General features: G+C 45.4%; 27 protein-coding genes and 2 pseudogenes (1 of these 29 only partly in view). 10 read left to right on the plus strand and 19 right to left on the minus strand.

Annotated features, from left to right (window positions below; genetic code table 11):
• Positions 1-2,150, plus strand: the 3' portion of a protein-coding gene (locus tag QUA24_RS02185) for an SdrD B-like domain-containing protein (protein WP_333226847.1). It extends 3,367 nt beyond the left edge of the window; only the last 2,150 of its 5,517 coding nucleotides appear in the window; its start codon lies beyond the left edge, outside the window; it ends in the stop codon at positions 2,148-2,150.
• A gap of 558 nt (positions 2,151-2,708) precedes the next feature.
• On the opposite strand, the gene QUA24_RS02190 is transcribed toward QUA24_RS02185, so the two are convergent.
• The 9 genes from QUA24_RS02190 to petB form a co-directional block, all read right to left on the minus strand.
• Positions 2,709-3,866: a M12 family metallopeptidase gene (locus tag QUA24_RS02190; RefSeq protein ID WP_333226849.1), complete on the minus strand. Its 1,158-nt coding sequence runs from the start codon at positions 3,864-3,866 to the stop codon at positions 2,709-2,711.
• Positions 3,867-4,479: 613 nt separating this feature from the next.
• A complete protein-coding gene (locus tag QUA24_RS02195; protein WP_333226851.1) occupies positions 4,480-5,025 on the minus strand; it encodes a hypothetical protein in 546 nt (181 codons plus the stop codon).
• Positions 5,026-5,285: 260 nt separating this feature from the next.
• On the minus strand, positions 5,286-6,647 hold the full coding sequence (locus tag QUA24_RS02200) for a cytochrome 450 (protein WP_333226853.1): 1,362 nt from the start codon (positions 6,645-6,647) through the stop codon (positions 5,286-5,288).
• A 319-nt stretch (positions 6,648-6,966) separates the two neighbouring features.
• Complete coding sequence (locus QUA24_RS02205; protein WP_333226855.1) at positions 6,967-14,064, minus strand: FG-GAP-like repeat-containing protein; 7,098 nt, start codon at positions 14,062-14,064, stop codon at positions 6,967-6,969.
• A 71-nt stretch (positions 14,065-14,135) separates the two neighbouring features.
• Positions 14,136-14,633: a hypothetical protein gene (locus tag QUA24_RS02210; protein ID WP_333164199.1), complete on the minus strand. Its 498-nt coding sequence runs from the start codon at positions 14,631-14,633 to the stop codon at positions 14,136-14,138.
• A 260-nt stretch (positions 14,634-14,893) separates the two neighbouring features.
• The gene (locus QUA24_RS02215; RefSeq protein WP_333226857.1) at positions 14,894-23,035 is read right to left on the minus strand and encodes a DUF7948 domain-containing protein; all 8,142 of its coding nucleotides are present in this window, start codon (positions 23,033-23,035) and stop codon (positions 14,894-14,896) included.
• A 463-nt stretch (positions 23,036-23,498) separates the two neighbouring features.
• Positions 23,499-24,395 carry a helix-turn-helix transcriptional regulator gene (locus QUA24_RS02220; protein WP_333211346.1) on the minus strand — a complete coding sequence of 299 codons (897 nt, stop codon included), beginning with the start codon at positions 24,393-24,395 and terminating at the stop codon, positions 23,499-23,501.
• A 510-nt stretch (positions 24,396-24,905) separates the two neighbouring features.
• A complete protein-coding gene (petD, locus tag QUA24_RS02225; RefSeq protein WP_333082815.1) occupies positions 24,906-25,388 on the minus strand; it encodes a cytochrome b6-f complex subunit IV in 483 nt (160 codons plus the stop codon).
• 184 nt (positions 25,389-25,572) lie between these two features.
• Positions 25,573-26,241 (minus strand): cytochrome b6, encoded by a 669-nt coding sequence (petB, locus tag QUA24_RS02230; RefSeq protein ID WP_015174799.1) that lies wholly within the window; start codon positions 26,239-26,241, stop codon positions 25,573-25,575.
• Between the two features lie 185 nt (positions 26,242-26,426).
• Here petB and QUA24_RS02235 point away from each other — a divergent pair, with 185 nt between their 5' ends.
• On the plus strand, positions 26,427-26,660 hold the full coding sequence (locus QUA24_RS02235; RefSeq protein WP_333226859.1) for a hypothetical protein: 234 nt from the start codon (positions 26,427-26,429) through the stop codon (positions 26,658-26,660).
• Positions 26,661-26,840: 180 nt separating this feature from the next.
• On the opposite strand, the gene QUA24_RS02240 is transcribed toward QUA24_RS02235, so the two are convergent.
• The 3 genes from QUA24_RS02240 to QUA24_RS02250 all read right to left on the minus strand — a co-directional run bounded on the left by QUA24_RS02240 (position 26,841) and on the right by QUA24_RS02250 (position 36,715).
• The gene (locus tag QUA24_RS02240) at positions 26,841-27,902 is read right to left on the minus strand and encodes a calcium-binding protein (RefSeq protein WP_333226861.1); all 1,062 of its coding nucleotides are present in this window, start codon (positions 27,900-27,902) and stop codon (positions 26,841-26,843) included.
• 246 nt (positions 27,903-28,148) lie between these two features.
• Positions 28,149-35,480: a S8 family serine peptidase gene (locus tag QUA24_RS02245; RefSeq protein ID WP_333226863.1), complete on the minus strand. Its 7,332-nt coding sequence runs from the start codon at positions 35,478-35,480 to the stop codon at positions 28,149-28,151.
• A gap of 338 nt (positions 35,481-35,818) precedes the next feature.
• Positions 35,819-36,715, minus strand: a complete 897-nt coding sequence (locus tag QUA24_RS02250) for an AraC family transcriptional regulator (protein WP_333226865.1) — start codon at positions 36,713-36,715, stop codon at positions 35,819-35,821.
• Between the two features lie 200 nt (positions 36,716-36,915).
• On the opposite strand from QUA24_RS02250, the gene ctpA reads away from it, so the two are divergent.
• Entirely contained in the window at positions 36,916-38,154 is a 1,239-nt protein-coding gene (gene ctpA, locus QUA24_RS02255; RefSeq protein ID WP_333226867.1) for a carboxyl-terminal processing protease CtpA, read from the plus strand.
• Between the two features lie 223 nt (positions 38,155-38,377).
• Here ctpA and QUA24_RS02260 read toward each other — a convergent pair whose 3' ends face one another.
• Positions 38,378-38,794, minus strand: coding sequence for a slr1601 family putative cell division protein (locus QUA24_RS02260; RefSeq protein ID WP_333226869.1), 417 nt, complete (start codon positions 38,792-38,794; stop codon positions 38,378-38,380).
• 285 nt (positions 38,795-39,079) lie between these two features.
• A complete protein-coding gene (gene psaM / locus QUA24_RS02265) occupies positions 39,080-39,175 on the minus strand; it encodes a photosystem I reaction center subunit XII (RefSeq protein ID WP_015174804.1) in 96 nt (31 codons plus the stop codon).
• Between the two features lie 338 nt (positions 39,176-39,513).
• Between psaM and QUA24_RS02270 the strand changes: the two genes are divergently transcribed.
• Together QUA24_RS02270 and QUA24_RS02275 are read left to right on the plus strand one after the other, a co-directional pair.
• Positions 39,514-40,284, plus strand: coding sequence for a TerC family protein (locus QUA24_RS02270; RefSeq protein ID WP_333226871.1), 771 nt, complete (start codon positions 39,514-39,516; stop codon positions 40,282-40,284).
• 139 nt (positions 40,285-40,423) lie between these two features.
• Positions 40,424-40,540, plus strand: a pseudogene (locus QUA24_RS02275) (Uma2 family endonuclease); the annotation flags it as partial.
• A 300-nt stretch (positions 40,541-40,840) separates the two neighbouring features.
• On the opposite strand, the gene QUA24_RS02280 reads toward QUA24_RS02275, so the two are convergent.
• The gene (locus tag QUA24_RS02280) at positions 40,841-42,538 is read right to left on the minus strand and encodes an RNA-binding domain-containing protein (RefSeq protein ID WP_333226873.1); all 1,698 of its coding nucleotides are present in this window, start codon (positions 42,536-42,538) and stop codon (positions 40,841-40,843) included.
• Between the two features lie 46 nt (positions 42,539-42,584).
• Here QUA24_RS02280 and QUA24_RS02285 point away from each other — a divergent pair, with 46 nt between their 5' ends.
• On the plus strand, positions 42,585-42,767 hold the full coding sequence (locus tag QUA24_RS02285) for an element excision factor XisI family protein (protein ID WP_333071324.1): 183 nt from the start codon (positions 42,585-42,587) through the stop codon (positions 42,765-42,767).
• A gap of 75 nt (positions 42,768-42,842) precedes the next feature.
• Here the strand turns inward: QUA24_RS02285 and QUA24_RS02290 are convergent, their stop codons facing one another.
• Positions 42,843-43,931, minus strand: a complete 1,089-nt coding sequence (locus tag QUA24_RS02290) for an ABC transporter ATP-binding protein (RefSeq protein ID WP_333226875.1) — start codon at positions 43,929-43,931, stop codon at positions 42,843-42,845.
• Between the two features lie 126 nt (positions 43,932-44,057).
• On the opposite strand from QUA24_RS02290, the gene QUA24_RS02295 reads away from it, so the two are divergent.
• Both QUA24_RS02295 and QUA24_RS02300 read left to right on the plus strand, forming a co-directional pair.
• Positions 44,058-45,779: an iron ABC transporter permease gene (locus QUA24_RS02295; RefSeq protein ID WP_333226876.1), complete on the plus strand. Its 1,722-nt coding sequence runs from the start codon at positions 44,058-44,060 to the stop codon at positions 45,777-45,779.
• Positions 45,780-45,808: 29 nt separating this feature from the next.
• Positions 45,809-46,330, plus strand: coding sequence for a pentapeptide repeat-containing protein (locus tag QUA24_RS02300; RefSeq protein ID WP_333226878.1), 522 nt, complete (start codon positions 45,809-45,811; stop codon positions 46,328-46,330).
• Positions 46,331-46,395: 65 nt separating this feature from the next.
• Here the strand turns inward: QUA24_RS02300 and QUA24_RS02305 are convergent, their stop codons facing one another.
• From QUA24_RS02305 to QUA24_RS02315, 3 genes are all read right to left on the minus strand, one after another.
• Positions 46,396-47,445 carry a Fe(3+) ABC transporter substrate-binding protein gene (locus QUA24_RS02305; RefSeq protein WP_333226881.1) on the minus strand — a complete coding sequence of 350 codons (1,050 nt, stop codon included), beginning with the start codon at positions 47,443-47,445 and terminating at the stop codon, positions 46,396-46,398.
• Positions 47,446-48,115: 670 nt separating this feature from the next.
• Positions 48,116-49,591: a glycogen synthase GlgA gene (gene glgA, locus QUA24_RS02310; RefSeq protein WP_333226883.1), complete on the minus strand. Its 1,476-nt coding sequence runs from the start codon at positions 49,589-49,591 to the stop codon at positions 48,116-48,118.
• A 304-nt stretch (positions 49,592-49,895) separates the two neighbouring features.
• Positions 49,896-50,624: an AIM24 family protein gene (locus tag QUA24_RS02315; RefSeq protein WP_333226885.1), complete on the minus strand. Its 729-nt coding sequence runs from the start codon at positions 50,622-50,624 to the stop codon at positions 49,896-49,898.
• A gap of 180 nt (positions 50,625-50,804) precedes the next feature.
• Here QUA24_RS02315 and QUA24_RS02320 point away from each other — a divergent pair, with 180 nt between their 5' ends.
• A complete protein-coding gene (locus QUA24_RS02320) occupies positions 50,805-52,301 on the plus strand; it encodes a glycosyl hydrolase family 57 (protein ID WP_333226887.1) in 1,497 nt (498 codons plus the stop codon).
• Positions 52,302-52,502: 201 nt separating this feature from the next.
• A pseudogene (locus QUA24_RS02325) lies at positions 52,503-53,156 on the plus strand (IS4 family transposase); the annotation flags it as partial.
• Between the last annotated feature and the right edge of the window lie 79 nt (positions 53,157-53,235).

A 53,235-nucleotide genomic window follows, 5' to 3' on the forward strand; every position in this document is an offset into this window, starting at 1 on the left:
TTAACGACATTGATGGCAACGGCACTCAAACAGCCGGAGAACTTGGTGTTTCCGGATTTAGGATTTTCCTTGACACCAATAACAACAACAATCTAGATACAAATGAAACTTCCGTTAACACCGGGGCTGAGGGCAGTTTCACTTTCCCCAACTTGCCTGCAGGTACTTACAGCGTCCAGGAACTTGTACCGGCGGACATTGCGCCAACTACTCCAAACCCGGTTTCGGTGACTCTGGCAGCAGGTCAAACTACTCCTGCTACAGTTAATTTTGGCAATCGATCCACGTTTCCTCCCCCTCCAACTCCAACTCCGACTCCGACTCCGCCTCCAACTCCAACTCCGACTCCGCCTCTGCCTCCGACTCCCGTCCCACAAAGCAGCATCAGCGGTCTTAAATTTAACGACGGCAACGGCAACGGTACTCAGGATGCAGAGGAAACTGGTCTTTCGGGATGGCAAATTTTCCTAGATGCTAACGGGAACAACTCTTTAGATTCGGGCGAAACTACTGTTACCACTGACAATTCTGGTAATTACAGTTTCAACAATCTCAATCCCGGCACCTACAATGTGCGGGAAGTCCAGCAGACTGGCTGGACGCAAACTACTGCTAATCCGGCGGCGGTTAATCTGGGGAGTGGCGAAAGTCAATCGAACGTTAATTTTGGCAATTTCCAAAATATTAGTATCTCCGGCAGCAAGTTTAATGACCTCAATAACAATGGGGTTTTGGATGCTCAAGAACCGCTATTGCCGAACTGGCAAATCTTCCTTGACGCTAACAGCAACGACTCTTTAGATGCTGGAGAAGTTAACACTTCAACTGATAGTTTTGGTGGCTACAGTTTCGCTAATTTAGGGCCGGTAACTTATCGAGTTCGGGAAGTTAATCAACCTGGTTGGACGCAAACTACTGCCAATCCTGCTGATATTATTGCTGTCAGTGGCACTAATGTTAGCAATATTAACTTTGGCAATTCCTTGGCCCAAGTCCAACCAACACCAACACCAACACCACCACCGCAAGAAGGACAAGATGTTGACTGCATTTGTTCGCAAATTGTTTTACCCAGCCTTAGCAGTATTCGCGGTTCAAATTCTGTCACTAATAGCCGCAACGGTACTAACGGTAACGACACTATTTTCGCCACTAATAACGGTGACGAAATAAATGGTTTTGACGGCGATGATTTGTTGGCAGGATTGCGGGGCAATGATAATGTTTACGGGGGACTTAACAGTGCTTTCCCGGTTGGCCCAGATATAGACAGGGACTTGCTGTTTGGCAATGAGGGTAATGATTACCTCAATGGGGTTGCTGGAGATGATTTAATCTTTGCTGGCAAAAACGAAGATGTTGTTTACGGCGGCAAAGATGACGACATTATTTTCGGCGACCAAGAAAGCGATACTTTAATTGGCGACCAGGGTAACGATACTATCTACGGGGGAACTATTAACCCCTTCGACCCGGATTTGACTGGCAACGATTTGGTGTTCGGTTTGGCGGGCGATGACTTCCTCAGCGGGGAAAAAAATCAAGATACGATCGCAGGTGGTGATGGTAATGATACAGTGCGTGCCGGCAAGGGCGATGACTTAGTTGTCGGCGAATTGGGCAGCAACCTGCTATTTGGCGATGAAGGAAGTGATACTATCTGTGGCGGCGAGGGGGAAGATACAGTGTACGGGGATATTGGTAGCCCCCTCCCCATTGGTTCTACGGGCGGACAAGACCAAATATGCGGCGGTTTGGGCAACGATTTGCTGTTTGGCAATGAAGGTCAGGATACCGTTAACGGGGAGACTGGGAACGATACTCTTTACGGCGGTAAGGATGAGGATAGTTTGCTCGGCAGTGCTGGGGACGATTTCTTGTTCGGAGATCAAGGGAATGATACTCTGATTGGAGGTACCGGGAACGATCGATTTATCTTGGGTCTTGACCTCGGCAGCGAGACTATTTTAGACTTTCAATACGGCATCGATTCGATCGGCTTAATTGGTGGTTTAAATTCCTCGCAACTGAGCATTGTTGCGGAGAATACTTCTACTCTCATCCGAGTTACTGGTTCCGGGCAACTTTTGGCAACTCTCAGCAATGTGCCTGCAAGCGTGATTACTGCCACAGATTTTGCACTCCTTTAGTGCGATCGAGCTAATTAATTAGGTGAGAATATTGTAGGGACGATGGATTAATAGACGGTTGGCAAATCAAAAAAGGGTGAAACCAAACATTTTACAGCAGATTCCACGTTATTTGTGAAGTACACCCCTGATCCATGAATCCCCGTAGGGAAAAGGCATTGCCTTTTCCCTACTACTTTATGAACCTAGAATACGCTGTATAATCATGGCAAATAAACTCTGATGAGCCAGAAGTAATATCATTTTCGGTTACACAGCGCCGTGTCCTACCTGGGGAGCATCTCACTTTTGCACCCAAGCTAGAAATTGGAGTGTTGAGGCAGGAGACGGGAGGCTCTGTGCCCCCCTAAGTCACCACAACCTGCTGTACCTCGTTTCAGACCCCAATCAGCCCAAACCCGCCTTCCTCGCGCATCACCTGCTGCTTGATGAGCAAATTACCCGCTTTCTATTGGGAGAAAAAAGACAAAATAGAAAATAGCTTGCCCCATATACCCTACGGGTGGCCATGCACTACTTTGAGAAATCGCTTTTCTCTCTAAAATTTTGCGGCAGCCCTTACCAAAGCATCACTGAGGCTTCACCACCAGAAAAGTTAGAGTATAAGCGGATTCTCAACACATACCGCCGTCCTTGATAAAGCCGAACATTGATTTGTGCATTCAAGTCTGTGCCACTGTCGTCGTCACCCGCAACATATTTGAGATCACCACTCTGATCCTCGAAAAGAACCATAACTGTATCTACTTTTCCGAAGGTTCCAATTGTATAGGTTCGGGTAGCAGAGGGTTTGATCACAAAGTTCTTCTGTTCAGCAGGCGCGAGGGACAGAATCTGGGAATGGAAGGGTTTAAGTTCTGTATAACTGGAGTCATCAAGCGGGGGATAGAATAATCGTACCTGCAAAACATCCTGCTCGGAAAGCCCGCCAGCAGGGTTTAATCCGTTCTGGTACTCCACAGGTTTCTCAATGAGTCCCGCTGCAAAAGCGTAGTGCATGATTGAGTTGGGGTCCCACTTTGACCCCTCCACTTCTCCTACTGCAAGCTTTTGGAGCACATTATAAAAAGTTGTATCTCGGTCCCACTCGTTAGGAGGAGCACCGAAATATTTATAAACGGCTTCTTCGTCCCATACGATACCTGCAAACGGGTTTTGGTGCTCGTGAGGGAAACCTAAGGCGTGACCTATCTCGTGAACAGGGACATCTACCCCACGGGGATCAGCCCGAAGATCCCATCCGAAGTTCATGGTACGCTCGCCTTGTTTAGGAATATCGATTGTATCGCGGCCAACATATGACCAGGCTCCATCCCCTTCCAAAAAGCCGATTCGTATCTCTGCCTCGCTGATGTTGCGAACTTCCTCAAACTTGATACCAATCCCTACCTTCTTCCACACCTCAAACCCCTGTCGCACAATCTCCTTCTGTTCATTCCCGCCTGAATAGGAACCACCCTCAAAAAAGTAATAACGTAATTTTGTACCGTTAACCCACTTCTTCCCGAGTAACCGTATTAGACGAGCACGCTCCGGCGACACGCTGGGATCGAAAGTGCGTGGAGGAACCTTTGGCAAAGCACAAAAATGTTGTGCTTCTTTACCTGATTCTGCGCCACCTGAGCCAACTTTGATTCCGAGCTTAGCTTCAATTTGTTCGAGGCGCTTTAGTAATTGCTCAAGTTGATAAGAGTCGATTGGTGAAACTTTAGTCATGACAAATTCCTCCAAAGTGAATACCTAGGGACTTTAAGTCCAAAGAACCAGCTATTTTGAGAATGTTTGTGTTCATCTACCTGAATCAAGTGAGAGCACAGTAGATTCAGTAAAGATAAACTGCAACCCTGTCAACAATGACCTAGATAAATGCGAGCTTTCGAGCTTGTGTCAACTGAATAAAATCCTTGTGAAAGCCAGATTTTTTGTTATAATGATGAGTCTGGACGGAGAGGTTTCCTACCCTCAATATCCCATGAGGAGATGGCGATCGCACTTTACAGAGAACTCGTGTTCCCCATTCTAGTTTCCAGCTTTACACTGTCAACGATCAATAATCAGGACTGTTTTTAGATCCTAGTCTGAAACCGTTGATTTTCCGTTGGGATATCGATTGTGCAATCGCCCTGAAACCCTTATTCTACAGTTGCCAATCACACACTATCCGAATTATTGATAGGAAGAATTGACAACAGCCTGCTAGAGCTTGCTGCATAGCCTTTATAGGCTAGCAAATAAAACTGTGTTAGTGGGGGTCGTCGGTTAAAATCCCGCCGTTTCGATCAACAAAACCCGCCTAACGAAGCGGGTTTTGTAGTTTTTGTAAAAATTTTCACTCTTTGGCAATGATTAAACAATCACTCTCAACTTTAGACAGCATATCTGGAAAGGCTGATGTGTAGTTGCCATCTTTGTCTACAACCCTGCGGAGTATATATCCGTTCTCAGCAGGTTTGCCGAAAAACGAGTTTGTGCGATGCCAGATATCTCCATTCGGAGTATTTGGATCTCGATCAATCAAAAAATCTACCAGCCACGGCGGCACAGACCATCCAAACACTATCGGCGTGATGTGTCCGTGCTGCAAAGTTGCATCAGAGAATCGGAACAAGTAGCTGAAGCGAGAAAATTTGACTAAATAAATTAACATCCGTCCCGCCATTGATGAATGAAATGTCCAGATAACAGGGTCAAAAACGCGCAGCAATAACGTCCGTTCCTCAGCATTCCAGTCTGAACTGTACATCGTCAGACAATCGTCTGGTAAAACATTCCCGTCCATAAAAAAGATACCTTGTAGGACTTCGGGTAACTCCGCTGGATGTTCTATTTTCATCCAATTCGCGATGTCTTTTAGTTGCTTTTGTTCGATTAACATGGTATTATCTATCCTCAAAATAGTTGTGTTTTGGTTTCCTATTAGATACCCCCTTGATTTCTGAGTCTATCGCTCGCTCAATAGTTTGTGTGGCGTGCGGTTTCAACTGAGGTGTTGCACCATTGCCAATAAGTTTTTCAAGGGCGGGCGGGACACCCCACAAGAAACTTGATGTCTTGTGGAACAGGCATCTTGCCTATTCTTGAGAATGGTGCAATATCTCAGTTTCAACCGCTGTCTGATGCGAGCTTTTGGATTAATTACCGCCGCAAGTTAGGCTCAGAGCTTCGTCGCACTTTGCCTACCGTACTCACGACATCCACCAGCATATTGAGTGCGATGTCTTTACCGGGGCAAATCCGTCCCGCACTACGATCGCCCACGGAATGAAATCCCATATGAAAAGGGCACAGATTCTCCCGCTTAGGGTTGAATTCGTATACCGTCGAGCCCCAGAAACTCTCGTCTAGCAGCCCCAAACTGAGCGGTATCAGTACCTTGGTTCCTGCGGGGAAGGTGCGTTCTTTGCCCGCTACCGTTGCGGTGAAAGGCTCTGTCGCGACTCGGTGGGTGGCGCTGACGGGGGCCCAGAGGCGCGCGCATTCCAAGAGGAACAGTTCGATCGACTGGCGATCGTCCAAATCGAGCTGATCCCAAAAATCAGTCGGGTTAATTTCGGCCGTCTGCTGTCCTTTATAGGCGGGGAGAGGGCGGTATCCCATTGCCGTGTAGCCCAGGTGCAGGGGGCCTTGCATTCCCGCTATTCCCATAATTGATGTCATCAGCTTTGCCAATTCCCGCTTAGTCATGCCGTTATTTTCCGAGCTCTTCTCGAAGTCGGCTAAAGCTGGGGAATTTTCATAGATAGTCGCTGCACGCTCGATAAGAGCGGACAAATCCCCGTGTCCAAAGAGGTTCAGGCTTTGCAGCAGGTTGCCGATGACGGCGAAGTAGTGCAGCGGGCTTTGGCGGGTGTAATGCAATTCGGTGAGAAGTTCGATCGACTCTGAATCGTCTGGATTAATCCCAAAGATGACGTAGTGCAGGTATCGGACTAAAAATCCCATCCAACCGCGCTTGACATCGGTAAAAAACGCTCCCCCCGCACCGTGCGACATCTCGGCATAATCTGCAGCTAGCCGATCGAGCAACCGTCTGCTGATTTCGTCTCCTTGGCGATCCGTTGTGGCACTGTTGAAGAGATACTTCTGCATACAGCTTCGGAATGCCGCGTGGTTGCTGCTACCGTCAGGTTCGCGATCGGACAAAGACAGGAGGAAAAGGTTCCTACCGCCGACATCTTGGTTGGGGGCGCTATCGGGATCGAGTACAGAAGTACCAAGCCGCCATCCGCGCGCCTGGGGCGATGTGAGTGCTTTTTCCAGCGTGTCAAACTCTCCCATCACGACTTGCCCCGCGCAGCAAAAGTTGGCTCCGAAAGCCAGCCGTTTTATCGGCAAATAGGTGGGTTCGTTGGCAATCAAACCCTCAATCAGGGCGATCGGTGGTAGCATCGTTTTGCTGAGACTTTCTTCCGGGTTTTGCAAAGCCCAAACCTGAAACTCGTTCAGGGCCGGGTTCATCAGCGATGAGAAAATAGTATCTAAATTTAGGTTCATCATAATTCCTCCGAGAATCCCTCGCCATAACCCGCTTCGCAGTTAGCAGCAAGAGGGTATTGAGTGGCCATTGAGCGGATATTGAATCCCACTTAATTGCCAAAATCAGTAAGTATAACTATAGCCATCTTTATTTGTGAACACAGTGGCAATATAGATATAGTTTTACTGAATATGTCTGCGCTCCAGTCTAGCCTTTTCCCGGAGATTGAGTGGAATTTTTAACGATTGCTGGTAAGTATATCTACTTTCTGTATCTAAAGTATTAGCCCCAATCTCTGAGAGTCGCACATAAACCGTAGTTATGTGCGACTACTTGCTATTAGATTGAGGCAAAATCGGCGACATTAATTAGACTGAACGACACCCCATTTAGAGAGGCTAAAATTTCTCCGTTTGCTGATAAACGGATGAAAGTTGCATTGTTTTCTTGAGTAATTGACAGTTGGGAGAAAGTAAGATTGTTGCCTAGAGAAAGCAAATCTTTTCCGTCTTCAAAATTCAAGATAATATCGATACCGGAATTGGGAGATAGCAAGAAGCGATCGTTGCCATCACCTCCGATCAAAGTGTCATCTCCATCTTCACCGAATAGGAAGTCGTTGCCATCACCCCCAATAATAGTATCATTTCCCTTGCCTCCGCGCAAAGTATCATTGCCAGTGCTGCCATCTAGCAGATCGTCGCCTCGGTTGCCAAAGATAATATCGTCACCATCGCTACCTGTAATGGTATCAATTCCCTTGCCGCCGTAAAGGGTATCGTTGTCAAAACCGCCATTGATTAAGTCATTGCCTTGATTGGCATTAATCCAGTCATTGCCGTTAAAACCAAAGATCAAATCATTTCCCTTTTTGCCACTTAAAACGTCATCGCTGCTGTCGCCACCTAGAGTATCGTCGCCATCAGTACCGATTTTTTGATTGGGGGAATTGTTGACTAATTCTATGCCGCTGTCGGGGAAAGGTTCCGCAGCAGTGAAGTCACTGTCTATATTCTTGCGAATTGTGGGGTTATTGACGCTTGCCGATTGAATTTGTGCGTCTAAGGATGTGCCTGTATTTTCTGTGATCGCCTCCTGAATTGTTTTATTTCCGGCTGCGACTTGCTGCAAGTCTTTAGCGACTTCACCTTGTTCTACCTGTTGAACTTGGGCTATTTTAGTAGCTGCATCTGAAAGCGGGAGGTTGCTAGATGCGATCGCCCGTACCCGCTGATTCCCTTCAGAAATAATTTTAGCAACTTCCGGTGCAAGATCGGACGCTTTTTGTGCTTGAAGTTGAGTGGCAGCAGACTGAATGATGCTTTGTAATTGTGCGGGATTGCTTAAATCGACAGCCCCGGATTGAATTTGATTGGCAATAGTGGAAATAATGCGATCGGCAATATCGGTTTTAGAGTTAGCCGAAATCCCGCTAATTAAAATTGTCGTCTGAACAACAACGTTTTGTACCTGAATGTGCGCTGCATAAACCGCCAAACCGTTCGGATCGTTTTGAGTAATTGCCTGTAGCGGATCGTAGCTAGTCAAATCAATTGTTGACGGTACTCCAAATGCTGCCTTAACTTTAGTCTCTGCTTCATTAGGATTGATACCTTGTGCAACCATCTTCTCCATCAGAGTAGTCAAAGGCGTCACAACCGTAGCATCAGGTGTTGCTGTTAGCGCTGTTTGCTGCGGTAAATAAGTAGCGGTATTAATACCGTCAGTAACTACCAGTCGGCCTTCATTCGGTTCGATTTCGCCGCTGTTATTTTTGTCAAATTGGGGAAGAGAGACATCTAAATTAAAACTGCCATCGACGTTAGAAATTGTGAATGGTTCTTTGTCATCTTGGATACCGTTAAAGTTAGAATCAAAGAAGACTTTAGCTCCCGTTAGGTAACTATTAACACCGCTACCACTCTGTCTTGAACTTTCCCCCGTGCCAAATTTAGCCAACTCAAATGTAGCAAAATTTCTTTTCCAAACTGTTTGTTTTCCTTCCCAAAATTCCCAAGGAACTATAGCTTGAAACTCCAGCCCTAAAAAAGCATTAACTTGACCTGATATATCAAAAAGTTCCCAGGGTTTACTAATGCGGGAGCCAATTTCAGAGCCTCGGATTTTACCATCGCTTTTGCCGTTATTTTCTCCAATATCTACTAAATCAATGCCTATGCTTCCTTGTATTCCAGCCGTTCCATAAAGGCTGGCCACTACTGCATTTACTCCGAGCCCGGCTTTAATACCAGCATTGATTTTAAGTTCATCAACATCCGCACCAGTACCGTCTGGGTTTGCGCGATCGCTCACGTAAAAACCATCTAAAACTTTGTAGGCTGATGACGCATCGAATTCATCATCTTTCCATTCTTTTAATCCGTAAGTATCGTAGCCAAATGCGAGGTGTGCTGACGCATTAAAGTTGCCTTCAAGTAACCCTGATATCGGCCCAAATATAGGAAACTCTTTCTTAAAATTGAAATCTATTCCCAGTGGAGGCATATCGTAGGTGAAAAGGACAACATCAGGTTTTCCTAAAAGAAGTTGAATTGCTGTTTCTGGCTTGGTTAAAATTGGCAAGTCTATGCCCGGAACGCTCTTGAATTTATTGACAAAATCTTTTTTATTGCCGCCTGTTTTAGAATTAATTTGTTGAGAAATATCGGAGACTGAGTTTTTCAGTGTCGGTGTTTTGTTTTTGAGGCTAGAGTTGGGCTTGGCAACATTAATATTGCCTAAACTGTATGAACCTAAATCGATCGCAATATTTCCTGAAGAGTTTGACAGGCTATTTGCCAATTGCGAGATCTCGTCGATTTTGATAACTGCATTTAAGAAGTCAGTAGCAACATTACCATTCGAAAATTTAGTTGCCAGTTCCAAGATCGAAACTTGGCCATCTCGATTGTTATCAAAGGAATCAGCAACGCCAAGTTCTGACAGTAACTTAGTGTCTGTATTTAGGAAATCGATAATGGGTCTAAAAGGGTCAATAATATCAGAAACAGTGGTGAGTATTGGTTTTGCCAAGTTAGTAATAAAGGTTCCCAAGTCGAGTTTGAGGTTGTTAAATTCGACTTTCGGGTTAGGCAAGCCAGCAAAGGGATTGTTGGTGGTTGGCGAGCCTATATTTACCTGATTATTTGATGGCAACAATGATGATGAATTTGAAGTAGCGCTTGTGTTTGAATTTGAGGAACCTAGCAATTGATTTAACCGTGAAGCCGCTGACAAATTCTGATTGGATGTCAGTGATGAATTTAAATTTGATATACTCGATGAATTTGGAGACGACGGCGAATTATTTAATTGACCGTTTCTATAATTAATCAGCGGCCAATTGACTGCCAAATCCAAGTCAAAAGATGGAAAAGCAGCATTGCCATTAATGCTAGTTTTTCCGTGCAAGCCGAGATTGGCATTACTGGTTAAGCTAGATTGAAATAAGTCTTCTAACTGATAACTCCCGTCCAACTCAGACAAAGTTAAACGATTGCCATCATCAGTACCGCCCAGATTATCTAAGTCATTCAACTTGACTTCAAAGTTGGCATTGAGTTGAGTTGGGTTTTCAGGATCGTCGGTAAATTCAGCTTGTAAAAAAGCGAGATTAGCTTGAATCTTGAAATTCTCAGGAAGTGCTAACTTAAAGTTAGCGTTCAATTTGGTATTGTCCGTATCGATGTAGCAGCCAAAATCTTTGTTGTAACCGACACCAATAGATAATTCATAGTCAAATCCCGATTTTTCAGGGGTCTTGAAAAGACTAGCAACTGGCGAAATCAAACTCTGAGAAGGAACAATCGCACTAGAACGAGAGCCATTACTACTATCTATAACAGGTGCTAATGCGGCTGAATTACTGATAGTCGAATTGAGGCTTGATGCTTCTAAATCATTGGATAAGTTGGAAAAGCGAGAGAGATTTGTAGTCGGTGAGAAGGCGACAACTTGATTCGATAGCTTCGGAGGGTTTTTGACTTTCAATCCGAGTGCGGGCAATCCTAAGTCTTCAGCAAACTTAATATCATCTAGTTGATATTTTTTGCCAATTTTAATGACTAAGTTACTGTCATTGGGATTTGAACTGCTCTCGACTTTAACATCGAATGCCGACCCAAAAACCTCCTGAATGCTATTTTGGAGCTGACTAGGCGTGAAATCTGTTGCATTTTTAATCGTATTGACCAGACTATTTTTGAAATTGCTAATAAAATTCGGAGAAATGTCGCTGAGTCGTCCTAAAATTGGCAGTTTGAAATCATTAAGTTGGTCGTTAACAATGTTTTCTAGTTTGTCTAATCCTTTTTCCAAACCGCACCAAAGGGTTTTGTTATCGCTATTAGTAACGGCGACATCTGCTGATGGCGTTGGCGTTGGCGCAGGAATTGGCGCTGGCGCAGGAGTTGGGGTTGGGGTTGGGGTTGCAGGAGTTGGGGTTGGGGTTGCAGGAGTTGGGGTTGGGGTTGCAGGAGTTGGGGTTGGGGTTGCAGGAATTGGCGCTGGCGCAGGAGTGGGTGTCGGTATCGCAGGAGTTGGGGTTGGGGTTGCAGGAGTTGGGGTTGGGGTTGCAGGAGTTGGGGTTGCAGGAGTTGGGGTTGCAGGAGTTGGGGTTGGGGTTGCAGGAGTTGGGGTTGGGGTTGCAGGAGTTGGGGTTGGTGTCGGCGTATTGTCGTTATCAGTAATGGCGACGCTAACAGGTGAAATTGTGATGCTGTTATAATTAACATCGCTACTGGTAGCAGTATGGTCGATCGCACCCGTATGATTTCCTTCAACTGCATTGTCATCAACAGCAGCCACCGCCACAGTTTGAGCGACATTCCAATTATTAGCGGTAAAAGTAAGTGCGGTAATTGGTTGAATTTGACTGCCTGTAGCCAAGTTAATCGTAACAGGTGCTGTCGGTTGAGTATTTAACTGAACGCTGTAACTTCCAGTTGCACCGCCTTCCGTTGCATTCGCAGCAGTGGGGTTAATAGAAACGCCTGGGAAGTCGTTATCGGTAATGGCGACGCTAACAGCCGGAATTGTGATGCTGTTATAGTTAGTATCGGTACTGGTAGCTGTATGGTCGATCGCACCTGCATGATTTCCTTCAACTGCATTGTCGTCCACAGCAGCCACCGCCACAGTTTGAGCGACATTCCAATTATTCGCTGTAAAAGTAAGTGCGGTAATTGGTTGAATTTGACTGCCTGTAGCCAAGTTAATCGTAACAGGTGCGATCGGTTGACTATTTAACTGAACAGTGTAACTTCCATTTGCACCGCCTTCCGTTGCATTTGTGCTGGCAGGATTAATCGTAATGCCAGGAGTTTCATTATCGCTGTTGCTGGCGCTGACATCATCGGGATTGAGATTGCTGTAATTAATGTCGGTACTGACAGCCGCAGCAGTGACAATATTGTAAGTTTTACTGCCATCAGCAACGCTGTCGTCAACACCTGTCACCGTTACCGTTTGCGGTTGATTCCAGTTCGCAGGCGTGAAAGTTAAACTGTTGCTGGAAACTGTTGCTTCGGCGGGATTGGAACTGCTCAAATCAATGCTAACATTAGCACTGGGTTGACTGTTAAGTTTAACGGTAAATGTAGCGCTGTCGCCTGCTTCTGTCGTCACTAATCCGCTGGCAGGATTGACGGTGACTCCGGCAGTGTCATCATTACCGATCGTAGTTGTAGCGGTAGCAGCGGTAATAGTCGGAGTCGGGCCGGGCGCAACCGGATTTGACAGAGTAACAGTAATAGTTTCATCCGGTTCAATTATCGCATCGCCCAATACATCTAAAGTAATGGTTTTCGATGTCTCGCCCGCCGCAAAATTAACCGTACCAGTAATGCTAGTTCCCCCAGAAGTGCCGCCGATATTGTTGTAATCGCTGCTGTTTGTAGCAGTTCCTCCAATTGCATAATTTACACTGCTGGCAGCATCAATCCCGCCGCTGCGAGTCACGGTAAAAGTAACGGGAGTAGTGCCACTGTTGCCTTCGGCGAGGCTGGCAGTACCGGCAGCAATGGCGTAATCTATGGCGTCATTGGCCGGAATAGTTAGTGTTGTTTCTTTTGTTGTACCTGCAATCCCATCAGTAATCGTACCAAAGCTGAACACCGCTGTTTCGGCGTTCTCTGGGATATTGTCAGCTTTGACAGTGACAGCAACATTCTGAGTGAGGGTGTTGGTACCTGCACTGAATGTGAGAGTGGCAGGTGAAAAAGTGTAGTCTGAATCTTGGTTAGCTTTACTGCTGGGGTCGATAACAATTGGTACAACTAGATCGCTGAAGGGAGTGCCGCCGCTGATGGTGACTGGGACATTAACGATGGTATCTGTTGTTCCTTCTGTGCCGCTGTAAGTGGCTGCGCCGAAATTGACCTCAACGGTGGTATTCAGCAGGATGGAGACATCGTTAGAACCGCTATTGGCGGTGGCGAGATCGGGTTTGTTGTCGGCGTTAAAATCTTTGATGGCGATCGCTTTTGGATTTGTCCCGACTGCGTAGTTAATGGGGTTGCCAAAAGTGCCTTGACCGGTTCCAGTTAGAATAGAAACGTTGTTTGATTGATTGTTAGCCACAGCGATATCGAGTTTGCTGTCGGCGTTTAAGTCGGCAACTGCGATCGATGCCGGACTATCGCCTCCCGCTGAGTAGTTGGTGGCATTGCCAAAGACACCTTGACCAGTTCCAAGTAAAATGGAAATGTTGTTAGAAATGCTGTTGGTGATGGCGAGATCTAGAATGTTGTCACCGTTAAAGTCTCCTGCGGCAATGGATGTTGGATTAGTCCCAACTGCATAATTTACCGCGATTGAAAATCGGTCTGCACCAGCGCCTCCCGTGTTCAGTAGGATGGAAACGTTGTTAGAACCGCTGCTAGTGATGGCAAGATCGAGGCGGCCATCGCTGTTAAAGTCTCTCGCTGCAATCGCGGTTGGAGTTGTCCCTACCTGAGATATATTTTCTTCAATAGCAAAACCGTTGCCTTGAGCGTTTTGTAATCCGATGGAAACGCCACCATTAATGTCTGCTACAACTATGTCTGATAAATTGTCTGCGTTAAAATCGCCTACGCCGATCGCACTGGGCGGGTTTGTCCCGGCGCTAAAGCTAGTGGAGTTGCCAAAAGTACCTTGACCAGTACCCGGTAAGATGTAAACGGAACCACTAGGAAATTCTCCACCAGACCAGTTAGTTACGGCTAGGTCTAGGAAATTATCGGTGTTAAAATTACCTGCTACGATGGGAGTACGACTGGATTGATTTACGTTGGCGGGAGTGCCAAATCCTCCTTGGCTGTCCCCTATTAATAGGGAAACAGCGGTTCCGCTGCTGATGGCTAAGTCTGGGATATTGTCGTTATTAAAGTTTTCGGCAGTCAGGGATTGGGGATTTGTGCTGGTTGGAAAGTTGCTAGCGGAACTGAAAGTAGACATGATTAATTTACCGATTAGTTAACAACAGTAATTTTTGATGTTTCGAGTTGTGAAACTGATGCAAATCGCCCCTAAGTTGCTGGCATCAGTGTCCCGACGATCGCAAGTACAAACAGGCTGCCTCCCACAGCGATAGTTACTATATTCCATACCGAAAATCGATCGTTAGGATTGTGGTTTGGGGCTGCTAAACTGTTCAGTTCATTCACAATCTCTTGAACAGGAAGCAAAACTATTACAGATAAAAAACTAACTAGCCAGTATGGGTCTGGCAGTCGGGTACACAGCGCAAGCCCCAACCAAGCCAGAGTCAGCAAGAAGGGACTACAGTTGGCATCAATACCGCGCAATTTAGCCCTATTTCTAATTTTCGTAATCAATGAATAACAAAAAATACCGTTGAAAACAGCTCTCCAAAATGGGCTAATGTCGTCTCCTGTTGCGGCTTTGAATAGCTGCCAGTTTTTGTAAAACCAAAAAATTTGATAGAGGCCCAAGGTTACTAGGGACATCACGAACAACTTCAGCCGAGAAACAGGAAAAAACATTGGTGGTGCATCTTCATTCATATCAAAAACCTCATAGGTGGATAGACTACTACTCGATCGGGACTTATACCCAATGCGGTCGATTATCAGGTCGATGGTAGGGGCGGGTTCACCAACAATATCTGCTAATAGACAATTTCAAAAACCCGCCCCGGCCGCGATCGTACTGTCGAATACCGGGGCGGGTTTACAGAATCTCTCGTTTCTCTTAAAGATATCCGCGAACCCGCCCTACAGGAATTATGGTCGATAAACCGGACATCATATCAGTCCTATTGCTATTAGATTGAGCCAAAATTTGCGACACCGATCGCACTTGCCGTCACCCCATTCAGAGATGCTAAAATCTCTCCGGTTGCTGACAAGCGGATGAATGTTGAACTGTTTTCTTGAGTAATTGAGAATTGCGAGAAAGTCAGACCATTACCCAAAACTAACAAGTCTTTACCAACTTCAAAGTCAGTAATAGTATCAGTACCGGAATTGGTAGATAGCAAGAATTTATCTACCCCATTCCCTCCCGTCAAACTATCACTTCCCAAACCGCCATTCAGCAAATCGTCACCGCGATTGCCAAACAAGACATCATCACCGCTACTTCCGAGTAAAGTATCGTTACCTTTGCCGCCGAAAAGAGTGTCATTCCCCACCGCACCGTCGAGGGAATCATTGCCCCTCAGACCCAGCAAAACATTATTTGGACTGTCGCCAGTCAGGGTATCATCGCCATTTGTACCGAGAATTCGATCGGGGGAATTGCTGCCCAAATCTGCGTCGCCGGTGACAACAGGAGTTGCAATCCCAGCAGGTAATATCACAGCTTGAATTTTGGTATCTAAAGCAGCACCAGTATTCTCAGTAACTACCTGGGAAATTGTCTTAGTTCCCGCACCAACTTCTTTGAAGTCTTGAGTAGTTGGGCCCAAAGCTACTTGTTGGACGCGGGCTACTGATTCAGGAATTGATGTTCCTGTTGGGTTGGAGACAGCAGAATCAATGCGCTGATTTGCTGTTGCCATTACTGTCGCAGCTTGCGAGGTAATTGAGGTAACTTTTTGACTGTTGAAACTGGGGTCAATCTGCTGAATATTCGCGGCAGCTTGCTGAATTATTGGTTCTAAAGCGAGTGCGTTGCTGAGGTTTAAAACAGTGCCGGATTGAATTTGACTCGTAATTGAACTGACAACAGCTTTGACAATTTCGTTAGTAGCTGCACTGGAAGCACCGTCAATCAAACCCGCAGTTTGAGTGATAACATTTTGGACTTTTACCATTGCAGATAAAGTTGCCACGCCGCCCGGTTCGCTGTCGTTGGTGGCGGCGATCGGATCGAAATCTGCGATCGGAACATCAGCAGGAATGGCAAGAGCAGATTTGATGAGAGATTCAGCCCGATCGCTCTCAATTCCCTTATCTATCAAGTCCACCATCAGAGTAGTTAACAGCGTGACCACAGTAGCGTCAGCAGGTGCAGTAACAGGCGTTTCTAAAGGCAAACCGGTCGCGGTATCAGTGCCTCCAAAAGCCACTAAATTTCCTTCATTTGAATCAATCTCCCCATTGGCGTTTTTGTCGAAAGTCTCAAAGGGAAAATCGAGATTAAATTCACCGCTAGTGTCAGTGTTAGTTGAGGGTTCGCCAGCATCGAGAACACCATTTTTATTGGCATCCAAAAATACCTTGGCACCTGCAATGTAATTATCAATCACCCAGCGACCGTTATATTTTGTTATCTTGAAGGTTTGAGAATTGCTTGCACCTGCAGGGTCGGTGGCGGTTAACTTAACCTTAAACGGTCTTACAAAACTCAATGGTTTTCCATTAATATTAAACACTGGTGGAGTGCCAGTAAATTTGATGGTGTTCTTGTTAGAGTCGAAAGAGAATCCCAGCCAGCTACTGTTGAAACTGCTGGTTAAAGGACTGCCATCCTCTCGAGTTAATTTGTAAGAGATTAAGTCGCCATCCGGGTCGGTGTAGACATTTTGAATGTCTTGATTAAACTCCTTAATGAAATAGTCTAAATGAATCTTTTCTTGTGGCGGACGGTTCTGGACAACACCTCCTCCAGCAATAGCTTCACCCAAAGCCAGCACATCAACACGCTTGAAATTAAGACCTGTATGTTTAACGTTATCCTTTTCATCGTCGCCATCGTTGATAGTGACACCGGTTTGTTTCAAAAGATTAGCGAACTCCTTTGGCGTCAGTTTGCGACCTAATTCTTGCTGTGCTAACTGTTGTGCTAATACTGCTATGCCGCTAATGTGGGCTGTAGCTTGACTGGTACCGTGATAGGTGCTTCTCTCGTTTATATCGCCATCTTTGCCAGCCCCAGTGATAGGTGCTCCTGGAGCAAAAACTGTGGTTAATGTCCCGTTACGCTGAGAAAAAGGAGCAATACGATCAGCAGCAGTGGTATTTGCTGTTACCAATTTCCCAGTCTCACCAGGCTTATTCGCAAAATAGTTCCCCAAAGAGAAAGAACCAATGTTGGAATTGTATACCGCGCCAATCGACAGCGAATTCGGATCTGCTGAAGGGTAGTTTACACCTGGAGGCTCATTCTGGTACGGGTAGTAACGGTTGCCTGATGAAGAGACAACAATTATATTTTTCGCCGCTAATGCTGCCAGTTCATCTCCTATACCGTAGAGTGAAGTTTGACTGGTGGCAAAATTTTCACCGCTGCCGAATGCCATACAAACGCTGGCAATCTTGTAAGTATCTGCATTTTGCAATACCCACTGCAAAGCTTGTTCAACATAGGGAAACTTATTAATTTCGTCACTAGGCATATTATCCTTATTATCCTTTCTCACTTTGAGACCGATAATATTAGCCCCAGGTGCCATCCCTGTATAGGTTGGGTCTTGGGAAGCAATAATGCTTGCAATGTTAGATCCGTGTCCGTCTTTGTCGCTAGCATCCGCGTCGCCGTCGGCAAAATCGTAGTTATAAACGATGCGATCGCTGATGCCGTTTGAGTCGCGGTCAGGGCCAAAGAATGGGTGGTTTAAGTTGATGCCAGTCTCTAATACCGCTACAGAGAAACCACTGCCGTCAATACCGGAAAAACGTGGTGTGGCGCGGAATTTATCCAGATTTATTTGCGCGCTGGATACACTAGCAGGTTTCTCATTAAATGGGTCGTTGCCGCTGCCGTCAAAACTACCAAAAAAGTCTGCTGGGAGGAAGTTATTAACGAAACTTGAAGCATTACTATTACCACCAACACCACTAAACAACACTGAGTCGAGGAAATTGCTATCAATCAGGGAAGTGGATAGATTGTTAGTGAGTAGATTGTTGTTGATGCCGCGCAAAATGCTGCTGCTAGGTGAATTTGACTGGGGATTTGTGACGGCTGGGCCTTCATAGCCTGTAGTTGTGACACCTGCAAGACGAGGTACAGCCGACAAATTCAAATTGTAGGGAGTCTGGGCACTATTAACTGAAGAAACTCGAATGCTGTAAGTCCCGTGTGCCAAAATGCGGTTAATTAATTTTGAACCAGCGCCAGAACTTATTGCAGTTGAGATGACATTTTGATTGCTGTCAAGCAATTCAAGATTAATATCTCCCGTAAATCCGCTGACTGCCAAGTCGAAGTCATTGTCAGCACCGATCGTGAATTTGTAGTAATCTGGATCGTTACTACTTACTGAATCACTGTAGTTTCTGAGAGCGGAACTTGCATTAATTGTACGGGCTGTAGCTGATGTGTTTCCAGCTAAGTCTTGTGCTGGGATATTGCTGTCATTATCGTTATTGGTGACAGCGACATCGGACGCATTTAATCCGTTAAATCTGTTATCCGTACTGACAGCAGGGCTAGTAACAATGGTGTAAGTTTGATCACCGTCAATAGCAAAGTCGTCAACGCCTGTTACCGTTACTGTTTGCGGCTGATTCCAATTAGTAGAGTTGAAGGTAAGCGATTGCGGAGAAACTGTTCCTTCTGCTGTATTGGAACTTGCTAAATCTATTTTCACATCGCCAGTAGGTGGGATGTTTAAGCTGTTTAGTTGAACGTTAAATGTTGCGGTTTGGCCTGCTTCTGTGGTGATTAATCCACTTGCAGGGCCAACGGTAATTCCAGCAGGTGTGGGAGTTGGTGTTGGAGTTGGTAACGGAGGTGTTGGGGTTGGTGTTGGTGTTGGTAACGGAGGTGTTGGTGTTGGTAACGGAGGTGTTGGGGTTGGTGTTGGTGTTGGTAACGGAGGTGTTGGGGTTGGTGTTGGTGTTGGGGTTGGTGTTGGAGTTGGTAACGGAGGTGTTGGAGTTGGTGTTGGTGTTGGTAACGGAGGTGTTGGAGTTGGTGTTGGTGTTGGTAACGGAGGTGTTGGAGTTGGTGTTGGTGTTGGTAACGGAGGTGTTGGGGTTGGTGTTGGCGCAGTGTCGTTATCAGTAATGGGGACATTAACAGCCGGAATTGCGACGCCGTTATACTTCGTATCGGTACTGCTAGCAGTATGACCGATCGCCCCCGCATGATTTCCTTCCACAGTCGCATCATCTGTAGCCGTTACTGTGACGGGTTTGGCAACATTCCAGTCAGTAGCGTCGAAGGTAATTGCACCGATCGCATTTATTTGATTTCCCGCATCAAAACTGATAGTAACTGGTGCAGTTGGCTGCGAATTTAACTTGAGTGTATAATTGCCTGTGGCACCGCCTTCTGTAGCAGTTGTGATCTCCGGTGAAATACTCACACCCGTCGTGTCGTTGTCAGCAATCGTGGCAGTCACAGGAGAAATCGTCAGGTTGTTATAATTAGTATCTGTACTGACAGACGTGTGAGCGATCGTGCCGCTGCGTGTTCCTTGCGCTATGGTGTCATCGATCGCCGTAACAGTGACATTTTGAGCAACATTCCAATTATTCGGCGTGAAAGTGATAGGTGCGATCGCATTAATTTGACTGCCCGTGTCAAAATTAATCGTGACGTTTGCAGTAGGTGCGGTAGTCAGAAGTACGCCGTAGCTATCGGTTGCACCGCCTTCAGAAATAGCTGTCCCGCCTTCTGATTGGACAAGAGAAATACCGGGACTATCGTTATCTGTAATCGATGCTGTCACATTGGGAATGACTTTCGCATTATAATTGGCATCGGTACTCATAGCTGTGTGAGAAATCGTGCCGCTGTGGGTTCCTTGTGCTACATTGTCGTCGATTGCCGTAACAGTGACAGTTTGAGCAACATTCCAATTAGTGTTGTCAAAAGTAAGAGGTGTGGCGATCGGATTAAGTTGATTGTCAGTATTGAAACTGATAGTAACCGGTGCCTTCGGTTCGGAAGTTAGCTGGATTTTGTAACTGCCATTGGCGCCGCCTTCTGTAGCAGTTATGTTCGTAGGTGCAACGCTGAAACCTGCTATATCGTTATCCGTAATGGCGACGCTAACAGCCGGAATTGTGATGCTGTTATAGTTAGTATCGGTACTGGTAGCAGTATGGGCGATCGCACCTGCATGATTTCCTTCAACTAAATTATCGTCAACTGCTTTCACCGCAACAGTTTGAGCGACATTCCAATTAGTAGTGGTAAAAGTAAGTGCGGTAATTGGTTGAATTTCACTGCCTGTAGCCAAGTTAATCGTAACAGGTGCGATCGGTTGAGTATTTAATTTAACGGTATAAGTTCCAGTTGCACCGCCTTCCGTCGCAGTCGTGTTAGTGGGAGTAATGCTAACGCCTGCCGTGTCATTGTCGGTAATGGCGACGCTAACAGCCGGAATTGTGATGCTGTTATAGTTAGTATCGTTACTGGTAGCTGTATGGGCGATCGCACCTGCATGATTTCCTTCAACTGCATTGTCGTCCACAGCAGCCACCGCCACAGTTTGAGCGACATTCCAATTATTCGCTGTAAAAGTAAGTGCGGTAATTGGTTGAATTTGACTGCCTGTAGCCAAGTTAATCGTAACAGGTGCGATCGGTTGGGTATTTAATTTAACCGTATAACTTCCAGTTGCACCCCCTTCCGTCGCAGTCGTGTTAGCAGGAGTAATGCTAACGCCTGCGGTGTCGTTATCGGTAATATTAGCCTTGACGGTATTGCCAGCAGTACCATTGACCGTAAAACTTGCAGTAGTGCCGTTATAATTAGCATCGGTACTGATAGCAGTGTGAGCGATCGGGCCAGTGTGTGGCGAAGTTTCTGCTAGGCTATCCTCAACTGCACTGACTGTCACTGTTTGCGGTACAAACCAGTTAGTTGGAGTGAAACTAATGCCAGCAATAGGTTGAATTTGACTGTCAGTATTGAGTGCGATCGCCACATTTGCAGTAGGCTGATTAGTTAGCACCACTGTATAAGTATCCGTCGTCCCACTTTCAGCTACATTAGTGCTGCCGCCCGACTCAACAATCTTAACCTGTGGCCCGCCAGGAATTATTTTAGTAATAAAAGCATCAGAAATACCACCCCCATTCGCCGCTTGCAAAGGATTTGCTGTTGGGAAATTAGTAGAAACAGTAGATCCTGCTACATAAACTGCACCAGTAGCATCCACCGCAATACCATTACCGTAGTCGTCAGCGCTGCCACCCAGATAAGTAGAATCAACCAAGGCAGAACCCGATGAATTGATACTTGTGACAAAAGCATCTTTCCCGCCGCCGCTGACACTTTGAATAGCATTCTTAGTCGGAAAATTAGTCGAAGTCGTATCCCCGGTAACATAAACATTATTCGCACTGTCTAGAGTAATGCGATGCCCGTTGTCATCTCCGCTGCCACCCAAATAAGTTGAATAAATCGCAGTGTAACCTAGAGGGCCTAACTTGATGACAAAAGCATCATTTGCACCACCTGCATAAGTCGCTTGAACTGCATTTTTAGTCGGAAACTCAGTTGAAGTGGTAATTCCGACAACATAGGCATTTCCAGTACTATCTACAGCGATATCAGCACCTTTATCTTCGCCAAAGCCACCTAAATAAGTGGAATAAGCACGCGCACCATTGCCGTCAAATTTAGCGACAAAACCATCATAACTACCTGCCAGGGCATTTTGAAAGCCTAAATCTCTCCCCGGCAAGTTAGTCGAATAAGTAAGACCGGTAATGTAGGCATTACCATTATTATCTATTGCAATGGCTTGAGCGTCCTCACGATCGCTACCGCCGAAATAAGTAGAATAAACTAAAGCACTACCAGTTGGATTAACTTTAGTAACAAACGCATCGCCACTTCCCCCTGCGTATAGAGGTTGGGAGGCATTGGCGGTGGTGGGGAAACCGCCGCCTGTCAACCCAGTAACATAAGCATTGCCGTTACTGTCTACAGCAATGCCATTGCCGAGGTTGCCCTGGCTACCGCCTAAAAAAGTAGAATAAACTAACCCATTCCCGGCAGCATTGAGTTTAGTTGCCGCAGCATAGTAACTAGGTGGTGTAGTTGCTGTAGGTTGAAAAGAACCAGGTGTAGTTGGATAACCCGGATCGACTTGTCCGGTTAAATAAGTATTGCCTTGACTGTCTACCGCAATCCCAAAACCGTATTCATTGCCAGCACCGCCGATATAAGTAGAGTAAACTAAGGCAGTTCCTTGGGGGTTAATTTTAGTAACTAAGAAATCAGCTTGACCCCCTGGCGTAGTTTGCAATGCACCAGGAGTAGTCGTAAAATTGTTAAAAGTAGTGCCTATAATGTAAGCCGCACCTGTACTATCTACAGTCATGCGGTTGGCGTAATCATTGCCGTTGCCGCTTATGCCATCACCGCTGCCACCTAGATAAGTGGAGTAAGCTAAAACCGGATCGATAACTAGGGGTTGAGTGGGGTCAAAATATCCCAAACTAAAATTAACTTGACCGTTTCCTAATAAATTGTAAGCGGCGGGAACATTCACCCGCTGTCCGTTGATATCTTGATAAACTATCGGTGCGTTATCAATTAATTCGCCTAGCGGTGTCTCTAATATTAGTGCGCCGTCGTCACGCAACCGGATGTCGTTAACACCAGTATAGTTCATCTTAATTTGACTCGGGTCGGCAAAAGGTGCAACCAAAAACTCGCTCTTAAGTTGTCCTTCTGTGCCTTTGAAAACGCGGTCAATTCCTTGATAGACGTTTTGATAAACAACGCCGTTAAAAGTAGGAACGTCTGTGTGCCATTGACTGGAATCTTCGCTTAAAATAAAGTTAGCAACTCCCGGCAATTGTTCCAACCCGGAAATTGTGGGGTTGGGGTTGCTGTTGGCTAAGCTGCTGCGGACAATTGAAGAATTTGTTGGTTGATTTCCCGGTTCATTAGGTGGCTGGAAAGCGGTAAAGGTGATTTCGTTTGGAGTGAAATAGATACTGTGACCGGCACCTTTTACCTGGAATTTCACATTCGGGTCAGTTTGTCCAGCATTTGCAATAAAACTTAAGGGAATTTGACCGTAAGATGCTTGTTGATTTTGAGAGCTCATAGCTGGTACCCCTGGTTTATGTTTGCAAGCAACTTTACAAAATTACGAACTCTGCTGTATAGTAAATTCTCGCGGAAAAATTGTGAAAAATACAATTTTCTTGCGAAATTTCACTTAATTTGATGAATAATTGTAACAACGCTGACGGGTGCGCTCGGTCAGTAAGTGCGAGAGTCCGACATTCCGCCAGTTCGATATTCCGAGAGTCCGAGAGTCCGCCAGGGGTTAAAAACCCCTGTCTCATAGCTAAAGTCCTCTGAAAGAGGACTGGTGTTGATGATAATTTAATTGGATTTGCCAGTCGGTTTCAACCGACTTTCGCTATGAGACGGGGAATTAATTCACTCCTAGGACTTGTGGGTGAATGCAAAAACTCAAGAATGCCAAAAACTTTGGGTAAGTCCGCGAGTCCGACAGTCCGCTAGGGTTTTTAAGCCCTGCCAGACTGCGGGTGTTACCTTTATTAAAGTTGATCGCGATATTTCTTAGGAGTCAAACCGACGATTTTACAGAAAGTCTTGCTAAAGTGACTTTGGTCGTGAAACCCGACTTGTTGCGAGATATAGATTATTGATAAATCTTGCGTTTTCAATAACTGTTTGGCTTTTTCAATTCGGCACTGAATCACGTAATGATGTGGCGTAACTCCAATTGATTGTTTAAACAAACGACCGAAATAAGAAGGACTCATCTGCACTAAATTAGCAAGTTCACTTAAGTGCAAATCTCGGTGTATATACTCATTAATGTAATTAATAACTATTTGTAATTGGTGAGGGTCTAAACCGCCTTCAAAATCGCGCATATTGGTTTTTTGTGCACAATAGCGGTGCAGTATATGAAGTGAAAGCGCGTTCTTCAGTGCACCGACATAAAGAGTACCGTTTAATCCACCTGATGCGAGTTCGGTTTTGAGGGCCCAACCAATTCCCATAATCAACGGATCGCGGATTTGCCAGTGCGGTATAATTTCAATCTGATTGGAATTTGTCGATTCGTAAACTGTATTGTCGAAGTCGGTAGGTTCAAGAGCGATCGCAATAAATTCATGGTCTTCGACTGCATAGGGGTGGTAATCAGTACCAGCAGCAGCGATAAAAATTTGTCCACTATGGCAGAGTTCGCTACCGTAGTGTTTCCCGTTCAGTTTCGCTCCCCCGATAGTTGAAGAGAGTATCATGCCAATGCTGTGCTGTTGCAGAGAGTGTTCGGGGGATTCGCTTGGCGGCTGATGGTGATATTCGACATGAATTCCCTCCCAGTTTGCCCCGTGACTCGACAGGATTGCGGGATGGGGGAGAATCGATTTCATCGCGTCTGTCTGGGCAAAATCAAGAATTAATGCTTTCTCTGAGGACATAGCTTGCACCTGGGAGAGTTGCTATTATTATATGGGTCTGAAGTCCTTCCAGTTATACAAAAGATACTCAGGGCTTACGCTAAATATTCTCGGTCTGTTTGTCAAGATTTAGCAATAAAATTTAATGGAATTTGACCCTAGGGTGGTGGAGGATCGATGGATAATCCGCACTTTCATACCAGCCGTTGCGCCTAAACTGCTACGCATCTAAATTGTATTTTTGGGCGGGCGGGACGCCCAACCCCTACTCCCCACAAGAATTTGCTCTAATTTGATTGTCAAATTTAAATGCGCCTCAGCTTACAATTAATTACTGATAATTATTAACTTTTAGAAAGATTAATGTAAAATCTCCAATTCTACAATCCCCAATTCTTCAATCCCCAATTCTTCAATCCCCAATTCTTCAATCTAAAATCTAAAATAAAATGACGCCCGCTAAAGTTTCCCACCAGTACAAAAGCACTTTACAGGAAAGCCGCAGGCGTCAAAATCAAGCAAACTTAAATCTTAGAAAAGACCCAGTGTGAAAGATTTGTCGATCGGGAAAATAGCACCAATACCCAACCACAGAGTTACCGCAGTTCCCAACAGGAAAACAGTAGTAGCAACAGGGCGGCGAAACGGATTTTGGAACTTATTAACATTCTCGATGAACGGAATCAAAATCAAGCCAACGGGAACACCGGCCATGCAAGCAATACCCAACAATTTGTTAGGCAAAACGCGCAGGAGTTGGAACACAGGCCACAAATACCATTCCGGCAGAATTTCCAGCGGAGTAGCAAAAGGATTAGCAGGTTCGCCAACCAAAGCCGGGTCTAGTACAGCCAAACCCACGCACAGAGAAATCGTTCCCATGATGACTATAGGGAAAACGTAGAGCAAGTCATTAGGCCAAGCTGGTTCGCCGTAATAGTTGTGACCCATGCCCTTAGCGAGCTTAGCGCGGAGCGCGGGATCGCTCAAATCTGGTTTTTTGATAATAGACATAGTGAGAGTGTTCTCCTTTTAGTTTTACCCGGGCCTGGGATTCCGCTGTATTCGTTAGTCTGAATCAGCGGTGCGATCGCAGGAAGTATTAGCCGTAAATAAATATCATGAGTCATGAATTCTGAATTTTCAACTCACAATTCAGCGGGGGGGCAAAAAAAATACCGCCCCCAAAACTCAAAACTTACAACGGGCCAGAGATACCTTGCTTGCGAATCATCAAGAAGTGAGCCAGCATGAACACTACAATCAGCCAAGGCAACACAAAAGTGTGCAAGCTGTAGTAACGAGTCAAAGTGCCTTGACCGACGCTGACACCGCCGCGCAGCAGTTCAACCATCAAAGAACCAACAAACGGGATAGCTTCGGGGACGCCGGAAACGATTTTAACTGCCCAGTAACCGATTTGATCCCAAGGCAGTGAATAGCCGGTCACGCCGAAAGAAACAGTGATGACTGCCAAGATTACTCCTGTCACCCAGGTTAATTCGCGGGGCTTTTTGAAGCCGCCTGTCAGATAAACCCGGAAGATGTGCAAAATCATCATCAGCACCATCATGCTCGCAGACCAGCGGTGGATGGAGCGGATCAGCCAGCCGAAGTTGACTTCAGTCATCAGGTATTGCACTGAAGAAAAAGCTTCTGCTACCGTGGGACGGTAATAGAAAGTCATGGCGAAGCCGGTGGCAAACTGGATCAGAAAGCAAACTAAAGTAATTCCGCCCAAGCAGTAGAAAATATTGACGTGCGGGGGTACATACTTTGTAGTGATGTCATCGGCGAGCGCCTGAATTTCCAGGCGTTCCTCAAACCACTGGTAGGTTTTTGAGTCGGTGATTTGTTTAGAAAACATGGAGCCAGAATTCCTAAAAGAATATTGCTGTGGTTGAGGTTCAGGGCAGCAGCCACAAGGTTTTTTGTCGCCCCGCGCCGAGCAGCTTGCTTTTACTAGCAAATGCCTGAGGCTATTTTTTAAATTTGGAGCTGACGAAAGGAACTCTCTTGTGCGATCGCCTGCAAGCCCTGGGAAACTAAGCGGTGGCTTGTCCCTACTCGCTGGCGTTGCCCGATCGAATTCCAGACTGTGATAAAAAATGTAACATAATTGCCGTGCAATTTTCACGCGGGCGATCGCTTTTTGGACACTTAAAAGGCTTTTTTCGGAATCTCAACATCCGCCCAAGCTACTATGCGGGGAAGGCTGAGCTACAGCAAGCAGTCCGAGCCGGAAACGGGTTTGCCGGGAGAGGCCAAATTTCATCTCGATCGTAAAACTTTACCTTTTGGCCCCAAACGCCCTCATTGTTGATCTAGTAACCCCAACCGGTTCGATCGTCCAACCGAATCTTGTTTTGTAGTCAGGACTGCAGTCTTTACTCACAAAATCTGCTGGCTGCAACCTGCCTACTTCGGTCAAAAAAGCCGGTAATTGCCCCCTTCCGTAAAGTCCTATCACAATTGAAAAGAAAGCAAACTTTCCACAAAAACTGGCAGTATTGGCGAGAAAGGAGTGGGACGCGGCGATATCGGAAAGGGAATTTCCGGCAGAGACGGGAAGGATGGAAAGTCTCGCGATGGCGGTGTAAACCCTGTCGAAACGATCGCGCAATCTGATGGACTCACATCTGTAACATTTTTAACGTCGGCGATTAAATCCAAGCCGACCAATATCCGAGTTCCCCGTCTCATACCGTCATCATAAGATTCAAATCGGTAAGAGAAGAAGTTAGAACCATTACGATCTTGTACGAAACCAACGACTTGGATTTTGTCGCCTTCGACCCGGTTAAAATCCTCAATAACGGCATGGCGACCTTCACCGCCATAGAAGAGGTAAGGGCGGGCATTTGACGAACCGAGAACAAATAAGTCGGCTCCATTTTGCCCGATTAAATAATCGATTTGTTCTCCTGTTGATGAAAAGCTGTAACCCGATATGGTGTCATTACCCGGCCCGCCAATCAGGGTGTCGCTGCCTTCATTTCCCTCAAGCAAATCGTCTCCTGCATTGCCGTTAATGTAGTCATTATCTAAGTCACCTCTTAAAGTGTCGTTCCCACTGTCTCCCAACAGGCGATCGTTACCTTTGCCACCCATTAACAAGTCGTTGTTGAAGCCACCAAACAAGAGATCGTCTCCATCTCCTCCGAGCGCCGTATCATTGCCTTGACCGCCGATAAGACAGTCATTGCCAGCCCCTCCCAAGATACTGTCGTTATTGTCTTCTCCTCTGATTAAATCCGCGCCTTCGCCACCCTCAATAATATCATTCCCGGCACCTCCTTCAAGTTTGTCATCGCCTTCGCCACCGCTGAGACTGTCGTTACCAGAGTAGCCCAAAAGGCGATCGCTACCGATTCCACCTGCGAGACTATCATTTCCTTCTCCGCCATCTAAAGTGTCATTACCACCCCAACCAAATAGAGTATCATTGCCTCCAAGCCCGCACAGGGAATCATCGCCAATTCCACCTACTAATAAATTATCGAGATTGTCACCGCATATAACTACCATAAATTTTTCCTCCTGAAAGCTATTTCACAACAGTCAATCAATTTGAGATTTTGGATTTGAGATATTGGATTGTTCCCGTCCACTCAATTTTGGGTTTTAGATTTTGTAATAACTTTAGTCCTGATTGACCTTTTGTAGTAAGGGATGCAAGTCTTGCTTCACCTAAATCTGTAACAGAGAACTGAAGTCATTACTAGACAATCCATTTCCTGTAGGGACACAAGATTTGCCTGTGTCCCTAATTTCTTAACTGAAATCAGCGATGGTAATTTGGTTGGCTGTCACGCCATTGATAGCAGTTAAAATTTCACCTGTTGCTGTCAAGGTGATTAAAGTTGCACTGTTGCTAGGGACAATAGAAAGTTGCGAGAAGGTTAAATTGTCGGCAAGTGCGAGGAAGTCGATGCCTGGTTCAAAATCGAAAATGATATCGCTGCCAGAATTGGCTGAAATTAAGAAGCGATCGCTCCCATTTCCTCCTATCAAGCTGTCATCGCCGTTTTCACCGCTGAGAAAATCAGACCCGTTACCGCCCAGCAAGATATCGCTAGCTTGACCGCCGTAAAGACTGTCATTGCCTTCACCTCCACTCAAGCTATCTTGACCGCGATTTCCAAATAGGATATCTTCCCCATTATTGCCAAACAAAATATCGCTTTCTTTGCCGCCGTAAACAGTGTCATTGCCCTCGCTACCGTCGAGGGAATCATTGCCTTGATTGCCGTGTATCCAGTCATTGCCGCCCAAACCGCTGAGAGTATCATTGCCGCGTTTGCCGGCCATTGTATCGCTGCCACTGTCCCCGGAGAGGTTGTCGTCCCCGTCAGTGCCGGTGAGATTGGAGTTAGCTGCGGTCGCATCTATTTCTCCTTCAATCACCGCAACGGCAGGTGTATCGGGCAATGTTGTTTGTTGAATTTTGGTATCTAAGGCAGTACCAGTATTGTCGGCAATAACTTGGGCGATCGATTTCGTACCTATACCAACTGCTTTTAAGTCTTCAGAGGTTTCGCCTAGGGCTACTTTTTGCACGCGGGCAACTTCTCGGTTAACTGAAGCTGTTGCAGTGTTGAATACAACTTGGTCAACGCGCTGATTTGCTTCGGCCATTACCTTAGCTGCATCCGGGGCAATTTGCAACAATTGCTGAGTGTTTAAACCCGAGTCAAATTGTTGTGCTGCTGTGGTGGCGCGATCGACAATTGTTGCTAACTGGTTGGGATCGCTGAGATTGAGAGTTGTCCCGGATTGAATTTGTTGAACGATCGCACTTACAACTGCTTTTACGGTGTCGGTATTGTCCAGAATCGACGCACCGTCTATTAAAGCAGCAGTTTGGGTAATGACGTTTTGTACCTTGACCATTGCAGTCAAAGTTTCTAATCCACCCGCGATCGCGTTTTCGGTAGCTGCGATCGGATCTAAGCTAGTTATATCAACATTAGCGGGAATGGAAAGAGAAGATTTGACGAGAGATTCGGCGAGATCGCTGTCAATTCCTTTGTCAATTAAATCCGCTACTAAAGTGGTTAACAAAGTGACAACAGTAGCGTAAGGCGGGGCAGTGACAGGCGTTTCCAAAGGCAAACCCGTAGCAGTATCAATGCCACCAAAAGCCACAATATTGCCTTCTTCCGGATCGAGTTCGCCGTTGCGATTTTTGTCAAAAACTTCCAAGGAAATATCGAGTTCGTATTCACCTTTTGGGCCAGTTGTTGCAGAGGGTTCGCTAGCATCAAGTTCGCCATTTTTGTTAGCGTCTAAGAAAACTGTAGCCCCAGCGATGTAGCCGTCAATAACAGAACCTCGACCTCGATTATAAAGATCGAAAAATGCTATATCCGATGCACCAGCAGCATCACTTGCTGTTACTCGAATCCAGTAGTTGCGATTGCGCTGCAAGCTATCATCAATCCTGAAAGTACGGCTAGCCGGATCGAAACTCATGCCAGTTGGTAAGGGGCTAATACGACTCCAACTTGTCGGAATTGGCGATCGTCTTCCGCTGACATTTCGCCACTCAAAGTTGGTGACATTTTCATACCAATCTGCTGTATAAGTTAAGCTATCGCTCGGATCGGGATCGATGAAAGTGTCGTTTTGAAAAGTAAACTGCAATTGAGGACTCGAACCCGGTTGCAAACTCAAACCTTGTTCCCGGAACGGAATATTTAAGACTGGCGGACGGTTGACAGGATTGAGAACATTGCGAAGATTTAAACGTCCTCCGCTAACAGTTCTGCCTGCGAGAGAAGGCAACGGGTCAACTGTTGAGAGAATAGAGTTTCTTAGTTGGGCGACAGTCAAGGTTGGATCTTGGGCTAACAGCAACGCCGCCGCACCTGCTACGTGGGGTGCTGCCATTGAAGTTCCGTCATAGAAACCGTAGTTATTACCGGGAACTGTGCTCAAAATGTTTCTTCCGGGCGCACCTAAGTCTACGGTACTGGCTCCAAAATTCGAGAAAAATGCTAGTTGGTCATTGCGATCTGTTGCTGCAACTGAAATAACATTGGGAAGGTCATAGTTAGCTGGGTAAGAAGGTCTGATGTCATTATTAGAGCTGTTATTACCTGCTGCTGCAACAAAGAGAATTCCTGCACTGTTAGCTTCACTGATAGCGTCAAATAAAGCTCTAGAGTCAGGAACATTCCAACTAGCATTAATGACATCTGCACCCTTAGTGGTAGCGTAACGAATCCCTCTGGTGATAGAGACTAAATCTGGTGCTATGCGACTGCCAATCTTCAAAGGTATCAAACTAACATTATGGTTAATTCCAGTAACGCCAATGCGGTTATTACCAATTGCACCAATGGTTCCAGCAATGTGGGTTCCGTGACCGAGATCGTCACTTGGATCGTTGTCGTTGTTATAAAGGTCATAGCCGCGAACATCGTCTGTGTAGCCGTTACCGTCGTTGTCAATACCATCGCCAGGAATTTCTCCCGAGTTAGTCCAAATATTGGCTATTAAATCTTCATGGTTGTAGTCTACGCCACTGTCCGTAACTGCAACAATTATCCTTCTGTCACCTGTTTGACTATCCCAAGCTTCCGAGGCATCGATATCAGCATCTGATGTGCCTCCCTCTAATCCAGTATTATTTAAACCCCACAGTTCGCTAAATCTGGTATCGTTTGGTATGAAATCATAGGAACCTTGGTAATTCAGTTCTACTGCCTCTACGTTGGGATCTCGAGCTAAGTTTTCTTGAATTTGCAGCAAATCTAATTCTGAAGAAAATTTGACAATTCGCCACCGATCTAATGGACTGGGTGTGAAGTCAAATTGGGAGCTTGATTGTACTAGGTCTTCTAGCGCTATCTCTCCGTTAGCTTGAAAATTGCCTAGAAAATCATTGCTTGCACCGGGTCTCAGTTTCACTAAAAGTTCGCCTGGTTTGTATTGTGAACCAGTGACAGGATCGATTGGTGGCAATTGACCGCCGTTATCATTCGATCGATCGTTATCAATAGAGACCGCGATCGCATCTGCTGCATTTAAACCGGAATAATTGCGATCGTTGCTGACAGCAGGTTTGATAACAATCCTGTAATTTTTATCACCGTCAACAACCTTGTCATCAACACCAGTTACCGTCACCGTTTGCGTTTGATTCCAATTAGCAAAGTTGAAGTTCAGCGATGGTGGAGAAATTATGCCTTCTACTGGATTGGAACTTTCTAAATCAATTCTGACATCAGCAGTTGGCGGAGTATTTAGTTTGACTGTAAATGTTGCTTTACCTCCCGCTTCTGTGGTGACTAATCCTGATGTCGGATCGACAGTAATGCCAGCAGGTATCGTCGGCGGCATGATTACTGGCGGTAGTGGAGTTGGCGTTGGTGTTGGTGGAGTTGGTGTTGGTGGAGTTGGTGTTGGTGGAGTTGGTGTTGGTGGAGTTGGTGTTGGTGGAGTTGGTGTTGGTGTGGGTGTTGGTGGAGTTGGTGTCGGTGGAGTTGGTGTTGGCGGAGTTGGTGTCGGTGGTGTTGGCGGTGTTGGTGTTGGCGGTGTTGGCGGTGTTGGTGTTGGCGGTGTTGGTGTTGGCGGAGTTGGTGTCGGTGGTGTTGGCGGTGTTGGTGTTGGCGGTGTTGGTGTTGGCGTAGTTTCGTTATCAGTAATGGCGACAGTAACAGGCGCGATCGCAATTCCGCTATATTTCGCGTCGTTACTTGTTACGGCATGATTGATTGTGCCAGTGTGAGTACCTTCTACAACTGTGTCGTCCGTCGCAATCACAGTTACAGTTTGGGCAATATTCCAATTAGCAGCGTCGAAGCTAATGGGGGCGATCGCACTTATTTGATTTCCCCCCTCAAAGCTGACTGTTACCTGCGCTGTTGGCTGCGAATTTAGCTGAAGTGTATAACTTCCCGTTGCACCGCCTTCTACTGCTGTTGTACTGGCGGGATTAACGGTAACGCCGACTGTATCGCTGTCGCTGTTAGTAACGCTGACATCGGCAGCACTGAAATTGTTGTAATTGCTGTCTGTACTAACAGCAGCCTCAGTCACAATAGTGTAAGCAATATCGCCGTCAGCAATATTGTCGCCAACACCTGTTACCGTTACCGTCTGCGCCTGATTCCAGTTATTGGGAGTGAAACTTAAGGTATTAGTAGAAACTGTTCCTTCTGCCGGATTGGAACTGCTTAAAGCTATCGTCACAGGTGCCGTAGGTTGAGTGTTGAGGACAACACTGAAATTAGCAGTACCTCCCGCTTCTGTTGTCGTTAATCCTGCTGTGGGATTAACCGTAATACCGGGAGTTTCGTTGTCGCTATTAGTAACGCTGACATCGGCAGCATTGAAATTGCTGTAATTGCTGTCTGTACTAATAGCCGCCGCAGTGAAAATAGTATAAGTTTGATTGCCGTCAGCAATATTCTCGTCAACGCCTGTTACCGTTACAGTTTGTGGCGCACTCCAATTGGCGGGAGTGAATGTCAGCGAGGGTATAGAAACTGTTCCCTCGGCAACATTGGAACTGCTTAAGCCAACACTCACGTTAGCAGTTGGTTGAGAGTTGAGTTGGACAGTAAATGTTGCTGTGCCTCCTGCTTCTGTTGTCGTTAATCCGCTATCGGGATTGACTGCAATTCCAGCAGTGTCGTCATTCGTAATAGTAGTTGTCGCACTAGCAGAACCAATTGTTGAGCTGCCACTGGGAAAACCACCATTAGGTAAGGTCACGGGATTTGAGAGAGTGGCAGTAATAATTTCGTCTGGTTCCACGCTACCATCACCTAATACATCGAGGGTGACAGTTTTTGATGTTTCTCCCGATGCAAAATTAATAGTACCAGTTATGCTTGTTGCGCCAGAAGTACCGCCGATATTATTGTAATCGCTGCCGTTGGTTGCAGTTCCGCCAATTCCATAATCGACAGTCCCTGCTGAATCAGTACCGCCACTGCGACTAACAGTAAATATCAGCGGATTTGTGCCGGAGTTGCCTTCAGGAACAGTACCAGCACTAGCACCCACTGTGTAAATAATCGGATCGTTAGCAGGAATTGTTAGGGTAGTTTGAGGGATTGTACCTCCAAACCCTCCCGGACTCGTACCAAAACTCAAGACAACTGCTTCATCCATTTCTGCAAGGTTGTCTGGTTTGATAGTGACAGCTATATTTTGAGTCGAACTGCCGCTACCTGCGGGAAAAGTGAGAGTATTAGTAGAAAGAGTATAATCAGCACCTTGAGTCGCTTGTGATGTTCCAGCAGGAACGGGCAAGACAGTTGCGATCGGTACAATCAAGTCTGTAAATCGTAAACCGTCTTCGACTGTCACAGGAATAGTAACATTCGCATCTGCATCTCCTTCAAGGCTGCTGTACGCAGAATTAGCAAAACTTGCTTTCAATAGCACATTCAACAGAATTGAAACTCTGTTACTGTTGGTATTTGCGACAGCAATATCTGGTTTGGTATCAGAGTTAAAATCTCCAACCGCGATCGCGCTACGACTGATTCCCCCAGTATTATAATTAAACGGCCCGTTAAACGTTCCTTGACCGGTTCCAGTTAAAATTGAAACATCATTTGAATCCATGTTCGCTACAGCTAAATCCGGTTGACCGTCAGCGTTGAAATCACCAACGGCAATATCATTAGGATCTACCCCAACATTAAAGTTAGCAGGATTGCTAAAAGTGCCTTGACCTGTCCCTGATAAAATTGATACGTTCTGGCCTGCGGTTACAGCCAGATCGGATCTGCCGTCAGCGTTAAAATCTCCAACTGCGATCGCGGTGGGACTTGCGCCCACATTAAAGTTGGTTGGATTGCCAAAAGTGCCTTGGCCCGTACCGGAAAAAATAGAAACGCTGTTAGCCGGATTCCTGGTAGTGGCAACAACATCGAGATTGTTGTCGGCGTTAAAATCTCCGATCGCGATCGCTAAGAGGCTGGTTGCAGTCCCCACATAGTTGAAATTACCAAAAGTTCCTTGACCATTGGTTAAAGCAATAGAAACTTGGTTCTCTTCTGCCACAACTAAGTCAGCCAAGCCGTCTTGATTAAAATCTCCCGCAGCGATCGCCTCTTTAGTGATGCCAGGACCCAAGTTGTTAGGATTGCTAAAGTTGCCTTGCCCTGTTCCTAAAAAGACATAAGCCCCTCCTCCTATATCGCCGCCAATTGCTACCGATACAGCTAAATCGGGAAGCGAATCCCCATTAAAATTGCCCGCAACAATACCGCTGGGAGATCCTCCACTCCCCAAGGTCAAGTTAGTAGCAGTTCCAAAATTACCTTGACCTGTTCCCAAAAAGATCGACACACTGTCAGAAGTTCTGTTAGCTACGGCTAAATCGAGAAGGCCATCTCCGTTGAAGTCCTGGCTAACAATAGCTGTAGGGGAATTTCCTGTTGTCAAGCCAGTAGGTGTTTGTTTAAACGTATTGAGAACGTGGCCGTAAGCTGCGATCGCTTCTGGCCGAAATGCAATGGCAGCTTTTATTGTCCCCGCTGTCACTGTTAATTCCCAGTCGCCGCCAGCTTCTGCACAACCTGTGAGATTCTCAGAAGCAGCAACACTTGCCCCTGTTAGTTGACTCAAACGCTGTACAAATGCTTTGCCTATATTCCCTTGGCCAACATTACACCCGTAGAGGACAATTTCGGCATTTGGTGTCAGCAATCGCGCCCATGCTTGGACTGCTTGCACGAAATTACCGACGCGATCGCTCAACTTTTCCCAACTCAATTCAAGGTTCCCCAGTTGCACGCAACCGGGTTGCCCGTGGGTAATAATGTGAATTACTGAAAATTTCCTTCCCTGCAAAGCTTCGGCAATTTGTTCGAGGCCGTTGCGGTTTGACTCTAATTGAATTACCTCGGTTTCAGGGATAACGCCGTCGATTAAGATTTGAGGGTCGGGGACGGCAGCATCGATAAATGCGATCGCTTTTGAGGAAAGTTGAGTCATTGACTTTAGGGAAACAGCCGTTGGCGCGATCCCTAAGTCTGGGATGTTTAAGTCTGGGATGTTATCGTTATTACAGTTTTCGGCAGTGAGGGATTGGGGCGTTGTGCCGGCAGGAAAGTTGGTACCAGTACTGAAAGTAGACATGATTAATATACCTAGCGGATACTTCTGGTTTATGTGATGCCAGCAAGTTTACAAAAGCACCAGCTCTGCTGTATTGTAAATTCTTGCGGAAAACTTGGGAAAAATATAATTCTCTTGCGGAATTTATCCCTATTTGATGAAGAATTGTAACAGCGCCGACGGGCAGGCTTTTTTTACGACAGAACTTACGCCTCAATACCAAAGAAACCAGGCTTTTTACCAAAATACACAAGTTTCCCGATCGGGTAAAAAACCCGGTTTCTGAATCCCCGCAAGCCCTAGGCAAAAATACTTGGCAACTACAAACTGCTTTTAATGTGACAGGGGCTTGAGTTTTGTTAAAGCCGATCGCGATATTGCTTAGGAGTCAAACCGACAATTTTGCAGAATGTCTTACTAAAGTGACTTTGGTCGTAAAATCCCACTTGCTGGGATATATATTTTATTGATAACTTCGGTTTTTTCAACAACTGTTTTGCTTTTTCAATTCGGCACTGGGTCACGTAATGATGGGGCGTAACTCCAGTCGATTGTTTAAACATACGGCTGAAATGATAAGAACTAATGTTCACTAAATTAGCAAGTTCACTTAAGTGCAAATCTCGGTTTATGAATTCATTAATGTAATGAATAACTAATTGCAATTGACCGGGGTCAAGACCGCCTCCCACATCTCGCCGGTTAGGTTTTTTCGCGCCATAGCGGTGCAGTATGTGCAGTGAAAGCGCGTTTTTCAGTGCATCGACATAAAGAGTACCGTTTAATCCGCCTGATTCCAGTTCGGTTTTGAGAGCCCAAGCAATTCCGTGAACCAACGGATCGCGGGTTTGCCATTGCGGTATAATTTCAATGGGATTTGAATTGATCGATTCGCAAACTGTATTGTCGAAATCGGTAGGTTCAAGAGCGATCGCCAGAAATTCATAGTTTCCGGCTGCAACTGTTTGGAAATAAGTACCAGCAGCAGCGATGAAAATCTGCCCACTTTGCCACGATTCGCTACCGCAGTTTTTCCCGTTCACTGTTCCTTTTAGTGTTGCTGGATTGAGCATCAAGCCAACCGTGTGCTGTTCGAGACAGTGTTCGGGACATTCGTTTGGTGGCTGACAGTGATATTCGACATGAATTCCTTGCCACTTTGCGCCGTGACTCGACAGGATTGCGGGGCGCGGGAGAATCACTTTCATCGCGTCTGTCTTGGCAAAATCAAGAATTAATGGTTTCTGTGGGGACATAGCTGGCACCGACTGGACGAGTTGCTATTTTGTAGTTGACAAATCCTCGCCGTAGAACGGCGAGGATTCTTCTAAGCATCCGAGTGCCTTCGGGACTGACCGTCGGGAAACAAATCTGAGTTAAATCTGCAACAGCGTTCCCAGCGTACAAACCTAAAATACATAAAATGTAATACTTACTGGTATTTTACAGAAAAATCATGCACAGACGAGTTTTCCAGATTGCTATTGTACTTTGCCTCCAAGTCGTCCTGGTTCTGGGCGCGTGGGCGCAGCCTGCGGCGGCGCTGACTCCTGAACAGCAGCTTTTGAGCGAAGCTTGGCGAATTGTCAATCGCTCTTATGTGGACGACAGCTTCAACTCTCAAAACTGGTGGTCGATTCGCCAAAAAGCTGTCAAGGAACCGCTTAACGACAGACAGCAGACTTACACGGCGATTCAGGGGATGCTGGCGAAACTCGACGACCCGTTCACTCGACTGCTGAAACCCGAACAGTACCGCAGCTTGCAGGTCAACACTTCGGGAGAATTGACGGGTGTGGGGCTGCAAATTGCGATCGACCCCCAGACAAATACTCTGACAGTGGTGGCTCCTTTGGCCGGCTCACCGGCAGATAAAGCTGGTATCCAACCCCTCGATCGCATTCTAAAAATTGATGGCACTCCTACCTCTGAATTGAGCCTAGACGAGGCTGCAACTCGAATGCGCGGCCGCATCGGCACTCCCGTTACCTTGACCTTGGGCCGCGAGGGAAGGGACGTTGCTGAGGACATTGAGCTAGTGCGCGATCGCATTGCTCTGAATCCGGTTTACGCCGAATTGCAGTCGGCCTCGGAGAATTTGCCGCTGGGCTACATTCGCTTGAGTCAATTCAGCGCTAACGCCACTGAGGAAGTCGCTCACGCGATCGACCGCTTGGAAAAACAAGGAGCCGCCGCCTACATTCTCGACCTGCGGAACAACCCAGGCGGACTGTTGCAAGCAGGGATTGAAATTGCCCGCCTGTGGCTCGATTCCGGGACGATCGTCTACACGGTGAACCGACAGGGCATTCTCGGCAGTTTTGAAGCCTCTGGACAAGCCCTAACTAACGATCCGCTGATTGTTTTGGTGAACAAGGGAACTGCCAGTGCTAGCGAAATTTTGGCGGGTGCGCTGCAAGATAACGGCAGAGCTCAACTGGTAGGAGAAAAGACTTTTGGCAAAGGACTGATTCAGTCGCTGTTTGATTTGTCTGACGGTTCCGGGTTGGCCGTGACTGTTGCTAAGTACGAGACACCGAACCATAAAGATATTAACAAGCTGGGGATTTCGCCCGATCGCGTAGTACCTTTGGAACCCATCGCGCGCGATCAAATCGGCACCGCAGCAGACTTGCAATATCAAGCTGCACTGCAACTACTGAAAGAAAAAACTGTGCTGGCAAAGTCAGTATAAGCCTGAGTTTGAAGTTTTGAGATTGCAACAGGTGACAATACGCAGGTCTGTCTGTCTCTGCGTTTGCTTCGCCACGACAGACAAGAATCATCAAAAAAACTCTTTTATTTAAAAGTGATATCAAGTCCGACAGATTCATCTGTCATTCTTCGTTGTGCGAAGCCATGACATACAAGAATGATGCACATCGGACGTGATATCAAAACCCAAAACAGCCCTTCCCTTAAGGTTGGGGGGTTGATTCCTCGGCGTCGGGCACCTCGGCTTCTTGCAAAATCACCGGACGCTGCAGCGGGTCAGCTTGGTTGCTTTGCTCTTGCATCACAGTTTTAGCAAGACTAGGGTCAAAGTAGCGGTTAAAGTCCGATCGCGACTGATTTACTCGCCCTTGGGTAAGATTGACTTCAGCTTGGATTTCGTGCAATTTTTCTTGCACCGCCCGGTAGTGAGGCCAAAGCTGAAGCAAAGCAGAAGTGGCACAGACTGAAAGTACCATGTTGACTGCCAACTTGACGCCTGTTTCGGCCGCGAGGGTTTGGTGAGGGTAGGAACGCTGGCGGCTGCTGCTGCGACGAGGAGTAACCCGAGGGGAGTTTTTTACAGGACGCAGTGGGGTAACGGTGGGTTGAATCGCTTGCATAATTTTTTTTCAAATACCTGAGACTGACGTTTTAGAGTTCACAAGAGCAAATTCTGAGCTTAACGCACACTCGCCGCTGTTTGTCAGGGTGCTGACAGCCAAAATTGTTGAGACAAAGGTGACGCCTGAAGACGGAATTTTCCCATAAAAATGCCTGCCCTTGCAGTCTCGTCTTGCGGAACACAAACAATCTACTGCACTGGGGCAGCAATTGTATGTATCTGTAATGCGAGAGATTTAACTGCTCAGGCAGGCGTTTTGCGGTTCGCAACTGGTGTCTGGAAACTATTTGTACAGTTCAGTTGACAGCCGGAAAGCCAAGATTCCGGGAATCAAAGCAATTACGAGCGCTACGTAGACTTGGGTATCTGTTAAAGACATATTCGCAAAACTCCTTTTCGCGGGCACGAGCTTTCACCAATTTGAGACAAATTGGCACTTTTGGGAATCATTTGTTACAACTTGCAACACAAATGGTGCCTCCGGGGAGAAGTGGCGCAGTGGCGCAGTGGCGCAGTGGCGCAGTTTTTGAGTGTCGGAGGGGGAGAATTTTTCCTGGTTTCCTGGGACTGCTTCCTTCGGACGTTGTTCGGACGATCGCCTCGCACAGAATTACCGCGTTAGGTTAAGATTTAAGTGAAGGTGACACTAATGTTAGACAGAGCGGGTAATTTGCGCTGCGCTCGACCCTTGCCATTTTTAGGTGCACAAAATAGTTAATGCTAGATCAATTTCTCGACGCTTCACCCAATTTTGGAGTTGACGGCTTTTTATTATTGTTGGTTTTGGTGGCTTTGGAGGCTGTACTTTCGGCTGACAACGCGATCGCCCTGGCGTCTATTTCTAAAGGTTTGGAAGATGCCAAGGATCAGCAAAAAGCTCTCAACTTGGGTTTGATAATTGCTTTTGTTCTGCGGATCGCCCTAATTTTAACGGCTACTTGGGTGATCCAATACTGGCAGTTTGAGCTGCTGGGTGCTCTTTACCTGCTGTGGCTTGTTTTCCAACATTTTACTTCAGATACAGACTCTGAAGGAGAACATCACGGGCCCAGATTTGCGACTGTGTGGCAAGCAATTCCCATGATTGCTTTTACGGATTTAGCGTTTTCATTGGATAGCGTTACTACTGCGATCGCTGTTTCTGACGACACTTTTATCGTCGTAACAGGCGCTACTATTGGAATTATTGCCCTGCGATTCATGGCCGGGTTGTTCATCCGCTGGCTGGATGAATTCGTTCACCTCGAAAGTGCTGGTTACATCACAGTTGGGTTCGTAGGAATGCGGTTGTTGGTGAAAGTAATTAATCCAGATTTAGTTCCTCCGCAATGGCTGCTGATTTCCAGTATCGTCTTGATGTTTGTCTGGGGATTTTCTAAGCGTACTCCTGAGTCAGTCGAGATTGCAAAATCTCTAGAAATGGCTCTGAATCAGCCGGATTCAGAAGTTGCTGTGCGAGAATCACAAGGACAGAAGTCCGAAAATTAACATACTTTCATTTGAATAAAATTAGCTTAAATCTGTCAAACCAACAAGATTGAAGGCTGGTCAAAACGTGCAAAAGCCTTTCATCCCGGTGACTTTAGTCTGGGGATGAAAGGCTTTTATTTTATAATATTGTTTCCTTCACTACGCGATCGAACTTATGGGAGTAGAATTGGGCCTATGGAAAGGCAGTTATCAAAATCAGACTCAGCAATGGTTGCGCTGGTGGGATAGCGAGGGGAATTTGTTGCTGAGGGGGTTGGCGGCATATGGGCGATCGATCCAGATCTGATTTTAGCCTTGGTGGTTGCTGTATTTTTTGGGGCTTTAGGGAAATAAGGCGGGCGAGGGGAAGAGGTTGTAGGCGATCGCATTTCACCTGTCGGGAAAAAATGTAACCTTCCCAACCACCCGGCGCAGATAACCTCTGCATCATCACCGATCACTTTTCGGCGGTGTGCATGGGCGTTGTTAGACCTTTTCTACATAACTCTATAATTTCATAAAGTACTGTTATTGATGATACATACCGAAATAACAGCAGGAACCATTACAAATTTTATTTTTCACCTGAATCTTTTATGATAAACCAACGTGAGTTTCTTGAATTACCAATACGATCAACATATTTTGCATCTTTTAGAAACTTACTTGTGTAACTACTGTTCTTGTGTTCTAGGAGAGTTGTTATATCATCATTTGAGGCCTCTCCAAATTCCATTAGATAATCGTATAATTTAACGTATTTTGTTGAAGCTGATGTCACAGAAAAAGTTTTTATTATATCAAAAAATTCATTCCATGTAGGATTTACTCTTATATAAACTCCCTCTTTACTTCCGCAAAATTCAATTTCTTCTATTTTCTCAACTGACTCCTTTAAAGATATCCAAGGATTTGTTGAAATGGAGCGAATTCTTTTCTGAGCTTCATTAACAGAAATTGATCCTTTCCTATACAGACTATTGATTAAAATTAAATCGATTAACCCATAAGCATCAGGATTACCTTGGACTAACACAAATATTCCTGGCAAAACTGATTCAGCTTGCATAGCAACTTCTACGCAATTAAAGGATTCTGCAAATGTCGGAAATTCTCTTCCATATATTAAAGAACCTAGACCCATTCTCTTAATACCCATTCCAGCCCTGTCAACAAGCTGAAACTGCATCATGAGCTTAGCCAAAGCTTTATTTCGATGCCTCGGCTGATGGATGACAATATTTTCTGATGTAACTCCACCATAGAAGCTACCTGGATTAGTAATAGTCATTTTGGCAATATCAAAATCAACAGATATCATTCCATCGATAGAATAATCTCTATGGACAATAGCATTAATAAAAGCTTCATGAAATGCCTGATCGTCAAGAATTGGTGCATTATATTTTTTATCTTTGAATTTAATTTCGTGGTTTATGTTGCAGGCGTTAAAGTTGTCCTTAGCCAACTTTATAGACCTCCAGATACATTCTTCCCATACCTCATTTATCAAAAGTCTTTCTGATCGCGTTTTGCAACTAAATCTATATTCATAAGTGCCTAGCCGTTCTCTTATAAAATCCGATTTTCCCAGAAACAACAGTCCAGCTTTTGTGAGAGAGCCGTTATTTGTAGCCCCTATTGCTTCTAAAAAAGCACATTTATCGGGCTGAGATTCTACAGAATATTGTTTCCTCCTACAATAATCTTCATAAGCTTCATCTAATGCAATGGTATCTAAGCAAGCAATCACATCTACATCTAATATATCTGCACTCCAATCATAATTTTGTAAATTGTTTACTGCTTGCCTAACTTCATGAGGCTCCATAGGACGGCTTGATCTACCGTCTCTAATGCAAACCTTACCACTTGATGTAGTTATCAAAGAATCTCGTCGATGTGGAACATGAATAATCAAATAAAACTTAGTTTCAAAATCTAAATACTCAGCACATATCTCCACAGATGGTTTTAGCTTACCTTTTAGACGCTGCTCAATTTCAATAACATCTCCCTGTTCAAAACCAACAAGTTGACTGAGCCAATTTTGATTAATTACATTAGAACTATCTTTAATTCCAATAATTATAATTCCACCGCGAAAATTGGATAATGCTGAAACTTCCTCAGCTAAATCTTTAGCATTATGCAGTGCGTGAATATCCCTATATTCTTTAAATTCAATTTCTTCGCTCTCAATACTCTCACTTGGCGTTACTTTACAAGCAGCTATTATTTCTCTTATTGAGTCCTGGTCTTTGATCCTCATAACTTTTGAATGCAGTATTCTCTGTAGATGTACCTCTAACTTATAATTGTATCACAGATGCGGTATAATACTTGCTCGTCTAATTGATTATCAAGTTGTAATTGAAGAAGATAACTTCGAGGAAGGTCTAAGCCAAGCGCTGATTGCAGCGGGTATAAAAGCAGAGGATATCGTGACTAGCCCCTTCCCTGACAACAGTGATAGACAGAAAACCTATCAGACAGTATAAGGAAGAAGGAAGAGGGGGAAACTCCGAGATAGGAAGAGGGGGAAGATTTTTTCGCAATTAGCAATTAGCCATTAGCTATGGCTTAGGCTTACCGACAAAGAAAGCTAAGGGAGAATTATCAACACAAGATAACCGAACTTTAGAACCAATGGGAAAAACATTTCCTGTGGTTGTGAGTGCATATAACTTTTCGCCCGAAGGTGTTTTTAAACAATAACGATTTTCTCTACCTAAAAATTGGCGATCGCAAACCACAACAGCCGAATCTTCATCTAAGTATAAACTCAAGTCTTCCTGCCGAATCATCAATTCTCCTTCAGTAGAAACATCACAAGGAACTTTTACAAATGAATCTCCTTTAACAGCAAAACAACCTACTTCTGTTTCCCAAAAATCCTGCTTCAACGATGCCGACACAAAATTAGCTTGCGTCACAAACTCAGCCACAAATCTAGATGCTGGTTCTTGATAAACTTCCTCTGGAGTGCCAAACTGTTCTAATTTGCCTTGACGCATCACCGCTACCCAATCTGAAATCGAAAGTGCTTCTTCGCGATCGTGCGTGACAAATACACCAGAGGTTCCCGTTGCTTTCAGAATCTCGCGGACTTCCTGACGCAATCTTAACCGTACTTGTACATCTAAATTACTCAACGGTTCATCTAGTAAAATAATCGCAGGTCTAGGGGCTAAAGCACGGGCCAGGGCCACTCGCTGTTGCTGACCCCCGGATAATTCATGGGGATAACGGTTTTCCAATCCTTCTAATCCCACCAACGTTAATGCTTCGGTGACACCTTTCTGAATATGATGCTTTGACTCTTTTCCTTGATGCGTCAAGCCAAAAGCTACATTTTTCGCGACAGTCAAATGGGGGAAGAGTGCATAGTCTTGAAACACCATACCAATGTCTCGCTGTTCCGGCGCGACTGACATATTAACACTGGCTACAGTTTTCCCTGCTAGGGCGATCGTCCCTGCTTGTAGCTGTTCAAAACCAGCAATTAACCGCAGCAACGTTGTTTTCCCACAACCCGATGGCCCCAACAACCCCAGTATATCTCCCTGATGTAAGGTCAGGGTGACAGATGCCACCGCAGGTGATGCAGCTTGGGAATACTGTTTTGTTACACCATCCAAATGCAGAATTATCGGTCGAGCCATTATTGCTATAAATAATCAACAACTTACTATTCTACAATATACCAGTTTAGTGAGATTAATTATCAAAAAGACTTGACAAATGTTTACACCTACTGATAAAATAGCAAGCTAAACTTTTTACTAGCGATGAAAAATTCCCAAAAATCACTACAGCAAACAGGAATCAGGACAATCCAATGGCTATCGACGTTACGCGGTTTATCCGCTAGTGGGTGGACACTTGCGGTTATCACTTTAGCATTGCCGATCGCCATACCAGTCATCAGTGTCTTATCCAGTATCTTTTTTGAAGCTAAAGATACATGGCAACATTTAACCGATACAGTTTTAACCCGTTATATCGTCAACTCTTTATTGTTAATGATCGGTGTAGGCTTTGGTGTTGTCGTGATTGGCGTAGGATGTGCATGGCTAGTAACAATGTGTCGCTTTCGGGCCAGTCCCATATTTGAATGGGCATTACTGTTACCCTTAGCGGCCCCAGCTTATGTCCTAGCTTATACTTATACAGACTTTTTAGAATTTTCCGGTCCAGTTCAAACTGCTTTGCGTTATATTTTTGGCTGGAGTTATGGAGACTATTGGTTTCCTAACGTGCGATCGCTCCCTGGAGCAATCTTAATGCTAATCTTAGTTTTATATCCCTACGTCTACCTATTAACAAGAGTTGCATTTTTGGAGCAATCCACTTGTACCCTAGAAGCTAGTAGAATACTTGGCTGTAGCCCTTGGCGGAGTTTTATGACAGTTGCCTTACCAATGGCAAGACCTGCAATTGTTGCAGGTTTAGCACTGGCTTTGATGGAAACTCTCAACGATTATGGAACTGTTCAGTATTTTGGAGTTGATACTTTTACCACAGGTATTTATCGGACTTGGTTTGGCATGGGAGAACGAATTGCAGCCAATCAATTAGCTGCCCTGCTATTATTATTTGTTCTGGGTTTAATTTTACTAGAACGCTGGTCTCGCAGTCGGACTAAATATTATCAAGCTAGCAGTCGCTATCGCCAACTGCAAACTTATCAACTTAAAGGAATTAGGGAAATTTTAGCGGTAATTGCTTGTTTAATGCCGCTGTTTTTGGGTTTTTTATTGCCATCCGGTCTTTTAGTAAAGTTGACCTTAGCTAATTGGCAACTCACTTTAGATGAACGCTTTTGGATATTTGCCCGTCATAGTTTAATTTTGGCAACCCTGACAGCTATTTTAGCCGTAATTATTGCCTTGATTATGGCTTATGGCTTACGGTTATATCCTAATTTAGGAGTGCAGTTAGGAACGAGAGTTGCGGCAATGGGCTATGCTGTACCTGGTTCTGTGATTGCAGTTGGCATCATGGTTCCTATTGGAAAATTTGACAATCTATTGGACAGTTGGATGCGTGAAAACTTAGGTATTTCTACAGGCTTGTTGTTAAGTGGTACGATCGCAGCTTTGGTATTTGCCTATATAGTTCGCTTCCTCGCTGTTTCTTTAAATGCGGTAGAGTCAAGTTTGAGCAAAATTAAGCCTAATTTAGATGATGCGGCGAGAAGCTTGGGTTATAGCCCGATGCAAACTTTAGTTACAGTTCATACACCAATGATGACGGGAGGTTTACTAACTGCCATGATGTTAGTATTCGTTGATGTAATGAAAGAGTTACCTGCTACTATAATTATTAGACCTTTTAACTTTGATACCTTGGCTGTGCGAACTTATCAACTTGCCTCAGATGAGCGATTGGCCGAAGCTTCCGGCCCAGCCTTGGCAATTGTTTTAGTGGGGATGTTACCGGTTATTTTATTAAGTTGGAAAATTGCGCGATCGCGCAAGTCTTCAACAGATTTAAAGGTTAACAGTTAAAGGTTAACATTATCCCTTTACAAATCCAGATGATTAATAAAAATTCACCAATGTTTACCCGCACTACTGGCACAATTTTCTTATTACTACTTACTGTTTTTGTCACCTTTGGATGTCAAAAACAGGTCGCAGGTCCCCTCGAAACATTACAAAAAACTAAGCAATGTCCAGGATGTGACCTGACTGATACCAAGTTAAGTGACATCGATTTAACAAGCGCTAATCTCAATGGTGCTAAGTTGGAAGGGGCTGTGCTAGAAAAGGTCAAACTTAATGAAGCCTTACTCGATAGCGTCAATCTCAAAGGTGCAAATTTAAAAGGTGCTTCTCTGGAAAAAGCAGGTTTATTTTCTGCTGATCTCACAAATGCTGATTTGAGTAATGCAAATCTCAAGGGGGCTTTTTTGCGAGGGGCAAAACTGAATAATGCCAATCTTAGTAATGCCAATTTAAGTGAAACTGACTTAAATAGTGCTGATTTGACGGGGGCAAACCTGACAGGGGCAAACCTGAAAGGTGCTATAATGCCAGATGGTAAAATTAAAAATTAAAGTTGATTGGATTCGGCGGTTTCAACCGCCGAATCACAAAGAGTAGCTTCTTGTTCAAAAAGCCTCTATTTCCATCCTGCGCGATCGGCAATCTTTAAAGCTTCGGGGTTATTTTTCCCAAACACGTCAGGGTTGAGAGGGTCAGATTTGAATGTACCAAAACTGGCAACTGCAGGATCGATAGCCACACCTGAAATCACAGGGTATTCATTATTACTCCTAGCAAAAATTTGTTGCGCTTCGCGACTGGCTAGGTGTTCCAAGAATTTGATCGCGCCTGCTTTGTTACGGGAGGTTTTGACTACACCCCCACCACTAATGTTGACGTGGGTACCGCGATCGCGCTGGTTGGGGAAAAATACACCTACTTTCGCCGCGATCGCTTTTTCTGCTGGATCTTTCGATTTCATTAAGCGAGCTACATAATAGGTATTAACAATGGCAATATCGCCTACCCCATCAGCAACAGCCTTGATTTGCGCCGTATCATTTCCCTCTGGAGGACGCGCAAAATTAGCCACCAATCCTCGTGCCCAAGCTTCTGTTTTTTGAGCTCCATGAACCGCTAACATAGCCCCAACCAGAGACTGATTATAGATATTAGTGGACGATCGCACTAAAACTTTGCCTTTCCACCGAGGTTCTGTCAGCGCCTCATAGGTTGACAATTGGGCAGGGTTCACCTTGCTTTTGTTGTAAACAATCACTCGTGCCCGGCGCGATAGACCAAACCAGAAACCTTGAGGATCTCGCAAACTTGCTGGAATTGCCGATGTCAGGATTGTTGAAGACACAGGTTGCAGAATACCTGCTTGTTTTGCCCGCCACAAACGCCCACCATCCACCGTGATGAAAACATCAGCGGGGCTATTTGCACCTTCACTTCTGATCCGTTCAATTAGTTGGTCAGCATCCGCTTCAACGAGGTTAACCTTGATCCCAGTTGTTTTGGTGAAGCTTTGGTACAACTCATTATCAGTATCGTAGTGACGGGCTGAATAAAGGTTGAGAGTCCCGGTTTGGGCTGCGACAGGGGCTTTTTTGCTTAGTTCCCCCACTGCCACGACAGCCATTGCTGTACCGCTGGCAAGAAAAATACGCCGAGAAATGCTCATTGTTCTATAATGATAGATTTTTTCATCTGGTAATTGACACGATGGTCTCTCTACAGCCATCTATAGTCAGTGCTTTACTATATTAATGCAAGTAATTCTTATTTGATGATCGAGATCGTAACTATTTTAGGGCTGACGCACTGCTGGTCAGAAATCCGGTCTCGACTTCGCTCAACCGGCTGTTTTTTTCCGAAAAGACTTTGTTATAGCCCAATACGGTTCAGTTAGTGCTAAAAAAACCGATCATGCGTAGGTTGGGCCCGTGGAACGAACCCTCCGTTTCACTCCGCCCAACATTTTCGCTACAATTTTCCTTAACTGAACCGTATTGTGTTATGGCCCGCCGATTAGGTCAAAAATTTGACCTTGCACAATTTGAGGATGATTATTGTAGGGTGTCCCGCCTGCGATAAAAATACACGCCTTCGCGCGAACAGAGCCCATCCCACAAAAAAAATCCAAATCATGCCGCTATTATGCAACGCCAAATTTAAAAAGATTCCTTAAACAACCTCGCGCGCCCAAAAAAAAGCAACAGTTATCTCCCAAGCGATTCGCGTCACCGCCATGTATCAAATGCCCGACTTCGCAACCAGGCTCAACAGCCACTAAGACGCGGGCTACCAGTGCACACCTACGGTTAGTAAGTTGCACACTGGCCTCCTACGGATTATTTGTGTCTAATTAGCTCGTAAATTTCCACATAGTCTTTAGCTGGATATTTCCACGAATTGTCACAATTCATGCCTTGAAGCATGAGTTTTTCAAATTCATCATGATAGTCATACCACAATCCGATCGCCCGATCGAGCGCCGACTCTAAAGCCGAGTAGTCGGTTTGATAAAACACGTAACCATTGCGTTCTTCCGGGAGGTGGCGGGTGTCGTAATCTCGATCGAACACAGTATTCACCAAACCGCCAACTCCCCGCACCACAGGAACAGTGCCGTACCTCAACCCGATCATCTGAGTCAGCCCGCAGGGTTCGTAATTACTGGGAACCACAATCATATCCCCACCGGCATAAATTAAGTGCGACAGTTCTTCATTAAAACCTAGTTCTAAATGGCAGTCTGGATTGTCATTTAAAAAGTATTTTTCGTGCTGGAAATGCGCGTTAATTCCCGCTTCCGTCGCGGAACCCAAAAGCACGAATTGCGCTCCCTTACTCAGAGAGTAATAAATTGCATGGTGAACGAGATGAACGCCTTTTTGGTCGTCCAAACGACCGATAAAGGTAATAATAGGCTTATCAGCATCGCGCAGGAACAGCCGATCGCGCAAAGCTTTTTTAGTTTTCGCTTTTCCTGCCAAATCCTTCTGATTGTAGTGGTGAGGAATATAGCGATCGCTATCGGGATTCCACACATCGTAATCGATGCCGTTGAGCACCCCGCGAAACTTATCTTGATATAAATGCAATGTGTGGCCCAAACCGTAGCCACACTCGCCGAGGTGAGCTTCCCAAGCATGGTGTGGCGAAACTGTGGTGACAAAGTTCGAGTAAACAATACCACCTTTCATAAAGTTGAGGGCAAAAGGGTTAAAGTTATCTCGGAGGCGATCGTAATCAAAATAATAATCCTCTCGATTCAAACCCGTTGCATTCAAAATATCGCTACCTCCCATGCCTTGATGTTTGAAATTGTGAATGGTATAGCAGACTCGCTGATTTTCCATCCAATTGTATTTGTAAATTTCAAACAGCATGACTGGAACCAAACCAGTTTGCCAGTCGTGACAGTGAATCACATCGGGACGCTTGTTGCTTCTGAGCAAAAATTCCAAAGCGGCTTTGCTGAAAAATGCAAACCGCATATTGTCGTCATTGCACCCGTAATAACAGCCACGATTAAAAAAGTTATCTTGAGAGCGAGGTTCGATGAAAAAACACAACTGCCCGTGCACCCAGCCGCACAAGACATCACAAAGGATTTCGCCGCCGTACCAGGGCACAGCCAAATCCCGGTAAGCCTCGTGAAGTCCCCAAATGTGGTCGTACCTCATGCAGTCGTACTTGGGTAGAATAATCTCGACGCAGTGACCGGAATTCTGCAACTCCCGACTCAAACCGTAAACTACGTCGCCCAAACCCCCTGCTTTGATGACGGGGGCGCACTCCGAGGCAATTTGTACAATGTACATTTTTTTTCTAGCTCCTGGATGAATCAAAAAAATATTTTCTTAACTTGACAAAGTATATGATTTCTACGCAGATAAGCAAGTCGGCCATTGGGAATACAGGGAAAATAGGCGCTGGTAGTGGATGTTGAGACGGATTTGGGCGATCGGACTGTTGCTTAAAATACAGTTATGGACACGGCACTGCCGTGTCCCTGATGTGCCCAAGTGTAATCAATCGCCTGTGTTTGCAGATTTTGCAAAAATCAAACTAATTTGTCAAATCCATTCCTTTTGAGCGATCGTATCTCCTGTCGCTGTCAATAACTCAACCCAAACCCATAGCATCATTTTCACATACTAATAATTGACCTTTCCCCTGATAATACCAAACATAACCCTCTCCACCGCCTTTGCCAAAATGACCTAATTTTCGATAATCTTCTTCAATCCCCTTGGTAAATCCTTTAACTAAATCGCAATCAGCTATCAAAGTTTCACCTTGTTTGAGTTCGACAATCTTAGCTGGTGAACTTGTAGCTGCTATAACAGTAGCTTTTTGTTCGCGCAAAGCTGTAACAGCAATTCTCCACCTACCGTCATTAGAAGCAGCCACTTGTCGCAATTTAAGTTTTTTAGCACCGATAACTACATTGTCCGAACAAAACTGAAATACACCATCATCAAATTCCCACTGCTCTGCATCCGAAAGGTCGATCGGCCTATAATGCAGGAAATTGCCTTTTTGTCTCGGTTCCAGTTTCACCGTACCTGTTCCTTGATATACGGGAGCGTTGTAGTCCATTTCCGTTGTCAAAGATACCCACATATCTTTTAAACGGTTATCCGTTTTATAAACACCGGAAGTCAATTTCCCCATACACCAATGCAGCGCACCTTTTTGAATGATCACTCCGGAATTATTCAAGTTAATTTCCGCTTGCTGAACGAGGGGAATATTCTTAGTGGGATGATAAAACTTGTTCGTTTCTGGATTGATATTATTTTGGATGTACCACAAATCTGTTGGTTCCAAAACCTTGATTTCGTATTTCATAATTTACTTCGCCTATTTACGTGAAATGTGTTAAACATTTGACCCGTGATTTGGGGCTGTCGCAATCCCGGACTTATCCGGTGAAATTTATCTTTGGCAGACATCCTCTGCTACTGTTAAATTATCTAGCTATATTAGCAATAGCAGACAGCGCCCCTCCACAATTGTTGAGAAAAATTTATGCCTGCGATCGCACAATCTCCCAATTTACCGATTTTACAAGAAATCAACTCAGGATTGCCCAACATTTGCGGCTCCGAAGCAGAAATCAGTGCCGCAGCCAATAGCAACGAACCAATCTTTCTACCTACCACAAATCTGCGCCTCGAAAACATTCAAGCCGGATTCGCCTGCGCCCTCCATATGCACCAACCGACAATTCCTGCGGGTGCAAACGGCGAACTGATCTGCAATCTCCAGCATATGTTTGAACATCCCAACCAAGGAGACAACCACAATGCCGGAGTCTTTGCTTGGTGCTATTCCCGTATGGGAGAATTTATTCCCCAACTGATTGCCGAAGGCTGCAACCCGCGAATTATGCTCGACTATTCGGGCAACTTATTGTGGGGATTGCGCCAAATGGGACGCGACGATATCTTTGATAATCTCAAACGGATTACGTGCGATCCTCAATATCAACCTCATGTAGAATGGCTGGGGACAATGTGGAGTCACGCCGTCATTCCCTCAACTCCCATTCCCGACATCAAACTCCAAATTCAAGCATGGCAACATCATTTTGCAGCCATTTTTGGCATAGATGCCCTCAAGCGCGTCAAAGGTTTTTCGCCCCCTGAAATGCACTTTCCCAATCACCCCGATACACTTTACGAATACATCAAAGCTTTGAAAGAATGCGGCTATCGCTGGCTGATGGTGCAAGAACATTCTGTAGAAAATCCAGACGGTTCGGGATTGTCGCAAGACCAAAAATATATTCCCAACCGTTTAGTTGCTCGCAATTCTCACGGCGAAACAATCAGTATTACTGCTTTGATTAAAACCCAAGGTTCTGATACGAAATTGGTTGGACAAATGCAGCCTTATTACGAAGCAAAAGGACGCAATAAACAGCAAATTGGCAATGTCACAGTTCCTTCTTTAGTTACTCAGATTGCTGACGGCGAAAATGGCGGTGTGATGATGAATGAATTTCCCAGCGCTTTTGTCAAAGCTTGGCACGAAAACCGCGAACAAGGCGGGGGGAAATCCGGTGTTGTTGGTTTAAACGGCACTGAATATTTGGAGATAATTGAAGCGGCGGGCGTTAATCCTAATGATTATCCTGTTTGTCAGGGGATTAACCAGCACAAAATCTGGCACCTAGTCGATCCTGATAGTGCGACGCCGGAAAAGGTGGAAAGTGCGATCGCCCAACTCAAGCAAACAGACCACAATTTTCACATGGATGGTGCTTCTTGGACTAATGATTTGAGTTGGGTGAAAGGCTACGAAAATGTCTTGGAACCGATGAATCTCCTCAGCGCAGCATTCCACAAAAAATACGATCCGCTGGTGCAGCAAGATGCGACCGTTACCAAGCAGTTTGAATACCAACAAGCTTTGCTTTACAATTTGTTGGTGCAAACAAGCTGTTTCCGCTATTGGGGACAGGGAACTTGGACTGATTACGCGCGCGAACTTTACAACCGCGGCGCTGCTTTAATGAAGTAGCAGAATTTATTGTAGGGTGCCCCGGAAACCAACTGTTTGAGCTTCCTCAAATATCAGCGTTGACGCACCCTACATCTAGAAAACTTTATTGATAAAGAGAGGACTAGAGTCCAATGGCACTGAAAAAGTAAGCAAAAAAAAATCTGTAAGGCAAGATATACATAGATAATTGCCTTACAAACCAAAATATCTCTCTCCATTATGCCAAATCGTGCGTGCATTCTCAAACAACAATTTTTGCAGAGCGTTGCCTCACCTTGGGAGAAGCTGTTGCCAGAAGAGTTAGTCCAGGAGCTTCTAGCGAAGGAGAAGATCACCTACTACCAAAGCATCTACACACCGATAGTCACCTTGTGGGCGATGATATCCCAGGTACTAGAGCCCGACAAAAGTTTGAGTGGGGCCGTGAAGCGGATGAGTACGTGGTTGAGTGCGGCCGGAGTCAAGTCTCCTTCTTCTGATACCGGGGCATATAGTAAAGCTCGTAAGCGACTACCAGAAAAACTCGTTCAAAAGTTAGTACCAATAGTCGCAGAAGCCCTAGAAAAGGAAGTTCCTCTAGAACAACAATGGTGTGGACGACGGGTGCGGGTACTAGATGGGACAACAGTGTTGATGAATGATACTGCTGCTAATCAAACCGAGTATCCGCAACACAGTAATCAAAAAGCTGGGTGTGGATTTCCCATCGCTAAAATAGTGGTACTCTTTTCATTACTAACAGGGGCTGTGGTATCCGCTGGCATAGCATCCTTGGCAAGCAGTGAGATTGTGATGAGCCGTTTGATTTATGCAAATTTAGTCCCCGACGATGTGATATTGGCAGATCAAGCTTATGGTAATTATGTTGATTTAGTGTAACCGTTCAGGGGGTGCGCCTGAAGCGCACCACCCCAAGAGGAGTTTAAGCATCAATATGTTTGAGAGCTAACAA

The organism is Microcoleus sp. Pol12B5, from assembly GCF_036701335.1.
GTDB lineage: Bacteria > Cyanobacteriota > Cyanobacteriia > Cyanobacteriales > Microcoleaceae > Microcoleus.

Bases quoted from the DNA above. Each gene is read 5' to 3' on its own strand.
- QUA24_RS02190 (WP_333226849.1), bottom strand. From the start codon at position 3,866: ATGACTAAAGTTTCACCAATCGACTCTTATCAACTTGAGCAATTACTA.
- QUA24_RS02195 (WP_333226851.1), bottom strand. From the start codon at position 5,025: ATGTTAATCGAACAAAAGCAACTAAAAGACATCGCGAATTGGATGAAA.
- QUA24_RS02200 (WP_333226853.1), bottom strand. From the start codon at position 6,647: ATGATGAACCTAAATTTAGATACTATTTTCTCATCGCTGATGAACCCG.
- QUA24_RS02205 (WP_333226855.1), bottom strand. From the start codon at position 14,064: ATGTCTACTTTCAGTTCCGCTAGCAACTTTCCAACCAGCACAAATCCC.
- QUA24_RS02210 (WP_333164199.1), bottom strand. From the start codon at position 14,633: ATGAATGAAGATGCACCACCAATGTTTTTTCCTGTTTCTCGGCTGAAG.
- QUA24_RS02215 (WP_333226857.1), bottom strand. From the start codon at position 23,035: ATGAGCTCTCAAAATCAACAAGCATCTTACGGTCAAATTCCCTTAAGT.
- QUA24_RS02220 (WP_333211346.1), bottom strand. From the start codon at position 24,395: ATGTCCTCAGAGAAAGCATTAATTCTTGATTTTGCCCAGACAGACGCG.
- petD (WP_333082815.1), bottom strand. From the start codon at position 25,388: ATGTCTATTATCAAAAAACCAGATTTGAGCGATCCCGCGCTCCGCGCT.
- petB (WP_015174799.1), bottom strand. From the start codon at position 26,241: ATGTTTTCTAAACAAATCACCGACTCAAAAACCTACCAGTGGTTTGAG.
- QUA24_RS02240 (WP_333226861.1), bottom strand. From the start codon at position 27,902: ATGGTAGTTATATGCGGTGACAATCTCGATAATTTATTAGTAGGTGGA.
- QUA24_RS02245 (WP_333226863.1), bottom strand. From the start codon at position 35,480: ATGTCTACTTTCAGTACTGGTACCAACTTTCCTGCCGGCACAACGCCC.
- QUA24_RS02250 (WP_333226865.1), bottom strand. From the start codon at position 36,715: ATGTCCCCACAGAAACCATTAATTCTTGATTTTGCCAAGACAGACGCG.
- ctpA (WP_333226867.1), top strand. From the start codon at position 36,916: ATGCACAGACGAGTTTTCCAGATTGCTATTGTACTTTGCCTCCAAGTC.
- QUA24_RS02260 (WP_333226869.1), bottom strand. From the start codon at position 38,794: ATGCAAGCGATTCAACCCACCGTTACCCCACTGCGTCCTGTAAAAAAC.
- psaM (WP_015174804.1), bottom strand. From the start codon at position 39,175: ATGTCTTTAACAGATACCCAAGTCTACGTAGCGCTCGTAATTGCTTTG.
- QUA24_RS02270 (WP_333226871.1), top strand. From the start codon at position 39,514: ATGCTAGATCAATTTCTCGACGCTTCACCCAATTTTGGAGTTGACGGC.
- QUA24_RS02280 (WP_333226873.1), bottom strand. From the start codon at position 42,538: ATGAGGATCAAAGACCAGGACTCAATAAGAGAAATAATAGCTGCTTGT.
- QUA24_RS02290 (WP_333226875.1), bottom strand. From the start codon at position 43,931: ATGGCTCGACCGATAATTCTGCATTTGGATGGTGTAACAAAACAGTAT.
- QUA24_RS02295 (WP_333226876.1), top strand. From the start codon at position 44,058: ATGAAAAATTCCCAAAAATCACTACAGCAAACAGGAATCAGGACAATC.
- QUA24_RS02300 (WP_333226878.1), top strand. From the start codon at position 45,809: ATGATTAATAAAAATTCACCAATGTTTACCCGCACTACTGGCACAATT.
- QUA24_RS02305 (WP_333226881.1), bottom strand. From the start codon at position 47,445: ATGAGCATTTCTCGGCGTATTTTTCTTGCCAGCGGTACAGCAATGGCT.
- glgA (WP_333226883.1), bottom strand. From the start codon at position 49,591: ATGTACATTGTACAAATTGCCTCGGAGTGCGCCCCCGTCATCAAAGCA.
- QUA24_RS02315 (WP_333226885.1), bottom strand. From the start codon at position 50,624: ATGAAATACGAAATCAAGGTTTTGGAACCAACAGATTTGTGGTACATC.
- QUA24_RS02320 (WP_333226887.1), top strand. From the start codon at position 50,805: ATGCCTGCGATCGCACAATCTCCCAATTTACCGATTTTACAAGAAATC.